Origin of the sequence: Frankia sp. R43 (genome assembly GCF_001306465.1) — a bacterium.
Taxonomy (GTDB): domain Bacteria; phylum Actinomycetota; class Actinomycetes; order Frankiales; family Frankiaceae; genus Parafrankia; species Parafrankia irregularis.
On the sequence record NZ_LFCW01000001.1, the window covers coordinates 1,960,074 to 2,002,804 of the forward strand.

The following is a 42,731-nucleotide window of genomic DNA, read 5'->3' on the forward strand; positions in this document are numbered from 1 at the left end:
CAGGTGACGTGGTGCAGCAATGCCACCCGGACGAGCGAGGCCCAGAAGAAGGCCTGCACGGCCGCCTCGAACGAACCACCCCACAACCCGCCGACAAGCGGGGGCACCGCGAGGCTGACAAAGGCGCAGAGGGCGAAGGAGTGACTGATCCGAACAATCATCGGGTCGTCCAGAAGGTCTGGAGCATAGCGGCGCTGATCGGTCTGCTCAACGTCGAAAAGCCAGCCGATGTGGGAGTGCCAGAGCCCGCGGGCGAGCGCGACCGGCCCGGTGCCGTAGCGCCACGGCGAGTGCGGGTCGCCCTCGGCATCGCTGAAGGCATGATGGCGGCGGTGGTCCGCGACCCAGCGGATCACCGGGCCCTCAATAGCCATGTTGCCGGCGATCGCCAGCGCTGCCCGCACCGGCCGGGAGGTCTTGAATCCGCGGTGGGTGAAATACCGGTGGAATCCAATCGTGACACCGTGGCCGGTGATCGCGTACATCACTGCCGCCAGCACCACGTCACGCCAGGAGATCCAGCGCCCCCACAACAACGGAACGGCCGCGACAAGCGCGGCGAACGGAACCAGGATCGTGGCCAGCAGCACAACCTGTTCACCGCGTGCCCGGGCGGCCGAGCCCGGCATGGCGGTGTGGCGCTCCCCCGGCTGCTCCGGCGCAGGTAGGCCGGCACTCGCGGAGCGCTGGTCACCGTCGGCGACAGACACACCCCGAGGCCTGTTTTCAGTAGTTTTCACCGTGTCGGCAGCGGTCATCGGCTTCATCCCGTCCGTCGCGGTGGGCCGCTCACTGCCGACCCTGTAGTCGCCACGTTAGCCCGCTTGGATGACGGCCGGCCCCATTCACGGCGTCCGCCACGCAAACGGGCCGTGCAACCGGGTACGTGCCGGACCGCGGCGCGGCAGATCGCGTTCTTTACGCGAGCACTGATTCCCCGACCAGTCGGTCCTGACACCCCCCGCAATGTGATCATCACCTTGCGTCCTTAGGATGCCGCCGGGCGAGGTGTAGCCGGCCGGGCACCGGGTGAAGGCGAAGGGCGGCGGGCCACGAGGGCAATAACGGGCCGTGGCCGACCGGAGTGGCCGCGGCGACTCCGGTCGGCCACCGGGAGACACTCGAACCGCGCTGCCGCAGCCGCGGCGGCGCGTGGCCGGCGAGACCACATGCACGCACGCCCAGACCCGCGAATATTTCTTCCCATCGCCGCGGCGATGGTAGACTAGCGCCGGAACTGGCCGGCCTTTTCCCAACGGCCCCTTTCCTCACGGTCCGCCGTAGTGTAATCGGCAGCACAGGAGATTTTGGTTCTCTTAGTCCACGTTCGAGTCGTGGCGGCGGAGCACGAGGGAAGCAGGATGTTTCGGGCCCGTGGGCCACAATATCCCGCCAGGTGTATCCCTGTATTTGAATGCCTGATTTCTATATCGCATTCACACGATCCCGGTTCCGGAGATGGACCCACTCAACCCCGAGCCTTTCCATCTCACGGTCGGCGGTCAGCGGTACCGCGGGTACCAGCCGACGATGGAAAAGGTGCATTGAACCTTTTCCGCCTCACGGTCACGGTCAGCGACGCCGCAGGTCCCCTGCCGACTACGGAAAAGGTTCACTGGGTAGAGTGCTGCCCCGGTAGGCTGCCAGTCGATGCCTCACGTTCCGCGAGTGAGCCGGTGCAGGTCGACCGGTGCGGTTCGGCCGGTGCGCTTCGGCCATCGGCGAGGCAGGCCAGGCGCAGCCCGGTTCCGTCGAGATTGCGGGAGCTTCTGTGACTCAGCCACGTCCGGCCGCTGTCATCGTCCTCGCGGCGGGCGAAGGCCGGCGAATGCGTTCGAAGCTGCCCAAGGTCCTGCACCGGCTCGCCGGGCGCACCCTGCTCGAGCACGTGCTCCACGCGGCCACGCCGGTCCAGGCCGAACGCACCGTGGTCGTCGTCGGCCACGGGCGGGAGCAGGTCACGGCGATGCTCGCCGACCGCGCGCCACACGTGATCACCGCGGTGCAGGAGCACCAGGGCGGCACCGGGCACGCCGTGCGAGCCGCCCTCGGCGCACTCGGCGATCTCCCGCCGGACGCACCGGTGATCGTGCTGCCGGGTGACGTGCCGCTCCTGACCCGCGAGGCGGTCACCGGCCTCGTCGAACACCACCACGAGACGGCCGCCGCGGCGACGGTCCTGACCGCCGCGGTCGCGGACCCCACCGGGTACGGCCGGATCGTGCGCGGCCCCGGCGGCCGGGTGCGGGAGATCGTCGAGCAGCGCGACGCGGATGCGGCCACCGCGGCGATCAACGAGATCAACACCGGCGTGTACGTCTTCGACGTCGAACTGCTGCGCGGCGCGCTCAAGCGGCTCACCACCGACAACGCGCAGGGCGAGGAGTACCTCACCGACGTGGTCGGCCTGCTCGTGGCGGACAGCCAGCCCGTGGCGGCACATGTGCTCGCGGACGCGGCCGAGGCGGCCGGTGTCAACGACCGCCGGCAGCTCGGCGAGGCCGGCCTCGCCCTGCGCGATCGCATCGTCAACGCGGCGATGCTCGCCGGGACCACCGTCGTCGACCCCGCCTCCACCTGGATCGACGCCGACGTCCGGCTGGAGCCCGACACGACGCTCTGGCCGAACACCCGTCTGCGCGGGGCCACCAGGGTCGCCACCGGTGCCGAGATCGGCCCGGACTGCACCCTCATCGACACGGTGGTCGGCGCGGGCGCCCGGGTGACCAGTTCGGTGACGGAACGCGCCGAGGTGGGCCCAGACGCCGTCGTGGGCCCGTTCGCGCACCTGCGCCCCGGCACCCGGCTCGGCCGGAACGGCAAGATCGGCGCCTTCGTCGAGACCAAGGCCGCCGAGATCGGCGCCGACAGCAAGGTTCCGCACCTCGCCTACGTCGGGGACGCGGTGATCGGCGAGCGGAGCAACATCGGCTGCACCACCGTGTTCGTGAACTACGACGGCGTCGCCAAGCATCGGACGGTGATCGGCTCGGACGTCCGCATCGGCAGCGACACGATGCTGGTAGCCCCCGTCACCGTCGGCGACGGCGCCTACACCGGTGCCGGCTCCGTCATCCGGGAGGATGTCCCGCCCGGTGCGCTGGCGGTCCGGGAAGGGCGCCAGCGCACGATCGTCGACTGGGTGCTGCGCCGACGTCCCGACAGCCCCGCGGCACGCGCCGCCGAAGCCGCGAGGAGCGCCGTCCAGCGGCAACCCGGAAACGTGAGTTGAAGCACAGCGCAATCCTCACCCCCTCCATTCACTGGCATTTGCCCCGTTACGGGTCGAACGTGGGAGAGGTTTGGTCAAAGTTGTGCCGGACCAGGGTTTACGGTCGACCTCTGGGGCGCGAAGGGACCGCCTGATCCCGACGCAGCCCCCTCCAGCCCTGCGCGATGCCTGGTCGGAGGGGGTAGATCTGCCCTGACCGTGCGGCGGCGTCGCCCAGGTCCCGGCTCGCGACGAGCGCCACCCGGCCACGGGTGTGTCGCCCAGCGGCCACCGGACGGTCCCCTGAGGGCGGCCCGGCCGACATTGCTTCCCCGTCCGCCAGCGCCCCTGCCAGGCCGCCTGCCAGAGGTACGAGCCACCAGCCATGCGCCTTGAGGAGATACCGGTGGGATACCAGACCGAGAACCGTCGGAACCTGATGCTCTTCGCGGGACGTTCCCACCCCGAGCTCGCGGCGGAGGTCGCCCGAGCTCTCGATGTGGAGCCCGTGCCGACGAACGCCTACGAGTTCGCCAGCGGTGAGATCTTCGTCCGCTTCGAGGAGTCCGTCCGCGGCTGCGACGCCTTCGTGCTCCAGTGTCATGGCGCACCGGTGAACACCTGGCTGATGGAGCAGCTGATCATGGTGGACGCGCTCAAGCGCGCGAGCGCCAAACGCATCACCGTCGTCGCCCCGTTCTACCCGTACGCCCGCCAGGACAAGAAGCACCGCGGGCGCGAGCCGATCTCCGCCCGGCTGGTCGCCGACCTGTTCAAGGCCGCCGGCGCGCACCGGCTGATGTCCGTCGACCTGCACACCGCGCAGATCCAGGGCTTCTTCGACGGGCCGGTGGACCACCTCTTCGCGCTGCCGCTGCTGGCGGACTACATCGAGAACAAGCTGGACACCTCGGAGGTCACGGTCGTGGCTCCGGACTCGGGCCGGGTCCGGGTCGCCGAGCGGTGGACCGACCGGCTCGGCTGCCCGCTGGCGATCATCCACAAGCGCCGCGACCCGGACGTCCCGAACCAGGTCAAGATGTTCGACGTCGTGGGTGAGGTCGACGGGCGCACCTGCGTGATCGTCGACGACATGATCGACACCGCCGGCACGATCACAAAGGCGGCCGAGTCGCTCAAGGAGCACGGCGCGACCAACGTCATCGCGGCGGCGACCCACGGGGTGCTGTCCGGCCCCGCCGCCGACCGGCTGAAGAACTCCGAGATCAGCGAGGTCGTGCTCACCAACACCCTGCCGCTGCCGAGCGAGGCGCGCATCGACAAGATCACCGAGCTGTCGATCGCGCCGCTGATCGCCGCCGCGATCAAGGCCGTGTTCGAGGACGGATCAGTCACCGGCCTGTTCGGCGGAGACGCCTGATCTGGCGGCTTTCCCGTCGTCCCCACCTTCCGCCGCCCCGGTGCCGATCAGATGTCGGCTGCCGGGGCGGTCGGCCGCTGTCCGTAGAATCAGGCAGCATGACGCAGGATCGCCGCCGGGTGTCGCTGACCGGGATCAAACCGACCGGTGAACCCCACCTCGGCAACTACATCGGGGCGATCCGGCCCGCGCTGGAGCTCACGGCGACCTACGAGTCGATCTACTTCATCGCCGACTACCACGCCCTGACCTCGATAAAGGACAGGGCGGAGTTCGCCGCCTACACCCGGTCGGTCGCGGCCACCTGGATCACGCTCGGCCTCGACCCCGAACAGACGATCTTCTACAAGCAGTCCGACGTCCCGGAGATCTTCGAGCTCACCTGGATCCTGTCCTGCGTCACGGGCAAGGGCCTGATGAACCGGGCTCACGCCTACAAGGCCGCACGCGACCGCAACGCCGAGAGCGGCGCCGCCGACCTGGACGCCGGCGTCAACATGGGGCTGTTCAACTACCCCATCCTGATGGCCGTCGACATCCTCATCATGGGCTCCGACGTGGTCCCCGTGGGGCAGGACCAGGTCCAGCACGTCGAGTACGCGGCGGACATCGCCGGCTCGTTCAACCACCTCTTCGGCAGCGAGTACAGCCTGAAGATCCCCACGGCGCTGATCCCGGCCGGCACCGGTGCCCGGACGATGCCCGGCACCGACGGCCGCAAGATGAGCAAGTCGTACGGGAACACGATTCCGCTGTTCGCACCGCCGTCACGGCTGCGCAAGCTGGTCCGCGGGATCGTCAGCGACAGCACCCCCGTCGAGGAGCCGAAGGACCCGGACAGCTCCGCGGCCTTCCAGATCTACGAGAACTTCGCGACGCCGGACGACGTCAAGGACATGCGGGTCCGCCTCGAGCAGGGCGGCACCGGCTGGGGCGAGCTGAAGAACGCCCTGTACGAGACGCTGGAGGCCTGGCTGACCCCGCTGCGGGCCCGGTACGACGAGCTGGTCGCCCCCGGCAGCGAGCTGGACGCGATCCTCGCCGCCGGCGCGGAGAAGGCCCGCGACCGGGCCCGCCCGGTCCTGGCCGGCGCCCGCCGCGCCATCGGCGTCGACAGCTAGCGTTTCTGGTCGTCGTCGCCGCGGGCCTGCTGGGCGAGGCGGGCGAAAGCCTCGACGTCGAGCGTCTCGCCACGGGCCCCCGGGTCGACACCGGCTGCCCGGGCCAGCTGCTCGGCTCGTTGCGCGGAGCCCGCCCACGGCACCAGTGCGGTCCGCAGTGTCTTGCGCCGCTGCGCGAAGGCCGCATCCACCGCGGCGAACACCTCGGCGCGCAGGTCGGCGTCGGCGGGCGGTGCGGATCGGCGGGTGAAGGCCACCAGGCCCGAGTCGACGTTCGGCTGCGGCCAGAAGACCGGCCGGGGCACCGCGCCGGCCGGGCGCGCGTGGGCGTACCAGGCGAGTTTCACGCTCGGCACCCCGTAGATCCGCCCACCCGGTGACGCGGTGAGCCGGTCCGCGACCTCCGCCTGCACCATGACCAGGCCCCGTTGGATCGTCGGGAACCGTTCGAGCAGGCCGAGCAGCAGCGGCACCGCGACGTTGTAGGGCAGGTTCGCCGCCAGCACCGTCGGTGCGGCGAGCTCCGCGGGCAGGTCCGCGGGCCGCACCCGCAGACCGTCGGCCTCGACGACGTGCAGCCGCTGCGCGAGCGCGGCCGGCAGCCGGGCCGCAGCCGTCTCGGGCAGGGCCGCGGCGAGCAGCGGGTCCACCTCGACCGCGACCACCGCGCCGGCCTGCGCGACCAGGCCGAGCGTGAGCGAGCCGAGCCCGGGCCCGACCTCCAGTGCCACGTCATCCGGGCCGATCTCGGCCAGGCGGACAAGCCTGCGGACGGTGTTCGGGTCGACCAGGAAGTTCTGGCCGCGCTTCTTCGTCGGCCGCAGGTCCAGTGACTGCGCGAGCTCCCGGATGTCGGCCGGCGTGAGCAGCGCCTCGATCTCTACCAGGGTCCGAAGGTCCGTTCCGCGTTGGCCGCGATCGCGGCGGCGAACTCGTCCACCGCCGTGCCGCGCGTCTGCGCGAGCAGCCGCAGGGTCAGCGGGACGAGGTACGGCCCGCCCGGCCGGCCCCGCCACGGGACCGGGGTGAGGTAGGGCGCGTCCGTCTCCACCAGCAGCAGATCCTGCGGGGCGACCGTGGCGGCCTCGCGCAGCGCCTCGGCGTTCTTGAACGTGACGTTGCCCGCGAAGGACATCACATAGCCGGCGTCGGCGCAGACCTTGGCCATCTCCGCGTCGCCGGAGAAGGCGTGGAACACGACCCGCTCCGGCGCGCCTTCCTCCGCCAGGATGCGCAGTGTGTCCTCATGCGCCTCGCGATCGTGGATCATCAGTGCCCGGCCGGTGTCCTTGGCGATCGCGATGTGCCGCCGGAAGCTCTCCTGCTGGGCCGCGTGCTGCTCCGGCGGGGTGCGGTAGTAGTCCAGGCCGGTCTCCCCGACCGCGACGACGCCGTCCGCGCGGGCAAGCGCGGTGAGTGCCTCGAACGTGGCCTCGTCGACCCCGGCCGCGGCCTCGTTCGGATGGATCGCGACGGCCGCGCGCACCTCGGGATGAGCGGCCGCGATCTCAGCCTGCCACCGGCTGGTCGGCAGGTCGATGCCGACGGTGACCATCCGGGTGATGCCGACCGCGAGTGCCGCGGCGATGGCCTCGTCGACCGACGCGTCCATCAGATCGAGATGGCAGTGCGCGTCGACCGCGGGCACGGCCAGCGGCTCAGGCGGCGGCGGAGGGTCGCCGACCCGGCCGGAGTTCCTCGCCACCAGGCCGCTCCTCACCGGTCGATTCACCCGTCGAATCAGTCGTCGAATCAGTCGTCGACGCCAGGGCGGACGTCACCACCCCCGGACCAGATCTTAGAGCCTTCTCCACCGTCGACTCGGACTCGCGGCGTCCGGAGACGGTGGCCCGTGAGATGGAGAAGGCTATGCGGGCACCGCCGGCCCGGCGGTGCCCGCGGCCGTGCGATTCTGAAGGAGTGCTTGACCTCACGGGCTTTTTCCAATGACGACAACACTTCCCGTAGCGCTGGTCACGCCGCTGACCGGCCCTGACGCGGCCGGTGGCCTGGCAACGCTGCGGGGAATGACGCTCTGGGCACGTGACGAACGGCTACCACCGCCCTGGGATGAGATCGCCGTCACGGCCTACGACGCCTACCCTGACCCGGTCCGCGCGATGCGCTCGGCGGTAGCCGCCGAGCCGGCGGCGATCTTCGGCCCGGTCGGCTCCCGGGCGGCGGCGCCGGCGTTCGGCGCCACCGGCCGGCTCGTGTTCAACGCCGGCGCCGCGTCCACCCGCTTCGTCCGCCAGTCGTTCCCCCACGTGGTGAACGTCGCGGCACCGGCCTCAACCTGGCCACGCGGAGTGCTGGCGGCGATCCGCTCGGTCGACCGGCAGGCCCGCCGGGTCGCGCTGCTGGCCTCCGGCGAGATGGCCGTCGAGCTGACCTCGGTGTGCAAGGCCGCGGCACGCGCCCAGCGCTTCGAGGTCACCTCCAACGTCTTCCCCGTCGGGCGGGGCGCCACCGCCGCCCGGCCGCTGCCACCGGCGGACGTTCTCATCGTCCACGCGGGCGCCGAGGACGAGCTGGAGATCGCCAACGTCCTGCTGCGTCGCTCGTGGCGAGCCGCGGCGTTCTCCACCGCGGTGAGCGCCGAGGCGACCGCGACGCTGGGCGCGCTGCGGGAGGGCCTGCTGGCCCCGGCGAGCTGGGCCCCGGACGACATCGCCGAGGCCGGAACCGGGCCGACCGCGCGCCAGTTCTCCGCGGACTTCACCGCGCTGCATCACGTGGCTCCGACGGAGACCGCGGCCTGGGCGTACGTCGCCGGGCTCATTCTCGGCCGCTGCATCCGCCGCTGCGGCGGCGTCGGCGACACCGCGCTGCTCGCCGCCGCGCGAGGGCTGGACACGACGACCCTGCTGGGCCGTTTCCGGCTCGACGAGGCGACCGGGCTGCAGGTCGGTCACCAGGTGCCGATCGTCCAGTGGCAGTCCGGTGCGTCCTGGACGGTCTGGCCCCGGGACGCGGCCCGTGCGCCGTTCCATCATCCGCGCTGGAACGCACCACCCCCGGGTGGCCTCCCCGGCGGGCACGACACCCTGGGCGCACGGGGGGCGTCCGGCCCCACGGGCGGCACGGGCGGCACGGGCGGCGCGCCGGGGGCGGATGCGCCGGCCGGCGGGGTTCCTGAGCGGACACTGCCCCTGCCCACGCAGGGCACGCAGACCCGGCCGTTCGGCCTCGGCCGGCCGCGTCCCGGCCTGGGCACCGGTGGCTTCGACACCACGCAGCGGCCGAGCTGAGAGAGGGGCCCGGATGTCGGTACCGCCCTCCCCGTCGGCACCGCCCGGCCCGCAGGTTCCGCCCGGCCCGCAGGTTCCGCCCCAGGGCCAGGCCGCCGAGGGCGCGGTTGCTCCCGGCCGGTCCGCCTCGGACCAGTCCGCCCCGGGCCGCTCCGCTCCGGGCCGGGCTCGCGGGCGGCGTCGCGCCGCCACGATCGTCACGCTCGGGGTCGTCAGTCTGCTGTTCCTCGGCTCGACGGTCCGGCTGTTCGTCCTCCCCCGTCGCGACGATCCAGCCTCGGTCGATGCCATCGTCATGTTCGCCGGCAGCCCTGGCCGGTTCGAGCACGCGGTCAGCCTGGCCCGGGCCGGGTACGCGCCCACCCTCGCCGTCTCGGTGCCCACCGCGGAGGACCCCTGCCCGCCGCCGATCCCGAACGTCGAGGTCATCTGCTTCGCGCCGGATCCGCTCACCACCCAGGGCGAATCCCGCTGGACGGCCGACGCGGCCGCCCGGTACGGCTGGCGGTCGATCATCGTGGTCACCTCGACGACCCAGGTGACCCGGGCACGGCTGCGGCTCGAGCGCTGCTATCCCGGGCAGATCCTCATGAGCCCGGTGCCGCCGCCCCGCCTGATGTGGCCGTACATGATCGCCTACGAGTGGGCCGCGATGGTCAAGGCGCTGGTTCTGCAGCGCGACTGCTGACGCCGGGCGCGCCGGCCCGCCCGCGCTGCCGGATGCCCTCAGCAGTCGCGCTGCCAGACGACGGCCTTGACAGTCGCCGCCACCTGGTAGGCGAACAGGTACGGCCAGTCACGCAGCGGGGTCTCGACGACGTCCACGAGCACCTCGCCGTCGTAGCAGCGGCCGATGCGCAGCCGGGCCCGGCTGTCCTGGGAACGGTCGGTGACGAACAGGATCGAGTTCCAGCCGCGCTCCCGCGCCAGCCGGCCGGCTTCCTGGGCCTCACCCTGGGTCGTCCTGGGGTCGGGCCAGAAGCAGATGATCTCCAGCTCGCGCCCGATCCGAGCCGTGTCCGGGCACCGATTGGTACCCGGCAGGGAGATGACGACAACCGGAGCGATTCCCGAACGCGCGAGTTCGATCGTCTTGTCCAGGCGCTTCCCGGGGCCCCCGAGCATGAAGATCGCGTCCACCGGGCGGGGGTCGTCGATCTTCGGGAACACGATCATCCGCACCGTCGTCAGGACGAACAGGAGCGCGACACCGAGAACCCCGTAGCGAATCGCCAGCCGCCGCCGCGATCTTCGCTGCTGCTGTGCGTCCACGATCACCACCGTGACGTTAGACGCCACCCGGGGCGCCCGAGCCAGGGCGCGGAGTGCTCTCTTTCACGTCCGCCGACTGTTGCCACGCGCCGCTGCCGAACCCCCACGATCCGGGACGACGCCAGCGGCGCCGCTGCCCGCGCCACCGTCGGCCCAAGCCACGCCGCCGCCCGCGCCGTCAGCGCTCGGCCGCGCCGTCAGCCGCGGAAGGCCGGGGACCACGCCTTGGCCACCAGGATGCGGGGCTTGCCGGAGCCGTCGGCCGGCTCGACCCAGGTGTCGGTGATCGCGGCGTCGGCACCGTCCCGCGGAAGGCCATAGGCGATGGTCTCGTTGTCGTACCAGGCGATCTGGTCGTCCACCGACCGGGTGTCGCTCAGGTGCGTCCGGAGCATCGTCCGCAGATCCAGCACGGTCGCGACCCAGCGGACCGGCCCGTCACCGGCGACCCGTTCCTTGAAGGCCACCCGGGTGCCATCGGGCGACAGGGAGGGGCACTCCACGTTGGTGGTCAGGGTGTGCACCTCGCGGGCCCGCAACGACCCCCGCACCAGGTAGGTCGTCCCCTCCGTGGACAGCGTGGCGTAGAACGTGTCGTCGTCCGCGGCGAAGGTCACTCCCCAGAAGTTCTGGTCCACCGGGTTGATGCGCCTGTCATCCCGGTAGATCGCGAACTGCTCGAGGTTGCCCAGTTCCTTGCGGTTCACCACGTCGTACAGCGTTGTGGCGGTGGAGAAGGCGGGGCCCGCGTACGAGTGGCCGGTCTCGAACACGGTGACCGCGGCCAGTCGCGCGTCCGCCGACAGCCGGGCCCGGCTGGGCACGCCGGTCAGCCGGAAGGAGTGGAGCACGTGGAAGTCGGCGTCGAACAGGAACGCCTGGTAGGTCGTGACGAAGCCCCGGTCCGAGCTCAGGCACAGGCCGATCTCATCGCGGACGTCGACGCGGTCGCAGGACAGCCGGGTCACGGCCGGCACCCCGCCGGGATCGTCCAGCGGAACCATCGACACCAGGCCGTAGGTACTGTCGCGCGCGGTGGACCGGAAGATCACGCGGGGATCACCGCGCAGGGTGGACGGATCAAGCTCCGCGGCCGGGTTGCGCACCGCCTCCGCTCGGTCCGCCTTGAGATCGGCGTCCCGGCGCAGCACATGGACGATGTAGCCGGTGCCCACCAGCAGGCAGCCGATCAGGATGATCAGGAACGCCGCGACGGCCCCACGCGACCGCGACGACGGTGCGTCCGGCGCGTCAGACCCGTCGGACGCATCAGACACGTCCGATGCGTCCGGCCGGTCCGACGGGCCCGGTGCGTCCGACGGGTCGGCGCCGACCACCCCTGCGGCCTCCTTCTCACCCACGGCCTTCTCACCCACGGTGACCTCGCTCCTTCACCCGGTTCTTACTCTCGCAGGCCCGGCCGTGCGCCGGCCCCCACCCGCACCACGCAACGCCACGACGGCCAGCACGATCGCGATCAGGCCCGCCAGCACCGCCCAGCGAAAGGCCACGTCCGGCCCACGCCACGTCCACAACGCACCGAAGGCGACGGAGCCCGCGAGCTGGGCGAGCGCGACCCCGGTCTGGACGAGCGCGAGCCCGCCGGTGCGAAGCTCCGCGGGGACCAGTGCACTCGCCGCCGCGGCGAGGACACCGTCGGTCGCCGCGTAGTAGGCGCCCATCATGACCAGCACCGCGATCAGCCCGAGCATCCCCGGCTGGGCGAAACAGAGCACAAGATAGACACCGCTGAGCGCGAGGTAGCCACCGACGAAGACCCTGCCGCGGCCCACGGCGTCGGCCAGCAGTCCCAGGGGAAGCGCCAGGACCAGGTAGACGCAGTAGACCCCGGCGGCCAGCAGCGGGAAGTAGGCCATGGCGAAATCGAGCCGCTGCTCCAGCCGAAGGTAGACGAACCCGTCGCCGATCGTGCACAGCGCCAGCCCGACTCCGACACAGGCCAGCCGCCGGTAGCCCGGGGCCCGCAGCAGCCCGAACGTCGCACCGGCCGACGGCGGCCGGCCGGCACCCGGCCCGGCGCTGCCCGGTCCGGCGCTGCCCGGCCGGGCCGGGTGGGCGGACGGCGGGCGGACGAGCAGCACGATCACGGCGACGCCGACCAGCCCGATGCACGCGCTCAGCACGAACACCAGGTCATAGGAACCCGGAGACACCGCGAGCAACGCGAACGCGACGAACGGCCCGAGCATCGCACCGACGGTGTCCATCGCGCGGTGCAGGCCGAAGGCGAACCCCAGTCTGGAGGCGGGGGCCGACAGCGACAGCATCGCGTCGCGGGGAGCGGTGCGCAGGCCCTTGCCGATCTGGTCCGCGGCCAACGCGCCGGACAGCGTCCCCGGGCTCACCCCGCCCGCCGCCAGGACGACCTTCGCGGCGGCCGACATCGCGTAGCCGGTCGCGGCGACGTCGCGGTGCCGGTGGAACCGGTCGGAGACGAAACCGCTGACCAGCCGGCTGACCGCACTGGCTCCCTGGTAAAGACCGTTGGCGAGGCCGTACTGAAACGGAGTGAAGCCCAGTCGCTCGACAAGGTAGAGCGGAAGAACGGCGGTGACCATCTCCGTGGACAGGTCGGTGAGAAGGCTGGTCAGCCCCAGGAGCACGACCGTCGGGCCGACTCCGCGCAGCCGGCCACGCCGCGCGGCGGGGGGTTCGCCATCCGTAGCCGGGTTGCGGACCGCAGGGGCGCCGCCGGGCTCCTCGTCGGCATCGGCGGCGGCATCGTCGGCGTCCTTGCCTACCGGCGACGGCGAAACCGTGTACACAATGCTGCCCCCCTGCCCGGTACACAGCTCGCTCCGACGAGCGCCCGGGCCACCCATTGCCACGCCGCCGGACACCCGCGCCAAGCCGGGCCGCCGCGCCACCATGGGGAGAAACGGATTGACCGGGTCAGGATTCCGTCCCCATCACGATCTTCGTGGACGAATGCTACAGTACCCCGGGATGGGGGGATGCCACATGGGGGGATGTGCAACGAGGCGCGGTGCCCTTCTGCGCCGCCGGCCGGTCGCGCATGGAAATGATTTTGCGCGGCGCGGCGAGACCTGACGGGAGACCGTGGCCCACAACAGACCATTGGTCACCCTTTTTTAGATAGTTTCCATGCGAAACCGCATGTTTTCCACTCCCGTCCGTGAATGCTGTGGTGCCCACATGAGCGGTGAGCCTTTTTCGCCGTCGGCTTCGGACCTGCGCCGTGGCTGGCGGTGCACCCGTGAGACGGAAAAGGCTCAGTGACACCTGAATCCACGTGAAGGAGATTTTCTGTGCAACCGTTAGGGGTTGCCGTGATCGGCGCCGGCTACTGGGGCCCGAATCTGGTTCGCAACTTCGCGAGCTCGGGATCATGGCGTCTGCGCTGGGTCTGTGACTTCGACACCGATCGGGCCCGGGCGGTGGCCGGGCACCTCGGCGACGTGCGGGTGACCGCGGATCTCGGCGAGGTGCTGTCCGATCCGGAGGTCGCCGCGGTCGCCATCGCGACGCCGGCGGCCAGCCACACGGAGCTGACTCTCGCCGCCATTGACGCCGGGCGCCATGTCCTGGTCGAAAAGCCATTGGCGGCGACCGCCGCGGACGGCGCGAAACTCGTCGCGGCCGCACAGGCCGCCGGGGTCGTGCTGATGTGCGACCACACGTACTGCTACACGCCGTCGGTCATGAGGATTAGAGAGCTCACCCACAGCGGCGAGATCGGCGACATCCAGTACATCGACTCGGTGCGCATCAATCTCGGGCTCATTCAGCCGGACGTCGACGTGTTCTGGGATCTCGCCCCGCACGACCTGTCCATCCTCGACTTCGTACTGCCGGCGGAATTCGCGCCGCTGTCCGTGACGGCCCTCGGCGCGGATCCCGTGAACGCCGGCCGCAGCTGCGTCGGGTATCTCACGATGCCCCTGCGAGGGGGCGGGATCGCGCACATCCACGTCAACTGGCTGAGCCCCACTAAGATCCGGAAAACCGTGGTCGGTGGCTCCCGCAAGATGATCGTGTGGGATGACCTGGAGCCGTCCCAGCGGCTCAGCATCTACGACAAGGGCGTCGAGATCAGCGAACGCCCGCTGGATGACCGGGCCCGCCGGCTCGTCTCCTACCGGGTCGGCGACATGGTGGCCCCCGCCCTCGCCGAGACGGAGGCGCTGCGCGGTGTGGTCACCGAGTTCGCCGACGCGATCCGCGAGGGGCGCCCGGCGCGAACCGACGGCTCCTCGGGGCTCCGGGTCCTGAGAATGCTCGAAGCCGCCGCCGAAAGTGCCGCAAAGGGCGGCCAGACGGTCCCGCTGCCAACCGAAGGGAAAGGTCTCCCCGCATGACCGAGATCGCCGGTCGTCGTGTTCTCATCACCGGCGGCGCCGGTCTCATCGGGTCACACATCACCGACCAGCTGATTCCGCACGAGCCCGCCGAGATTGTCCTCCTCGACAACTTCACCCGCGGCCGGCACGAGAACATCGCCGCCGCGCTGGAATCGGGCCTGGTCACCGTCATCGAAGGTGATGTGCGCGACGCCGACACCGTCGCCAAGGCCATGGCGGGGGTTGACCTCCTCTTTCACCAGGCCGCGATTCGCATCACCCAGTGCGCCCAGGAACCGCGGCTGGCCTACGACGTCCTCGCCACCGGAACCTTCAACGTCCTGGAGGCCGCGGTCGAGGCGGGTGTGAGCCGGGTGGTGGCTGCTTCCTCGGCGTCCATCTACGGGCTGGCCGAGCAGTTCCCCACCGCGGAGAACCACCACCCGTACGACAACCGCACCATCTACGGGGCGGCGAAGCTGTTCAACGAGTCCCTGCTGCGCAGCTTCAACGACATGTTCGGCCTCGACTACGTGGTCCTGCGCTATTTCAACGTCTACGGGCAGCGCATGGACGCCCACGGCGCCTACACCGAGGTCCTGATCCGCTGGATGGAGCGCATCGAGCGCGGTGAACGGCCACTGATCTTCGGTGACGGCAGCCAGACGATGGACTTCGTCCACGCGGTCGACATCGCCCGGGCCAACGTCGCCGCCGCCCGCTCCGACGTGTCGGACCAGGTGTACAACATCGCGAGCGGGCAGGAGACGAGCCTGCTGGAGCTCGCGCGCGCGCTCTGCGAGGCGATGGGCAGGAGCGACCTCGAGCCCGAGTTCGGGCCGGAGCGCAAGACCAACCCGGTGCCCCGTCGCCTCGCCGACATCTCCCGGGCCCGGGACGACCTCGGCTTCGTCGCCTCCATCGGTCTGCAGGACGGCCTGCGTGAGCTGGTGAGCTGGTGGCGCGGGCTCGGCACCACCACCAGCGCCACCGCAGCGTCGGCAGACAGCACCGCCGCCGCGGGCTCCGCCCGATGAGCCCGGATTCGGCGGCAGCGACCGCCGCCGCGCCCGCGGCGCCCGCCATGCTCCCGGTCATGCGGCCGTGGCTGGGTGAGGAGGAGGCCGAGGCCGCCGCGGCCGCGGTCCGGTCGGGCTGGGTGGCCCAGGGCCCGCGCGTCGCGGAGTTCGAGCGGGCGCTGGCGGCGCGTCTCGGCGCCGCCGAGGCCGTCGTCGTCTCCAGCTGCACCACCGCCCTTCACCTGGCGATGGTGCTCACGGGTGTCGGGCCCGGCGACGACGTCGTCGTGCCGTCGCTGTCGTTCATCGCCACGGCCAACGCGGTCCGCTACGTGGGAGCCCGTCCGGTCTTCGCCGACGTGGATCCCGTCACGCAGAACGTCACGGCGGCGACGGTCGAGGCGGCGCTGACCCCCGCGACCCGCGCGGTGATCGCCGTCGACCAGGGCGGCATGCCCCTGGACGTCGAACCGATCCGCGACCTGTGCCTGCGCCGTGGTCTCGAGCTCGTGCAGGACTCGGCGTGTGCGATCGGCTCGACATACCGGGGCCGGCCCGTCGGCGGCGACGCAGCGCTCGCCGCCTACTCCTTCCACCCCCGCAAGCTGCTCACGACCGGGGAGGGCGGCGCGCTGGTCACCGACCGTCCGGAATGGGCGGCACGGGCACGGCGGCTGCGCGAGCACGGCATGACCGTGAGCGCCGCGGACCGGCACAGCAGCAGCCGCATCGTGATCGAGGACTACGCCGAGACCGGCTACAACTACCGGATGACCGACGTCCAGGCCGCGATCGGGCTCGTGCAGCTGCGCCGCCTGGACGAGCTGATCGCACGGCGCCGCGAGCTGGCCGCCGACTACCAGCAGGCCCTCGCCGACGTGCCCGGCCTTCGGGTGTGCGCGGACCCGGCCTACGGGACGGCCAACTACCAGTCCTTCTGGGTCGAGCTGGCCGACGGCTTCCCCGGCACCCGCAACGGGCTGCTCGAGCATCTGCTGCGGGACGGAATCTCGGCCCGGCGGGGCATCATGGCCGCGCACCGGGAGCCGGCCTACGCCCAGCAGGGTGAGGTCGACCTTCCCGTGACGGAGCGGCTCACCGACCGGACGGTCATCCTGCCGCTCTTCCACGAGATGACCCAGGACGACGTGGCGAGGGTGGTGGCGTCCCTGCGCGCGGCGGCACACGGCTCCGCCGCCAGCCCGAGCAACGGCCAGGGCGATGACTGAAGCGACTGCGGCAACCGGCCGGGCGGCCATGACCGCCCGGACGACCCGGACGGTTGGAAGGACGGCAGCCAGATGACCACGGTCGACAGAATTCCCTTCGTGGACCTCGCGGCCGCGCACCACGCGGTCGCGGACGAGGTCGCGGCGGGCTTCGCCCAGGTGCTCGCCACCACCTCCTTCATCGGCGGCGCCCCGGTCACCGAGTTCGAGCGGGAGTTCGCCGCCTTCAGCGGTCGCCAGCACTGTGTAGGGGTCGGCAACGGCACCGACGCGATCGAGCTCGCGCTGCGCGCCCTCGGCGTCGGCACGCGGCCCGACGACGAGGTGATCCTGCCCGCGAACTCCTTCATCGCCACCGCTGAGGCGGTCTCGCGCGCCGGTGCCCGGCCGGTCCTGGTCGACGCCGACGAGACCTACCAGCTGGTGGACCCGGCCCGGGTCGCCGAAGCCATCACCGCCCGTACCCGCGCCGTGATCCCCGTCCACCTGTTCGGGCAGCTGGCCGCGCTGGAGCAGGTCCAGGAGGTCATCGGCGGGCGGGAGATCGCGATCGTCGAGGACGCGGCCCAGGCCCAGGGCGCGACCCGCAACGGCGCCGGCATCGGCTCCGCCGGGCCGGCCGCGACCAGCTTCTACCCGGGCAAGAACCTCGGTGCCTACGGTGACGCCGGCGCGGCTCTCACCGACGACGCCGACCTCGCCACGACCATGCGGGCGATCTCCTGCCACGGCAGCCTGACCAAGTACGAGCACACCCACCTGGGCTTCAACTCGCGCCTGGACACCCTGCAGGCCGTGGTCCTGCGGGCCAAGCTCCGCCGGCTCGCGGCGGCGAACGAGGCACGCCGCACCGCGGCGGCCCGCTACGACCTGCTGCTCTCGGACGCGGAGAAGTCCCTCGGCATCGACCTCGGCCGGCCGCAGGTCGCGCCGGGAAACGTGCACGTCTGGCACCTGTACGTCATCCGGGTGCCGGAACGCGACCGCGTACTGGGCCGGCTGCAGGCCGCCGGGATCGGCGCCGGCGTCCACTACCCGCAGCCGATCCACCGCACCGTGCCCTTCGCCGACCATGCTCCCCGGCCGTGCCCGGTCACGGATCTGCTTGCGGGGCAGATCCTCTCCCTGCCGATCTATCCTGAGATCACTGACGCCCAGCAGCAGCGCGTCGTGGAAACCCTGATGAAGGCGTTGGTCGACAATGACAGCTGACGTGGCGGTTCACGGCGCGGTTGACGGTGTGGTTGACGGCGCGGCAACCACCGCCGGCGGGGTGCGGGCACCGTTCGTCCACCCGGCGGCGCTGTGCGAGAGCGACCAGGTCGGGCCCGGCACCCGGGTGTGGGCGTTCGCGCACGTCCTGCCGGGAGCGGTGATCGGCGCCGACTGCAACATCTGCGACCACGCGTTCGTCGAGTCCGAGGTGCGCCTCGGGGACCGGGTGACGGTCAAGAACAACGTGGCGCTGTTCAACGGCCTGACCGTCGAGAACGACGTCTTCCTCGGCCCGAACGCGGTCTTCACCAACGACTACAACCCGCGTGCCGCCGTCAAGAAGACCAGCGACGACCTGCTCCCCACCGTCATCCGATCCGGGGCCACGATCGGGGCGAACGCCACCATCGTCTGCGGCGTCACCATCGGCGAGAACGCCTTCGTCGGCGCCGGCACCGTGGTGATCCGGGACGTCCCTCCGGGTGCCATGGTCGTCGGCAACCCGGCCCGGCACATCGGCTGGATGTGTGCCTGCGGCGAGCGCCTGGGCGACGACCTGGCCTGCTCCTGCGGCACCCGCCACCGCATGGACTCCGCCAGCGGCGGCGTCGTCACGGATCATGCCTGATCCGTCCGACGAGAACAGCACGTCGGGTCCGCCGTCACCCCGCGGCCGTCGGCCTTCCGCGGAAGATCAGGAAAGAACAGTCACCCTCGCCTGGGATCCGGCCCAGCTCGACACCGCGGCGGGCCGGGATCCGGCGGAGGAGGACATCGAACGCACCGTCCTGGTGACCCGACCGGGACTCCCTCCCAACCGGGAGCCACCGCAGGAGGACATCGAACGCACCGTCCTGGTGACCCGACCGGCGCTGCCTGCCGACCGGGAGCCACCGGAAGAGGACATCGAACGCACCGTCCTGGTGATCCGCCAGCCAGCGACGTCCGGGCCGAGCACCGGCCCGGACGCACTGCTGCCGGTGGGTCCCGGGGAACCCGCGGCGCATGGGCGCGGGAGGGACGCGTTGGTCCGGCAGGACGCCGAACCAACGATGATGATCAATAATTTCGCTTCCCACCAGCGGTCGAGCACGGGCGCACTCGCCCTGCGGCCGGCGGATCTCGGCCCCGTCGTCAACCGGCGCCGGGCCGCCGAGACCCCGGACGACGAGCTGAGCAGCAAGGTCCGCAAGGGCCTGGGCTGGAGCTTCCTCAACAACGTCATCTCCCGGGCCGGCGTGCTGATCATCGGGATCGCGCTGGCCCGGATGCTGGTACCCGAGCAGTTCGGCATCTTCACGATCGCGCTGACCTCGATGCAGCTGCTGATGAGCCTCAACGACGCCGGGATGACCACCGCCCTGATCCGCTGGGAAGGTGACATCCGCGAGGTCGAGCGCACCGGCGTCACCCTGATCATGGCTTTCAGTACCGGCCTCTACACGGTCTTCTTCGTGAGCGCGCCCCTGGTCGCCAAGCTGGCGAACATTCCCGACGCGTCCTGGGTGCTGCGCGCCCTCGCGCTGACGATCCTCATCGACGCCACCGCGGCGGTGCCGACCGCCCTGCTGACCCGCTCGTACTCCCAGGGGCGGCGCACCATCGCCGACACCGCGAACCTGCTCGCCTGGGCCGGGCTGTCCATCGGGCTCGTCGCGAGCGGGATGGGCGTCTGGGCGCTGGTGATCGGGCGGCTGAGCGGCAACCTGCTCGGCGCCGCCATGATCTTCGCGCTCGCGCCACGCCGGCCGCTCCCGGGCTTCCGCCGTGACATGGCCAGGCGGCTGGCGGCCGACGGCGTACCGCTGAGCGGCTCGGCCATCCTGACCGTCTGCATGCTGAACGTCGACTTCACGATCACCGCCCGGATCCTGGGCCCGGTGGCGCTCGGCTTCTACTCGCAGGCCTTCAACCTCTCGAGCTGGCCGGTCAACATGTTCTCGTTCGCCGTCCGGCGGGTCAGCCTGGTCGGGTTCTCCCAGCTCGTCGCCGAGCCCTCGCGGCTGCGGTACGTCTATGCCAGGTCGCTGGCGCTGCTGGTCGCCGCCACCGTTCCGGTGTGCGTCCTCCTCGTCGTGCTGGGAAAGGCGGCCATCGAGGCCGTCTACGGCGAGAAGTGGCTGCCGGCCGCGGAAGCACTGCGCCTGCTGGCACTGCTGTCCATCATCCGGGTCGCCGTCGAGATCACCGACGACCTGCTGGTCGCCGTCGGCAAGGCCCGGACGATGGTGCGGCTCCAGGTGATCTGGCTGGTCGCCCTGGTACCCGCGCTGTCGGTCGGTGCCCATCTGGACGGCGTGCGCGGGGTCGCCATCGGGCACCTCGGGGTCGCCGTGGTGATCGTGGTGCCGGTTTTCGCCCTGGCGCTGCGCGGGCTCGGCTTCCGCCTGTCGAAGGTCGCCGGGCTCCTGGTCAGACCGGTGCTCGGGGGCATCGCCTTCGCGGTCGTCGCCCAGCTCGGCCCGCTGGTGACGACGGTACCGGCGCTGCAGGTCCTGATCGGCGGGACCGCGGGGGCCTTGGCCTACCTGGCCATCGTCGCCCCGATGCGCGGGATGATCCGGCAGGCCTCCGGCGGCTCCGCCGCGGGCGACTCCCACAAGTCCTGGTGAGCCGTCCGCGGACCGGCCGGTGCTCCGCTTAGCGCGGGCCGCCGGCCGAGGCGCCGCCAGCCGGGGTGGAGCCAGCCGGGGTGGAGCGGTCCTGGGTGCCCCGGGCCACCGCCACGTCCGCCCAGTTCGACGGCGCGGGGCCGCCACGGAGCCGGCTGCGTACCGAGGGCGGTATCACCCGGCTGGCGGTGGCCCGCGGCGCGATCGCGGCCAGATCCCGCAGGATGTCCAGCCGGGCCGGGGGCCGGCTCACCGCCTCGCGCAGGAATCCGTCCAGATTGCGCCCGCCGACCTCCAGCGAGTAGCGACGCAGGACGAGATCGCGGGCCCAGCCGCCGAGGCGCGCGCGCAGCTCGGCGTCGACCAGCAGGGTCTCCAGCTGCCCGGCGAGGTCGGACGGGGTGCCGTCGCCGACGCCGTAGTAGCCCCGCCAGAACAGCGGAGTCACGGTGTCCTCGCTGACCACGGTGGAGAATCCGCGCTCCCCCGTGAGCAGGACCGGCTTGCCGAAGGCCAGGCCTCGCAGCGCGGAGCCGCCCATGCCGAGCACGATGTCGGCGGCGGCGTAGGCACCACGCGGATCGAGCATCGGGCCCGGCACGGTGACGACCTCACGGCCCGCCGCCTCGTTCACGACGGCCGCACGGCGCCGCAGGTCATCCTCGGCGGTGCCCGAGCCAACGACGAGGAAGCGCACCGGGTACCGGGCCGCCAGCTCGCCGACGGCCTCGATGCCCCGGATCAGCCCTTCCAGCTTCAGCCAGCCGACCAGCCGGGAAACGGCGACGACGAGCAGTTCGTCGGCTCCGACACCGTGCTCCTTGCGGACGACGGTGCCGTCCACCGCGTCCGGGTCGTCCCGGCCGGTGTCCACCGGTGGCTCCAGCAGCAGCAGCCGGCGGTGCCCCAGGGAGCGGGCCACGTCGACCGTCTCCTCGGTCCCGAACGTCATCGGCACCGACTTCGGCAGGTGCGCGGACACCGAGAGGTTGTTCATGTCGCTGCCGGCGAAGGGCACCCCCAGCGGCCCCAGCGCCCCCATCGAACCCAGCGCCAGCAGCGCGTTGACGCACTGCGGCCAGTCCCACGCGTGGACGACGTCGGGCCGCTGCTCCCGGACCACCCGGGCCAGCGCCGCGATCATCCGGGCCGATGGGGCCCCGAAGGCCGCGGGGGCCGGCAGCAGGCGGATCTTCCGTTCGTGCAGCAGTGCCGCCGCCGGCCCAGGAGTTCCGAAGAAGACCACCTCGTGGCCATGGGCGTCACGCAGCTGGGTGGCCAGGTCGATGGCGTTGGTCTGACTTCCGCCGATCTCCAGGTGGTGAGGGTAGACCAGGATCTTCACAGTGCTCTCCGCTCGGGTCAGGTCAGGAGCGGCACTAGGACAGGCTGGTGGTGAACACGACGTCAACCCAGTAGTTGCTCTTGCCCCCGTTACCGGTCGGGAAGCTCGAAGCGCCGTACTTGTACACGCCGTTGGGTCCGTCGACGCCGTTACCGAGCGCGCGTACGGGCGCCCTGGTCGTCGTCGAGTCGAGGTAGTTCGACGTGTAGGAGTACCGGCCCGCCGAGGAGTTGTACGACGCGACGTAGGTGGTGCCCGCCGTCACCTGTATCGGGGTGCTGAGCGATACCTGCTGCCAGCCCGAGGCCGACTCGTTCGAGAAGGTCGCGGTCGCAAGAAGGTTACCGCTTGCATCCCACAGGTGACCGATGTGGGTACCTGTGTTGGCCGCGCCCTTGTAGAAGCGCAAACCAGTGATGTAGCCGTTCTGGTCCGCGCGGAACTTGACACCCACCTCGACGGCGGCGGTGTCAGAGGCGGCCGCGACCGCCGGGGTTGCCGTCGCGGGGAAGATCGAGCAGGGGCAGGTCACAACCGGGGTGAACTGCCACGAGTTCGCCGCCATCGTGTTGCCGGCCAGGTCCTTGGCCGAGACCGTCACCGTGTGCAGTTGCCCCGAGTACACCGCCCCGCTGGGCACCAGCGTCGCGGTCGAGGTCTCCCAGTTGTAGCTGACGTTCCCGGCCACCGTGTTGTTCGCCGCGTCCTTCAACGTCAGGCCGATCGTCGACGGGTTGACGGGCTCGTTGAAGGTGACGGTGATCGGAGCCGACGCGTCGCTCGTCGCGCCGGGCGCCGGGTTGCGGTTCGTGATCTGCGGCGCGGTGGTGTCCGGTGACCCGCTCAGGACGAAGACCGCGTCCACCCAGTAGTTGGCGCTCAGGTAGGTGTTGGTCGGGAACGCCGTGCCGCCGTAGGCGTAGACACCGTTGGGGCCGTCGGCCCCGTTGGCCATCACCACCATCGGCGAGGCGCTCACCGGCGGGTTGGTGAAGTAGTTGGCCGTGGCCGCGTAGTAGCCGGTGTTGGAGTGGTACGAGACGACGTACGTCGTGCCCGGCGTGACCGCCACCGGGGAGGCGAAGGTGACGGTCTGCCAGCCGGACGCGGTCTCGCCCGTGAAGACCGCGGTAGCCAGCCGGGTGCCCGTCGCCGACCAGAGGCTGCCCAGGTGGGTGCCGGTGTTGCCGGTGGACTTGTAGAACCGGACGCCGCTGATGTAGCCGGGCTGGTCGACCCGGAACTTCATGCCGACCTCGATGGCCTGCGAGTCACCCGCGATCTGGGCCGGAGTGGTGGAACCGAACATGGTGCAGGGGCAGGACGGCGGAGCCATCGTGAAGCTCCACGTCTGCGGCCCGTCCAGCGGGTTGTCGAACAGGTCCTTCGCGCCCGAGACCGTCGCCGTGTAGCTGGCACTGGTGACGAGCGACGCGGTCGGGGTGAACTTCGCGGTCTGGGTCGGCGCGTCGTAGCTGACGGTGCCCGCGACGGTGTTGTTGGCGGCATCCTTCACCACCATCGAGATGGTGCTCGGCTGCACGGCCTCGCTGAACGTCGCGGTGATCGGCGTGCCCGCTGCGACGTTCGTCGCACCGGGCGCCGGGGTCACACCGGCCACCACGGGCGGCACCGAGTCGCTCGGGGCGGTGGTGTCGAAGACGACGTCCACCCAGTAGTTCGCCGCCTGGGCGGTGTTCGTGGGCAGGCCGCTCGCACCGTACTTGTAGACACCGTTACCGCCGGCGTCGGTGTTCGACAGCGCCCGGATCGGGGCGGTGCCGGCACCGGCCGTCGCGAAGGCGCCGGTGGTGTACGCGTAGTGCCCGACCGGTGCGTAGTAGGAGGCCGTGTAGGTCGTTCCGCTCGTCACGGCGATCGGCGGCCAGATCGAGGCCTGCTGCCAGCCGGTCGCCGACTCGCCGGTGAAGGTCACCGAGGCCAGCTTGTTGCCGGCCGCGTCCCACAGCGACCCGACGTGGGTGCCCGTGTTGCCGGCTCCCTTGAAGAAGCGCAGCCCGTAGATCCAGCCGTCGCTCGTCGCCTGGAACTTCACCCCGAGCTCGATCGCGGACTGCTCAGGGCTCGCCTGCACCGCCGGTGTGGCGGAGGCGTCCCAGATGGTGCAGGGGCAGGTGCGTGGGCCGGCCGTGGTGAACGACCACGACACCGGGTTCATGACGTTGCCCGCGGCATCGGCGGCACCGGACAGCACCGCGGTATAGGTGCTGCCGCTGGCCAGGGTCGCGTTCGGGGTGAGGGTGAGCTTGCGCTCCTGCGCGTTGAAGGCGACCGTCGACGGGACCACGACGTTGGCCGCGTCCCGGAGCACGAACGAGGCGCTCCCGCTGGTGATGTCCTCCGAGATCGTGGCGGTCACGGTGGTGGCCGGGTCCACGTTCGTGGCGGCGGACGCCGGAGTGCGCGCCGTCACCGACGGTGGCGTGACATCCGCCGCCGAGGCGTCGGAGAAGATCGCGTCGACCCAGTAGTTCCAGGCGGAGTTGATCTGGCCGGACACCGCGGCGACCGACTGGTTCGGGAACTGCCCCGCCGCTCCGTAGCGGTACACCCCGTTCGACGCGGTGGGACCGCCGGGCAGGGCCTTCAGCGGAACGCCCGTGGTGCCCGCGTTCGTGAAGACACCGGCATCGGCCGCGTAGTGGCCGGACGGAGCGTGATACGCGATCACATAGGTGAGGTCCTTCGACACGCCCACGGCCTGCGGGAAGAGGACCGTCTGCCAGCCGCTCGCGGTCTCGTCGGCGAAGGTGCCGCTCGCCAGCAGGGTGCCGTCGGCCGTCCACAGGGTCGCCGTGTGGGTGCCGGTGTTGCCGGCGCCCTTGTAGAAACGGGCACCGGTGATCGAGCCGTCCATGGTCGACGTGAACTTCACGCCCAGGGTGATGGCCGAGCCGTCGCTCGTCGCCGGGTTCACCGGGACGGCGTCGGTCGGGAAGATCGTGCAGGGGCAGGACACCGTGGTCGCGACCTGGGCGACCGCGCCGATGTTGCCACTGTCGTCCGAGGCGCGGACCTGGATGGCCACCGCCCCGACGCCGACGACCGTGCCGGTGTACGACCAGGACTCACGCCCCTTGGCGGGGTGCCACGTGGCACCGCCGTCCATGGACACCTCGACACCGCCGACGACACCGCCACCGGAGTCGGCCGCCGTCCCGGAGACGGTCACCGTGGCTCCGTTCGCGTGCGCGACACCGCTGGTGGGTGAGGTGATGGTGACGGTCGGCCCGGTGTGGTCCGTCGACTTGGTCGCCGCCGTCAGCCCGCTGATCAGCGTGTCGGGCTGGGCGTCCATGTCGGCGAGCACATTGACCGTGGCCTGCTGCATCCGCTGGTCGGGCGCGGTGTTGTTCGGGTTGGCCTGGTCCAGGCCCCAGGACCACTGGATGGTGCCGGCGCCGAAGACCAGCGCGCCGCTCGCGGCGCGGTACATCGTCATCGCGTGCGACGCCGACCCCGGCGAGACGACGTTGCCGTAGGCGTCCTTCACCACCGACGTCGCGTTCGCCACGTCCGAGTGGGCGACCTGGAACAGGCCGGCGGGCCGGAACCCGTTGTCGATGTCGGTGTCCCACTCGTAGGCGAGGGTGCTCGGCGCGAGAGTGGCCACCTGGCCGTCGCCGAGCTCGTCGACACCGGTGTTGCGCCAGAACCGCATCTTGCCGTCGTCCGCCGGCACCTGGATGTCGTGGTAGTCGCTCTGGACGACCCAGTACGTGCCGGTCAGCGCGTTCTCGGGCTTCCCGCCGTCCGACGTCGCGGAGAAGCGGGTGTCACGCCAGGTGCCGGTCCACTCGCTGGACGGGTCGATCTTCGCGTTGTCCCGGGATTCCTTGTAGCAGACCATCGTCCGGTACGCCTGGCCCGAACCGTCGATGCTCTGTTCCCAGCGGACCTTCCAGTAGACCTCGTTACCGGAGAAGAAGGCGAGGTTCACTCCCGCGTCGCGAGCCGCCTCGACGTTGTCCCGCTGTGCGCCCGACCAGTACTCGTCGTGCCCGGAGGAGATGAACGTCCTGTGGTTCTGCAGCAGCGCACCGGACTTGTCGGCGTCGATGCCACTCGTGTAGCTCAGGTCGTACCCGTTCGCCTCCAGGAACCGGATCATCGGGTATTCCGCGCTGAGCACCCAGTCCTGGAACTTGTTCTGCGGCGTGGCGAACGGCCGGTTGTAGCTGACCTTCTTCGCCTGGTGGCAGTCGTCGCCGAGCTCGTAGAGGCTGTACCCGCCGTAGCAGTTGTACGCCTGCCAGGTCGTGTCCGAGGCCTGCACCAGGACGTCGCTGTGGCTGGAGTCGTCCCGGACGACCCAGGTGATCTGGCCCTCGCCGCCGGTGTCCTCCCGGTGGAGGATCGCGAAGTAGATGCCGGAGACAGCGGTGGAGGGCACCGCCCAGGACGCCGACTCGGCCCAGTTGCCGCAGTCCACCAGATGGGTGGTGTTGTCGGTGTAGCAGGCCGGTTGAGCCTGCGGCAGGGCGGCGCTCGGCGTGATCGTGTCGAGCTTGCGCGCACCGTTGCCCTGGTAATAACCCATCCGGTAGATGTCGATGCGGTACGCGGAGGCGTCGGTCTTCACCTTGAAGTGAATCGTCTCGCCCTTGTTGACGCTGATCTGCGTCCCGAAGCCCTGAATTGTCGGGTCACCGGCCCCGGAAAGCTTCCACTCGGACGGCGCCGTGCCGGGCAGGCTGTTCTCACAGACAATCGGGTTCACGGGGGCGTCGCAGGGACCCGTGGTGGTGGCCTCGGCAGCCGGGAGCGTCTGGGTGCCCGGCATCACGGTGAAGCCGACCAGCGAGGCCGCCACCAGCAGGGCGAGAACCGCCACCCGACGCGGCGCCAGCCGCACCGCCGCCGCCAGGGCCATCACACCCGGCCGACGGCGCGGCGACGGACCGGTCGATCCACGGCGCCACGAACTGGCAACGCGCCGACGAGACTGCATGACGATCTCCCACTTTTCCGGGACGGGTACCGCGCCCTTGCCCCGGCCGCCGGGTCAGGTCCGGCCTAGGCGACAGATTCGGGTTGGAGCCTTGTCGGATGCGGGTGGGAGGGGTCGTCGAAGCCGTCATCCCCCGGCACGCGCACGTCGATCTCAGATCGTGGACGGTTCAGGGGAAGTCATGTAGGTGCGACACGGCGGCGGAACGCGCACAGCCGACCACCACGCGCGGACATCTGCCGCGACAGCTGGCTGACACTCATTCGGACCCCCCCGAGGCCACGCGACACACCCCCCCTTTTGGGTGCCGCTGCGGCGATCCGACACGGTAGCGCACCAACCGTCGGCGAGCAAACCGCCACATACCATCGCTCGAACGCAGTTCATCTGTTGTCGATTGTTGCCGATATTGGCCGGAAACGCAGCGAGGTGGGTGGCTCGAGCGCCACCCACCTCGCGATACCAGCCAGCCCGCCGCCACCGCATCAGTCGGTGACGGCGCAGTACTCAGGGAGTGACCGTCGCTCCCGTGTCAACCCAGACGTTGCCCGAGGCCTGGTTCCCGTTGACGGACTCGAAGCCCGCGATCGTTCCGTAGGTTCCACAGGTCGGGTGGTACCGCCGACCGAACGTGTTGTCGAGGATGCGGACGTTGCTGGCGAGCGGGAACGCCTTCTGCGCCCCGGAGCCCCCGTACACGCAGTAGGCCCCCTGGGTGTTGAAGAGGTTGTACCGGATCAGCACGTTCTGAATGGGCGCGAAGTCTCCGAACAGGCCGACCGAACCCGAGCACATGTCATTGCCGTCCGGAACCGCGCACTCGATGTTGTTGCCGACGAGCGTGAGGTTCGAACCGCCGTTCGAGAGGAACCCGTCCATGTGGGACGAGTGGTTGGAGTACAGGTCGTGCACCCAGCTGTTCTCGACGACCGTGTTTCCGTCCGAATAGATACCCGCCCGGAAACCGTGGATGTCCGCGCGCCGGATGGTCATGTTCGAGTTGCCGACGCCGGTCCGGTCACAGGCCAGCCCGTCGCCGCTGACCTCGACGTCCTCGACCAGGGTCGGGCCGACCCTGTCCTCCACGTAGCCGGCGTCGATCGCGCCGCGGTCACCACAGCCGTGCACCCGGACATTCCGAATGGTCACGTTCTTGGCCCGCACGGTGATGGTGCCGGTGATGTCCAGCCCACTGATCACGGTGTTGTCCTTGGTGACCGTGATGGATCCGGACGGGGTCAGCGCCACCCCCGGCTTGACCCCGGTGCTGTCCGGGCCAGGCCAGGCGCTGGGCGGCGCGGAGACACCGGAGGTCTGCGGCGTGGCCTGCGGGACCGTCGCACCACCGCCCGCCGGCGCGGGCGCCTGACCGGTGGGTGTCGCCGACGCGGTGGTGGTCGCCCCCGGCGTGGCGCTGGCGGACGGGCCGGCGGACCCGGCCGGTGACGCGGGCGCGGTCGCGTTCGGGCCCGGCGAGGGCGGCACGGTGACCGGGGCTCCCGCCCCCGAGGTAACCGGCTGGAACTCGACGTCCACGTAGTAGTTGCTGTCGCGCCAGGTCTCGTCGGGGAAGGCCGCGGCGCGGTAGGTGTACACCCCGGCGAGCGCGATGAGCGGCCCGACCTTGCGGACCTTTCCGGCGCCGAAGTAGTCGACCTGATCGACATAGCCGCCGGAGTCGACCTGGTAGGCGGCGACGTAGGTCTGCCCGGCCTGAACGGCGACCGGACGCTCGAACGCCCCGCGGCGCCAGCCGGCCTGGTCGCTGTTGGGAATCGTCAGCGTGCTGAGCTGCCGCCCGTCACCGGACCAGAGCGCACCCGTGTTCGGGCCGCCGCCCGCGGTCGGGCGGTAGACCCGCAGCGCGGAGATCCGCCCGGACACCTCTGGGCGGAACCGCAGCCCGAGCACCACCTGGCGGGTGTCGGGGCTGGTCTCGACCGTCAGCGCCCCACGCCCGTTCCACAGGCTGACCGGCCCGGACGACCCCCTGCCCGACCGGCCGGCCTCCGCCACGGTCAGGTTGTCCGACGCCGTCCGCAGCCCTACCACCAGGCCGACGAGACCGCCCGCCAGGGCCACGACCAGCATGATCGACAGGCGGCGGCTCGGCCTGCGGGCCGGGCGCGGCGCAGCGGCACCCCGCTGCCTTCGTCGGCGCCCGCCTCTGCCTGGTGGCCGCGCGCCGCCCTGCCGGCCGGAGGCGGTCGATGCGAGGGCTGCGACTTCAAGGTCGGCAGGATCGAAGTCGGCAGGATCGGGACCAGCCAGGTCAGCGCCCGCGAGGTCATGCTCCGCCAGGTCATGGTCCGCCAGGTCATGGTCCGCCAGGTCATAGCCATCCGGATCGAAACCGGCCGCCGCATAGTCGGCCAGCTCATAGCCACCCGGATCGAAACCGACCACGCCAGCGCCCGCCAGATCATGATCCGCAAGCTCGTGACCGGCCGTACCGAAAGCGGCCATCTCAGCGCCCGCCAGATCGGCGCCTGCCAGGTCATGACCAGCCGTACCGAAACCCGCCACACCGGCGCCCGTCAGATCATGACCAGCCGTACCGAAACCCGCCACACCGGCGCCCGTCAGATCATGACCAGCCGGATTGAATCCGGCCAGGTCAGCGCCGGTCGCGGTGCCGTCCGGCACCGGTGTGCCGGTGACCGGACCGGCCTCCGCCCGGTCGGCCATCTCTGCTGAAACGTGAAATTCGCTCCACGTATTACTCGCGGTCATTGCGTGCCTCCCGGTCGGTCCCCCCCGGAGATGGACACGGAACCGTCAGGTCGTGTGACCCGGATCGCTGCGGCGAAATCAGCGGCCCGACGAGCCCAACTGTGGCTTTCCGCGAACGCGCGACGAGCGGCGGCCGCCTGGCCGGACCGCTCGCGTTGCAGCTCGGCGGCTACAGCTGCCTCGAACTCTGGCGGAGTGGTAGCAGTGACTATCAACGATGAATCCAACCAACGGGTAGCCGGCAGATCCGTCGACACAGCCGCCCGCCCCGCTGCGAGGTACTCGAGGGTCTTCAGTGGAAAACTACCACGGTTGAAGGCGGTGTCGGCATAGGGCACGAGGCCGACGTCGATGGCCTTCAGATAGCTCGGGAGCGACTCGGCGGGCTTCCGCCCCACCGATACGACGTTCTTGCGGCCGAGCAGCGCCCGCATCCGATCCGGCTCGAACGTTGGATCGATCGGGCCGACCAGAAGCAGCGAATGACCGGCCTCGGCAACCGCTTCCAGCAGACCGAGATCTATTCGCGCATTGATATGCCCGACCAGACCGGCAACCGGGCCGGGAAGGTCCACGTCTTCCGGATCCGCCGCGGTCTCCACGCCGGCGAACGCCTCGGGATCACAACCATACGGAATGAGGATCGGGCTCGCACCCAATGCGGTCAGTTTGTCATGAACGACGGGACTCGCGGTAATAACCACATCCGCCTTCGCCGCCACCCGCACCTCGGCGACCTGCACCCGCACCGGGTCGAGCCCGAGCAGCGCCGCACCGCCGGCGTAGTCGTCCTGTGCCCAGTAGACGCGCAGCCGTTCCCGGGCTGCCCCGAAGGCCGGGAACAGCACGTCCGCCTCCACCAGCGCCGCGACGGGTACACCGAGGTCACGAACGGCGCGTCTGATCTGGCGGCGGACGATCTCCGAGTTCGCCGTGGCGACGCCGCGCCGGCGCAGCCCGGGCAGCACCACCGGCGCCAGCTGTGCCAGGTTGTCCGCCACCATGCGTACCCTGGGCGCGGCAGGCGCGGCGATGTCCGCCCGGCGCCTCGGCGTCGCCGGTGAGATCGGCGGGTCCACATACAGAACAGGTACGTGGCGGGCCAACTGCTCCGCGAGTGAGCGGTCGTGTAGTTTGACGCCATCCCAGCGGTTGGTCGCACACACGGTGACGCATTGACGCCACTGAGCAGCCCCTGCCAGGTCGGGCGCACGCACAGCGCGGCTCATCGGTCCCCCCTCCGATTGCGCATCCACGCCAATGAATGCGTGGCCGATGGTAACCGACCGGTATCCCGTCAGGGAGCACCGGCTGTGCGCCCTCCCGAGTACCTGCCCTATGGTGGTAGCCGAACAGATGACGCCGGCCCGTCACCTTCACGGACTGGATCTCCGCAGCAGGGGGCGAGATCCACTCTGCCATGCGAAGCTCACGGGAACGGATACTTCCGCCTGACGCCGCCGGACCGGCGAGGGCGCCTTGGGGGGACGGAATGGGGCGGGCCCGGGTTGCGCTGGCCGCCGTGCTGGCGGTGGGGGCGGTGCTGGGTGCCGTCACGTTATTCATGCGTCCGGCACCCCAGTCGGCGAGCGTGGCCGTCGTGCTCCGTGTGGACAAGGGCCGCGACGACGCGCTGAACGCCCAGTTCGCGGGCGAGCTGCTGATCTATTACGCCCGTTCGGAGCTCTCCCGGCCCGGGGCGCTCGGCCCCGAGCAGGTCACCGACTTTCAGCTTGCCTTCTCCCGCAACAGCACCGAGCCGTTCGCGGACATCGTCGGCCGCAGCACGATCATCAACATTGTCTCCGCGGACAGCGACGGCGCGGTGGCCCGTGACACGGTCAACGCGGTCGTCAGCCAGCTGTCGAAGCGGCTCGAGATCTGGCAGGACGGAATTCCCGACGCCAAGCGCATCGTCCTGGTGCCGCTGCCGCGAGCCGGCAAGGATTCCAGTGGCCCGGCAGGCCCGGCGTCCTATGCCGGCGGCAGTCGCCCGCGGGCAGCCCTGGGAGTTCTCCTCGTCGCCGTTCTCGTCACCGCGGCCGTGGGCACCAGCCTCCGGCGAGCGCGGCCGCGATGAGCGCTCCCCCGCGGCAAGCCCCAGCTCAAACCACATCTTTGCCGTTGCTGCGACCATGGGAACGGCAAAGGTTGCACTCGAGGCCGTCGGTGACGGCGCCTACCCGTCCACAGCTTCCGCCGCGTTCAGGAAGTCAGGTCTTCCGGATCGGCACCGGGGGGAACACGTAATGCAACTGAACGGACCGCTCACGATTCTGCTCCGGCGGTGGCGACTCACCGCCGCTGGAGTTGCTCTGACCGTGGTCGCCGCGATCGGCGCCTTCGTGATGACCCCCGTCAGCTATCAGGGATCGTCCCAGGTCTTCCTTCTGCCGTCGGCCGTCTCCGCGGAGACCGGCAAGGTTGACAATCCGTATCTGGGATTCGGGCAGTCGTTGCGCATTACGGCGGAGGTGATCAGCCGCCTGACCAGCACGGCCGAAGCCGTTGACGAAGCCGTGAAGCACGGGGCCACAGCGGGGTACATGATCGGTATTCCCACCGACGCCGCCGGCCCGGTACTCAACGTGCAGGCCGAGGGACCCGACCGGGCCGCGGTCGTGACCACCGTCAACTATGTCGTCACCAAGCTCGGCGAGGTGCTGGACCAGGAGCAGGAGAAGGGCGGCGCGCCCCGGTCGTCGTGGTTCGTCCTGAACAAGATCACCGAGGAGCCGGTGGTCACGGTCACCAAGAAGGCCCGCTACACGCAGGCGGCGATGGCTTTCGCGGTCTGCTGCCTGCTCACCTTCCTGGGCGTTCTGCTGTTCGACCGGTTCCGCTCGCCGCGGCCTGCCGGTGACGCCGATGCCCCGATGTCACCCACCGGGCCGTCCGCGCCGACCGACAGTGACGGCTACGGGGAGATCGGGCGCCCCCGGCGCCCGGCCGCGGGGCCGCAGGAGCACCGCGAGCGCCAGCGATACGACGAGCCGAGCACCTTCGACGGGGCACCGCAGGGTCGCTCGGACCACGACACCGAACGCACCTACCGCATTCCGCTGCGGCGTCCCATGTCACTGGACGACGACCCGCAGTCGGGCTACGACCGCCGACCGCTTGGCAGCGACCGAAAGTCATGATCAGCGGAACGTCGCGGTCCGCTACCAGCCCCCCGGCCACCACATCTCGCGCCAGCGGCCCCGGCGCGGCCCTGGCTCCGGCCCCGTCCACCCCTTTGGCCGCGCCCCCGACGTCGGCGTCGGCAGCGGCGTCGGCCCCGGCCTGGCTCCGGTCGACCTCGCACCTGGACACGGTCAGCCTGCTCACGCTCTTCCTGTTCCTGCTGCTGGGCCTGTCCGCGCAGCTGGTGATCGGTTCGCTCGGTTCGGCCGCGACACCGGCCAACCTGATCGGTCTCGCCGGCCTGCTGTGCTGGCTCGGCGGGCGGCTGCATCCGGCTCTGGGCCTGGACCAGGCGGCGAACCCGGTGCGCGTCGCCGCGTTGATGTTCATGGTCGTGGTCCTGCTCAGTTACACCGCGTCCAATGGCCGGGTCACGTCCGCGGTCGAGATCCGCGCGGCCGACCGGGGCCTCATCGCGACCCTGTGCTGGCTGGGGATCATGCTGATCGCCTGCGACGGGGTGAGCAGCCTCGATCGGATGGAGACCCTGCTGCGGCGCCTGGCCATCGGCGGCGGGCTGCTCGGCCTGCTGGGGCTGGTGCAGTTCTACACCGGGTTCAATCCGCTCGCCGCGGTCAAGCCGCCCGGCCTGCAGCCGATCGCGGCGTTCGACGAGCTGAGCACCCGGTCGGACTTCGTCCGGATCAAGGCGACCGCGAGCCATCCGATCGAGGCCGGCGTCGTGTTCGCCGCGATCCTGCCGTTCGCCCTCCACTTCGCCCTGCAGCCCGCTGCCACCCGCCTGCGTGGTCGGCTCCGCTGGGTGGGCGTGGTCATGCTCCTGGTCGCGCTGCCGATGACCCTGTCCCGCGGCGGCCTGCTCGCCGCCACGGTCACCTTCATCGTCCTGTTCACCGGCTGGTCGTCCCGGATCCGCGTGCGGGCGCTGATCATCACGCCGGTCTTCCTGGTGATCATGCGACTGGCCGTGCCCGGCCTGCTCGGCACCGTGCGAAGCATGTTCGCCGGCATCTCCGAGGATCCGAGCACCTCGGGCCGGACCAGTGACTACGCGACGGTCGGCCACTACTTCGACCAGTCCCCGCTGTTCGGCCGAGGATTCCGCACGTTCCTGCCGAACATCTACCGCACCCTGGACAACCAGTACCTGGGCAGCCTGGTGGAGATCGGCGCGGTCGGCATGGTCGTACTCATACTGCTGTTCGCAATCCCGCTGACCTGCGCGGTGATCGCCCTGCGACGCGCCCCCGACCAGCGGACGAAGGACCTCATCCGGGCGCTGGCCGCCAGCGTGTTCGCGGTGATGCTCAGCTACGCCACCTTCGACGCACTGAGCTTCTCACTGATCGCCAGCCTGACCTTTCTTCTGCTCGGTTGCTGCGGCGCCGCCTGGCGCCTTACCCGGCAGCCGGCCCACCGCGAGAGGAACAACGCCCGATGACCGCACCGGGACCGGCCGCCCGAGCCCGCCAGGTGGCCAGGGACATGGTCCGCGACGTCGTCCTGAACGGCGCGCTCGCCGCCCCGGTGACCCCGCGCCCGCTGCGCGCGCAGCTGCTGCACCGCACCGGCATGCGGGTGACCGGAGCCGCGATCTCCCCCGGCTGCTGGTTCGGCGGCCGGAACGTCTCGATCGGGCCCCGGACGTACGTCAACCGCGGCTGTTTCTTCGACTCGTTCGCGGACATCACGGTCGGTGCCGACTGCCATCTCGGCATGCAGGTGCTCCTGTGCACCAGCACCCACGAACCCGGTACCGGACGGTCACGCGCGGGGGCGCTGGCCGGGCGCCCGATCGTGATCGGCGACGGCTGCTGGCTCGGCGCCCGTGTGACGATCATGCCAGGCGTCACGGTGGGAGACGGGTGCGTCATCGCCGCGGGCGCCGTCGTGACCGCGGACTGCGAGGCTGACGGGCTCTACGCCGGCATTCCGGCCCGCCGGGTCCGTGATCTGCCGCCGCGCGCCACGAGCTGACCTGACAGGCCACAAGCTGACCTGGCTGGACGAACGACGAGCTGACCGGACGAACGACGGCCCCCAGCCGGCAGACAGTACGCCCCCCGGCCGGCAGACAGTTCAGGCGACCCGGGGCGGAACGGGCTGCCCGCCGCCGGCCCGGCCGCGCAGCGCACGAACATCAGCCCAGGAGCGGGCGCGCAGGAACGGCGCCTCGAACAGCTTGAAGAACCCATAGGACACGACCAGGACCGTCGGAATCGTCAGGGCCATGATGATGGCCAGCGCCGCCATTCCTGAGGCCAGGTCCTGCACCAGGTGGAACCAGAGGGTTTCCAGGATCAGCACGTGGATCAGGTAGATGGAGAAGGCGAACATGCCGAGGGTGGTGAGCAGGCGGGCCGCCAGCACCCCACGCAGCCGGGATGTCGGCGCGGCGGCAAGGCCACGGAAAGCCACAGCCGTGACGACGCCCACGAGGACGTCGACCCAGAAGTAGTTGTTCACGATGTCCTCGGAGCCGATGACCGCGAAGCCCGCCACGCAGGCGGCGATCAGCAGGCCGGCGAGCCCGAGCAGAGGAACCCGGCGTCCCGCGATCCGCGGTGCCCGCGAGGAGTCGGCCGCGAGCACGCCGAGCGCGAAGCAGGCCAGCATCTGCGGGCTGAGCTGCCCGTACTTCGTGGCGAGCATCGGGGTGTGCGAAAGGGCGACCTTCAGGCCACACACGACGAGGACGGTGACGACCGCCATGGCCACCGGGCCCAGCCGCCGGCGGAGCAGCAACAGCAGCGGAAACAGGAAATAGATCCAGACCTCGACCGCGATCGACCAGAACGTGCCGTTCGGCCGCTCGGTGTCCACCACGATCTGCAGCATCGAGAAGTGCACGAAGAACGCGCGGATTCCGGCGCCGGTGCCGCTGACGCTGTGGGTGACCCAGATCGCGACCGGCACGGAGATCGCCAGCGCGGTCCAGTAGGGCGGCAGGATCCGCCAGGCCCGGCGCCGGGCGAAGGTGCGCCAGCCACCCTTGAGCCGGTGGCCGTTCGCCGCTGGCGCGAGGGCGAGCGAGTAGCCCGAAAGCACGATGAAGACCACCACTGCCAGGTGGCCGTAGAGCAGCCATCCGACATACCACGGGCCGTTGTTTCGCGGGAATCCCGGAAAGACAATCAGCCAGCAGTGATGGAGAACCACGAACATCGCCGCCAGTCCGCGCACTCCGTCCAGCCACGCGGTGGCTCCATGTACCTTCTCGGGTGCCTTTCCAGCGGCCGGACGGGCCTGATCCGCATCCGCACCCGCGCCGGTGGCGCGGGCGAACCTCGGAATCGTCATCGTCCGTTCGGCGGCCTCCGAGCCCGGGAGGGCTCGTCTGGGCACCCACACCGTGGCCTGATCGACGGAAGCGGGGCCGGCCCCGGGATCGGGCACTGCGGCGGGTGACTCGAAGCCTTCCCGATGGGTCGTCATCGCGCCACTACCGTCCCCCCGCTGCCATCACCTGTGATCATGCCCGGCTGCTGTTGTCCCGCAGCCAGACAGGGGTGCCGCCGCGGCGGGCCCGCGCCTGGCCCCACAGACGCCCGCCCAGCGTGATGGCGACGAAGGCGGCGACCGCCGGTGCCTGGGCCGGCTCCCGCCGGAGGATCCCGGCGACCGCCCGGGCGCTGGCGGTGCTCTCCTCCCGAGCCCGCGAACCGGACTGCTCCGCGTTGCCCATGGAAGCCCGGGCACGGCGGCGTAGCAGGTCGGCGACCTTACGCGGAGGATGGACCATCGACCGTGCCGAGCGCACGACCGTGCGTTCGGACGGCCCGAAAGCACGGTGCAGGTAGAGATCGTCGTTGACGACGTCGGGCAGCGCGGCGATGCGCTGGTGGCCTCGTTCGCTCACCGCGACCACCCCGCGGCCGATCAGCCCGTTCGACACCACCGGCAGCTGCGACCACACCGAGTAGTAGGCACGCACCAGCCAGGGCGAGCCAGCGAGGTCCAGAACCCGTTCCGGCCCCGCCGCGAGGTAGCCACCGCCGTCGACGGCCTCGGCCAGCGCCAGCAGCCCGGCCCGGTCGATCTCCACATCCGCGTCCACGTAGATCCGCGGGAAGACGTCCGTGGCGGCGTTCCCCATCCGCAGGGCATTGATCTTCGACGGAACGTCGGTGGACAGCACACGTACGCCCGGCCCGAACGAGGAGGCGACCTCGGCGGTGCGGTCCCTGCACCCGTTGCAGACCACCACCACGTCGAAAACCGCGCCCGTGTCGTCCGGGCCGGCGCTGACGATCCTCGACAGGAGCCGGCCGATCACCCGCTCCTCGTTGTGGGCTGGTACCACCACACTCGCCGACACCCGTCCGGTGCCCGTCTGTGGCTCACTCATGCCCCGCCCCCCGGCGCTGCCGATCCAGTCCGATCCGATCCGATCCGATCCGGTCGGCGGAAGAAGACCTCATGCCAGACCTCGAGACACAGCAAGGTCCAGATCCTGATCTCTTCGTTGCGCCGACCCTGTTGATGCGTGGCGAGCAACTGCCGCACGGGTGCCGTGCCGAGAAGGCCGCCGACGAAGGACCCGTTGCTGGTCAGCATGTCCGCGGCGAGGTCGGAGAGATCGCCGCGGAACCAGTCGGCCAACGGCACCCGGAAGCCGACCTTGGGCCGGTCCACGATCAGCGTCGGCAGGTAGCGGCGCGCCACCTCCTTGAGCACCCACTTGCCGCGGCCGTCCCGCACCTTCACCGACGAGGGGAGCCGGAACGCGAGCTCCACGAGTTCGTGGTCCAACAGCGGTGGCCGCATCTCGACCGAGGCGGCCATCGTCATCCGGTCACCGCGCTCGAGCAGGTTGTCGGGCAGCCAGCCGAGCAGGTCCGCCTCGAGCATGCCCCGCAGCGGATCGTTGCGGGTCGCCGGTAACAGCCGGCCCGGCTCCCCACGGGCGATGCCGAGCAGCCGGTTGCGCTCCCGTTCGGTGAACGGCGCGAACCAGCCGTCGCGACGGGCCCGCTCGTCCCTCTCCCCCAACGCCCGCAGCGCGATGCGCAGCCGGTTGGCGCCCGCCGGAAGGGATCGCTGGACCCCGTCGAACAGCGGCCCGCGCAGGCCGGCGGGAACGATCCCGATCCGGGAGGTCAGCGTGGCCAGCCGGTACTTCGGATAGCCGCCGAACAGCTCGTCCGCGCCCTCGCCGGACAGCACCACCCGCACGTGCTCCCTGGCGAGCTGGGCGAGCCGGTGGACGGCGATGTCCGCCGGCTCCGACACCGGGGCGTCCCGGTGCCAGGTCAGGGTCGACCACAGGTCGGCGAAGTCACTCGGCTTCACCACGATCTCGTGATGGCGGGTGGCGAACTGGTCGCTGACCAGGCGGGCCATCGGCCGCTCGTCGTGCTGGCCGGGCCCGAAGCCCACGGAGAAGGTGTGGACCGGCTCGTCGGTCCGCTGGCTCATCAGCGCCGTCACCAGGCTGGAGTCGACACCGCCGGACAGGTAGGCACCCACCGGGGTGTCCGCGACAGTCGCCCGTTCCACGGCCCGCCGCAGGGCGGCGTCGACCAGGTCGACCGCCTGCCGGGGGTCCACGGGCAGTTCCTCCGTGGCCAGCGGCGGCGACCAGTAACGCCTGATCGTGGAACGGCCATCCCGGGCCACGCTGAGCGCGTGGCCGGGCAGCAGCTTGCGGACCCCCTCGAACAGGGTCGCCGGCGCCGGGACGGACCGGCCCGCCAGGTAGTCGGCGACCGAGGCGTGGTCCACGGCTGGCGGCTTCGGCAGCGCAGGCAGGATCGCCTTGATCTCCGAGGCGAACACCAGCTGCGAGCCGTCCAGGTAGTAGTAGAGCGGCAGCACGCCCACCCGGTCCCGGACGAGGGTCAGGCCACCGCTGTCCGCGTCATGGACGGCGAACGCGAACTGGCCGACGAGGCGGCTCAGCCCGTCGATGCCCTTCTCCGCGAACACGGCGAGCGCGACCTCGGTGTCGCCACCGGTCTGGAACGGATAGGACATCTGCTCGCGCAGCTGCCGGTAGTTGAAGATCTCGCCGTTGAAGCAGATGTGGTGCCGGCCGCCGGCCGAGGCCATCGGCTGCGCGCTGCCGCCGAGATCGATGATCGACAGGCGGCGGTGCCCGAATCCCACCGGCCCCTGCGCCCAGAAGCCCTCGGCGTCGGGTCCACGATGGGCCAGTAACCCGGTCATCGTCGACAACATCGCCGGATCAACCGGCTGGCCGTCGAAACGGGCGATACCCGCGATGCCGCACATCAGCCGGCCCGGTGCGGGTTACCGCCGGCGATCGCCCGCCGGCCCGGCCGGCCGGCCGGGCCGGGCGCCGAGGTCTCGCTGGCAATCCTGTCGATGAGCTCGAGCAGTTCCTCGGCGCGGGCGTCCCAGGAGTCGCGCTCGACATGGCGGCGCCGGCCGGCCGGGTCGCCGGGCCCGCCGTCGGCGATGGAGTCCCGGATGAGCTGGACGAATTCCTCCGGACTCCCCGCCACCCGCACCACATCGCGGTCACTGGCGATCTGCGGGTAGTCCGTGGTCACGACGGGCAGCCCCAGAGCCAGATATTCCTTCAGCTTGATGGGGTTGCAGAACCGGATCCACTCGTTGCGCAGCCACGGCATGATCGCCACGTCGAACGCGGCACCGTAGGCCGGGATCTGCTCGTAGGGGCGGAATCCGAGCCAGTGCACGTTCGAGTAGGCCTCGAACCGGCGCATCGAACAGGTCGCGTCACCGATGAGGACCAGGCTCGCGGTCGGGATCTGGGCCGCGACCTGTTCGAGCAGGTCGAAATCGACCGTGTAGTCGTCGAGCCCACCGAAGAAACCGATCCGCGGCCCCGGGATGCGGGCGATGTCGGCCGGGGCTGGACCGGCCGTTGCCGCGTTGAAGTGGGCCAGGTCGACGCCGTGCCCGAGAAAGTGCGCCCGGTCCGCCACCGCCGCGCCGTCCCGGCTCATGAGCTCGTGACTGACGTAGAGAACCCGATCGCTGTGCCGCAGCAGCTCGTCCTCCAGCGCGGCCACCACCGCACCGTTGCTCTCGGTGAATTCGGAGTGCTTGTCGGACCGGTTGTAAAGGAGGCCCGACCGCGCGAGCGGGCGAACAGTGTCCCACGCCGTGGGCATCGTCACGAAATAGGCGGGCGCACGCAGCCCCAGGCGCTTCGCCACCCGGGCCACCTGAAAACGCACCAGCCAGGCGTTCACCACCCGCCCCGCGCGGCTGCCGTACAGGGGCAGGAGAACCGGCGAGAGGACATGGAGGTCCGGAAGGTCCGCACGCGGTGTTCTGACCCCGCGCGAAATGCTCTTCGCCTTCCGCGCTATCCGCCGCAGCGGCTGGGTGCTACGACCCGGCAACGGCATGCGCACAGCCAGGCTGTTGACGAAGAGCACCGGCCGCTGTGCGGCTATCCGGGTCATGAGCTGGAAATCCGAGTGGGCCCGGTTGTGATACCACCAGTCCTGGCCGGAGAAGCACACGATCGGCGGAGCGCCGGCGACGTCAGCGGGCAGCGCGTGCCCCGCCGGCACGGCCCGGGTCCGCGTGCCGGCGCCCCCGGGAGAGCCGGCGGAACGGACCGGGAGCGGAATCACGGCCGGGATCCGGTTCGCGAGCCGCGGCCCTCGGGCACCAGCTCGCCCGCCGCCATCACCGCCACTGCCACCACGACCACCACGACCGCCGCGGCTGCCGGTGGCCACCGCCCCCGGCTGCCTGCCGCCCGCGCGTTCCACCAGCCGCGGCTGGCTCGCCGTCAGCAGCCCTTTCACCGCCGCCTTGCTGATGGCCCGGCCGGACGCGGCCCGAAGAAGCTCGCCCGTGAGAACCCCCGCGGTGAACGCGGCACTCGCCGCGAGGCCGTGCCGGGACCTGAACAGCCGCAGCCGGTTGGCTGTGAGCAATGTCCACAGCGCGGGCGAGGTGCCCGACTCCCCGCCGAGATGCACGCCCACCGCGGCCGGCGCGAGACGCAGCCGGAAACCGGCCTCCCGGACCCGCAGCAGGAAATCGGTCTCCTCGGAGTAAAGGAAGTACGCCTCGTCCCAGTCCCCTACGGCTTCCAGGCATTGCCGCGAGACCAGCAGCGCGGCACCGGTGGCCCAGTCCGCCTCGCTCGGCGCCTCATAGGCACCCGGCGCGACAACCACCTCACCCAGCGCCGGCCACCGGCCGGCCCGGCCACCGAACAACGCCTCGCCCCAGGCCCGGCCGACGGAGGGCTCCCTGCGCAAGGAGAACGCGAGCGTGCCGTCGGCCCCGAGCAGCCTGGGCGCGACGACGCCCGTACCGGGTCGCTCCAGCAGCTCCAGCATCGCGGGAACGGCCCCTGGACGGAGCCTGATGTCGGGATTCAGGACGAGCACCGCGGAGGCCGGCGAGGAGGCCGCCCGGATCCCCCGGTTGATCGCCGCCGCATAGCCGACGTTCCCCCCGGTGGAGACGATCCTGATGCCATCGCCGGCGGCCCGGGCAACCTCAAGCGTCGCGTCGCTGGATGCGTTGTCGACGACGAGGGTCTCGACCGGGACCCGACCGCACGCCGCCGGCAGGGCCGCCAGGCATTCAGCCAGGACCGGCGCGCTGTTGAAGGTAACGATGACCACCGAGACGAGCGGCAGGTCGGACGCGGCCGCTCCACCCTCGGCGGACGGACTTACCTCGCAAACATCCATGGCCATCCCCCCATAGCCGAACGCTGCCAGTCGCGAGCAGCGAGCAGCGCCCGGGTCATAGTACGGGTATGGCCGCCCTTGCCCCCAAGGGGGCCGTCCGCTATCGTCATCCGCCGGATGCCCTGAAGTGGGTGATCCGGCAGGCTGGCCAGATCACGTACCAGCCCAGATCACGTACCAGCTAGGCTCACGTACGGCTCGGCATCATGTACCGACTAGACCAGGTAGGTCAGTAGACCAGGTAGCTGCTGGACCATACTAGCTACCAGACAACTACTACTGCCTGCGATAACCGGTGACTTGTCGCAGTCGGTCAGTTCATGTAGAGGCATCTACACGGTTGCAGTTCAACACACCACCCGAACCTTAGACACACGAATGTTCAGCAGCCGAGTTCCACGGTGCCGCCGCGTTGGGGGGAGCAGTGGCTTTGGGAACGTTAGCACGTAAACATGTCCTGATAATCGTCCAGAATCTTCCGGTTCCGCTGGACCGCAGGGTCTGGCTGGAATGCCAGGCGCTGGTGAGGTCCGGGTACCAGGTTTCCGTCATCTGCCCCAAGGGCCCCGGGGATCCGTCCCGCGAACTCCTCGACGGTGTGTGGCTCTACAAGTACCGCCCGCCGGCGCAGGCGAACGGCTTCGCCAGCTACATCAACGAGTTCGTCTACTGCTGGCTGCGGACGGCGCTGCTGTTCACGCGGATCTTCCTCACCCGCCCGTTCTCCGTGGTGCAGGCCTGCAACCCGCCGGACACCTATGCCCCGCTGGGGCTGATCGCCAGGCTTTTCGGGGTCCGGTTCGTCTACGACCAGCACGACCTCTGCCCGGAGATCTACCTGGCCCGCTTCGAGAAGCCGTCCAAGAAAATCTTCAAGGCGCTGCTCGGCCTGGAGCGCGCGACCTACCGGGTCGCGGACCATGTGATCTCCACAAACGAGTCCTATCGCGCGATCGCGATGCGGCGCGGCCACCGCACCCTCGAGAACACCACCGTGGTGCGCAGTGGTCCCGACACGACCAGGATGAAGCCCGGGCCGGCGCAGCCCGAGCTCCGCCTCGGTCGGGAGCACCTCGTCTGTTATCTGGGCATCATGGGCCCCCAGGACGGCGTGGACATCGAGCCTTTTCAAAGTCGATTTTCCTAAAGGCCCTCACTGGAGAGGACGAGGACGGCCTGGGCGAAGATGCCGACGCGGCGTGGGCAGCCGCGGAAACGGTCGAATATGTGCCAGTTCTTGAGGACCG

The 42,731-nt window shown here is 70.6% G+C and carries 30 protein-coding genes and 1 tRNA gene (1 of these 31 only partly in view); 17 read left to right on the forward strand and 14 right to left on the reverse strand.

Annotated features, from left to right (window positions below; translation table 11 throughout):
* Positions 1–758, reverse strand: the 5' portion of a protein-coding gene (locus ACG83_RS07515; RefSeq protein WP_054565507.1) for a fatty acid desaturase. 265 nt of this gene lie to the left of the window's left edge; the window shows 758 of its 1,023 coding nt (coding positions 1–758); its start codon is at positions 756–758; the stop codon falls past the left edge of the window.
* A 516-nt stretch (positions 759–1,274) separates the two neighbouring features.
* Between ACG83_RS07515 and ACG83_RS07520 the strand changes: the two genes are divergently transcribed.
* The 4 genes from ACG83_RS07520 (at position 1,275) to ACG83_RS07535 (ending at position 5,713) form a co-directional block, all read left to right on the forward strand.
* Positions 1,275–1,346 (forward strand) — tRNA-Gln (locus ACG83_RS07520).
* Between the two features lie 425 nt (positions 1,347–1,771).
* Entirely contained in the window at positions 1,772–3,232 is a 1,461-nt protein-coding gene (gene glmU, locus ACG83_RS07525) for a bifunctional UDP-N-acetylglucosamine diphosphorylase/glucosamine-1-phosphate N-acetyltransferase GlmU (RefSeq protein ID WP_083473082.1), read from the forward strand.
* 385 nt (positions 3,233–3,617) lie between these two features.
* Positions 3,618–4,592: a ribose-phosphate diphosphokinase gene (locus ACG83_RS07530; RefSeq protein ID WP_006543152.1), complete on the forward strand. Its 975-nt coding sequence runs from the start codon at positions 3,618–3,620 to the stop codon at positions 4,590–4,592.
* A gap of 98 nt (positions 4,593–4,690) precedes the next feature.
* Positions 4,691–5,713 carry a tryptophan--tRNA ligase gene (locus ACG83_RS07535; protein WP_054565276.1) on the forward strand — a complete coding sequence of 341 codons (1,023 nt, stop codon included), beginning with the start codon at positions 4,691–4,693 and terminating at the stop codon, positions 5,711–5,713.
* Here ACG83_RS07535 and rsmA read toward each other — a convergent pair.
* Complete coding sequence (gene rsmA, locus ACG83_RS07540; RefSeq protein ID WP_304438426.1) at positions 5,710–6,537, reverse strand: 16S rRNA (adenine(1518)-N(6)/adenine(1519)-N(6))-dimethyltransferase RsmA; 828 nt, start codon at positions 6,535–6,537, stop codon at positions 5,710–5,712. The two genes, ACG83_RS07535 and rsmA, sit on opposite strands and share 4 nt — an antisense overlap.
* 56 nt (positions 6,538–6,593) lie before the next feature.
* The gene (locus tag ACG83_RS07545) at positions 6,594–7,418 is read right to left on the reverse strand and encodes a TatD family hydrolase (RefSeq protein ID WP_054565277.1); all 825 of its coding nucleotides are present in this window, start codon (positions 7,416–7,418) and stop codon (positions 6,594–6,596) included.
* Positions 7,419–7,659: 241 nt separating this feature from the next.
* Between ACG83_RS07545 and ACG83_RS07550 the strand changes: the two genes are divergently transcribed.
* Both ACG83_RS07550 and ACG83_RS07555 read left to right on the forward strand, forming a co-directional pair.
* Positions 7,660–8,964, forward strand: coding sequence for an ABC transporter substrate-binding protein (locus ACG83_RS07550; protein WP_054565278.1), 1,305 nt, complete (start codon positions 7,660–7,662; stop codon positions 8,962–8,964).
* Positions 8,965–8,977: 13 nt separating this feature from the next.
* Complete coding sequence (locus ACG83_RS07555; protein WP_083473046.1) at positions 8,978–9,652, forward strand: YdcF family protein; 675 nt, start codon at positions 8,978–8,980, stop codon at positions 9,650–9,652.
* 38 nt (positions 9,653–9,690) lie between these two features.
* Here ACG83_RS07555 and ACG83_RS07560 read toward each other — a convergent pair whose 3' ends face one another.
* The 3 genes from ACG83_RS07560 to ACG83_RS07570 all read right to left on the reverse strand — a co-directional run bounded on the left by ACG83_RS07560 (position 9,691) and on the right by ACG83_RS07570 (position 13,022).
* Complete coding sequence (locus tag ACG83_RS07560) at positions 9,691–10,236, reverse strand: YdcF family protein (protein ID WP_235497721.1); 546 nt, start codon at positions 10,234–10,236, stop codon at positions 9,691–9,693.
* Positions 10,237–10,433: 197 nt separating this feature from the next.
* Complete coding sequence (locus ACG83_RS07565; protein WP_054565280.1) at positions 10,434–11,612, reverse strand: hypothetical protein; 1,179 nt, start codon at positions 11,610–11,612, stop codon at positions 10,434–10,436.
* 15 nt (positions 11,613–11,627) lie between these two features.
* The gene (locus tag ACG83_RS07570) at positions 11,628–13,022 is read right to left on the reverse strand and encodes an MFS transporter (RefSeq protein WP_200931276.1); all 1,395 of its coding nucleotides are present in this window, start codon (positions 13,020–13,022) and stop codon (positions 11,628–11,630) included.
* A gap of 504 nt (positions 13,023–13,526) precedes the next feature.
* On the opposite strand from ACG83_RS07570, the gene ACG83_RS07575 reads away from it, so the two are divergent.
* The 6 genes from ACG83_RS07575 (at position 13,527) to ACG83_RS07600 (ending at position 20,633) form a co-directional block, all read left to right on the forward strand.
* Positions 13,527–14,576: a Gfo/Idh/MocA family protein gene (locus ACG83_RS07575; RefSeq protein WP_054565281.1), complete on the forward strand. Its 1,050-nt coding sequence runs from the start codon at positions 13,527–13,529 to the stop codon at positions 14,574–14,576.
* Positions 14,573–15,595: an NAD-dependent epimerase/dehydratase family protein gene (locus ACG83_RS07580; protein ID WP_054565282.1), complete on the forward strand. Its 1,023-nt coding sequence runs from the start codon at positions 14,573–14,575 to the stop codon at positions 15,593–15,595. The genes ACG83_RS07575 and ACG83_RS07580 overlap by 4 nt, the downstream gene beginning before the upstream one ends.
* Positions 15,592–16,806: a DegT/DnrJ/EryC1/StrS aminotransferase family protein gene (locus ACG83_RS07585; protein WP_054565512.1), complete on the forward strand. Its 1,215-nt coding sequence runs from the start codon at positions 15,592–15,594 to the stop codon at positions 16,804–16,806. Before ACG83_RS07580 ends, ACG83_RS07585 begins: the two co-directional genes overlap by 4 nt.
* A gap of 72 nt (positions 16,807–16,878) precedes the next feature.
* The gene (locus ACG83_RS07590) at positions 16,879–18,018 is read left to right on the forward strand and encodes a DegT/DnrJ/EryC1/StrS aminotransferase family protein (RefSeq protein ID WP_054565283.1); all 1,140 of its coding nucleotides are present in this window, start codon (positions 16,879–16,881) and stop codon (positions 18,016–18,018) included.
* A complete protein-coding gene (locus ACG83_RS47565; RefSeq protein WP_054565284.1) occupies positions 18,008–18,649 on the forward strand; it encodes an acyltransferase in 642 nt (213 codons plus the stop codon). Before ACG83_RS07590 ends, ACG83_RS47565 begins: the two co-directional genes overlap by 11 nt.
* Positions 18,642–20,633 carry a lipopolysaccharide biosynthesis protein gene (locus tag ACG83_RS07600; RefSeq protein ID WP_054565285.1) on the forward strand — a complete coding sequence of 664 codons (1,992 nt, stop codon included), beginning with the start codon at positions 18,642–18,644 and terminating at the stop codon, positions 20,631–20,633. The genes ACG83_RS47565 and ACG83_RS07600 overlap by 8 nt, the downstream gene beginning before the upstream one ends.
* Positions 20,634–20,661: 28 nt before the next feature.
* Here the strand turns inward: ACG83_RS07600 and ACG83_RS07605 are convergent, their stop codons facing one another.
* The 4 genes from ACG83_RS07605 to ACG83_RS07620 form a co-directional block, all read right to left on the reverse strand.
* Positions 20,662–21,978, reverse strand: a complete 1,317-nt coding sequence (locus tag ACG83_RS07605) for a glycosyltransferase family 4 protein (RefSeq protein ID WP_054565286.1) — start codon at positions 21,976–21,978, stop codon at positions 20,662–20,664.
* A 34-nt stretch (positions 21,979–22,012) separates the two neighbouring features.
* On the reverse strand, positions 22,013–26,872 hold the full coding sequence (locus ACG83_RS07610; protein ID WP_063793024.1) for a DUF4082 domain-containing protein: 4,860 nt from the start codon (positions 26,870–26,872) through the stop codon (positions 22,013–22,015).
* Between the two features lie 585 nt (positions 26,873–27,457).
* Positions 27,458–29,638: a DUF4082 domain-containing protein gene (locus tag ACG83_RS07615; RefSeq protein ID WP_054565288.1), complete on the reverse strand. Its 2,181-nt coding sequence runs from the start codon at positions 29,636–29,638 to the stop codon at positions 27,458–27,460.
* Positions 29,639–29,679: 41 nt separating this feature from the next.
* Positions 29,680–30,912: a glycosyltransferase gene (locus ACG83_RS07620; protein ID WP_152991266.1), complete on the reverse strand. Its 1,233-nt coding sequence runs from the start codon at positions 30,910–30,912 to the stop codon at positions 29,680–29,682.
* 263 nt (positions 30,913–31,175) lie between these two features.
* On the opposite strand from ACG83_RS07620, the gene ACG83_RS07625 reads away from it, so the two are divergent.
* The 4 genes from ACG83_RS07625 to ACG83_RS07640 all read left to right on the forward strand — a co-directional run bounded on the left by ACG83_RS07625 (position 31,176) and on the right by ACG83_RS07640 (position 34,807).
* Complete coding sequence (locus tag ACG83_RS07625) at positions 31,176–31,763, forward strand: hypothetical protein (protein WP_006544151.1); 588 nt, start codon at positions 31,176–31,178, stop codon at positions 31,761–31,763.
* A 169-nt stretch (positions 31,764–31,932) separates the two neighbouring features.
* Positions 31,933–32,826, forward strand: coding sequence for a hypothetical protein (locus ACG83_RS07630; protein ID WP_054565290.1), 894 nt, complete (start codon positions 31,933–31,935; stop codon positions 32,824–32,826).
* Positions 32,823–34,271 (forward strand): O-antigen ligase, encoded by a 1,449-nt coding sequence (locus tag ACG83_RS07635; protein WP_083473049.1) that lies wholly within the window; start codon positions 32,823–32,825, stop codon positions 34,269–34,271. Before ACG83_RS07630 ends, ACG83_RS07635 begins: the two co-directional genes overlap by 4 nt.
* Complete coding sequence (locus ACG83_RS07640; protein WP_091281767.1) at positions 34,268–34,807, forward strand: DapH/DapD/GlmU-related protein; 540 nt, start codon at positions 34,268–34,270, stop codon at positions 34,805–34,807. The genes ACG83_RS07635 and ACG83_RS07640 overlap by 4 nt, the downstream gene beginning before the upstream one ends.
* Positions 34,808–34,909: 102 nt before the next feature.
* Here ACG83_RS07640 and ACG83_RS07645 read toward each other — a convergent pair whose 3' ends face one another.
* From ACG83_RS07645 to ACG83_RS07660, 4 genes are read right to left on the reverse strand one after another with little or no spacing between them, the layout of a single operon-like run.
* The gene (locus ACG83_RS07645; protein WP_054565292.1) at positions 34,910–36,265 is read right to left on the reverse strand and encodes an acyltransferase; all 1,356 of its coding nucleotides are present in this window, start codon (positions 36,263–36,265) and stop codon (positions 34,910–34,912) included.
* A gap of 37 nt (positions 36,266–36,302) precedes the next feature.
* Positions 36,303–37,178 carry a glycosyltransferase gene (locus ACG83_RS07650; RefSeq protein ID WP_054565293.1) on the reverse strand — a complete coding sequence of 292 codons (876 nt, stop codon included), beginning with the start codon at positions 37,176–37,178 and terminating at the stop codon, positions 36,303–36,305.
* On the reverse strand, positions 37,175–39,064 hold the full coding sequence (asnB, locus tag ACG83_RS07655) for an asparagine synthase (glutamine-hydrolyzing) (RefSeq protein ID WP_054565294.1): 1,890 nt from the start codon (positions 39,062–39,064) through the stop codon (positions 37,175–37,177). The genes ACG83_RS07650 and asnB overlap by 4 nt, the downstream gene beginning before the upstream one ends.
* Positions 39,064–41,484 carry a glycosyltransferase gene (locus ACG83_RS07660; RefSeq protein WP_054565295.1) on the reverse strand — a complete coding sequence of 807 codons (2,421 nt, stop codon included), beginning with the start codon at positions 41,482–41,484 and terminating at the stop codon, positions 39,064–39,066. Before ACG83_RS07660 ends, asnB begins: the two co-directional genes overlap by 1 nt.
* 424 nt (positions 41,485–41,908) lie before the next feature.
* On the opposite strand from ACG83_RS07660, the gene ACG83_RS07665 reads away from it, so the two are divergent.
* Positions 41,909–42,631 (forward strand): glycosyltransferase, encoded by a 723-nt coding sequence (locus ACG83_RS07665; protein WP_235497761.1) that lies wholly within the window; start codon positions 41,909–41,911, stop codon positions 42,629–42,631.
* The last annotated feature ends 100 nt before the right edge of the window (positions 42,632–42,731 follow it).

What these genes read in the sequence shown, in the direction of transcription:
- ACG83_RS07645 (WP_054565292.1), bottom strand. Translation starts at nt 36,265, where the DNA reads ATGACGACCCATCGGGAAGGCTTCGAGTCACCCGCCGCAGTGCCCGAT.
- ACG83_RS07630 (WP_054565290.1), top strand. Translation starts at nt 31,933, where the DNA reads ATGCAACTGAACGGACCGCTCACGATTCTGCTCCGGCGGTGGCGACTC.
- ACG83_RS07640 (WP_091281767.1), top strand. Translation starts at nt 34,268, where the DNA reads ATGACCGCACCGGGACCGGCCGCCCGAGCCCGCCAGGTGGCCAGGGAC.
- ACG83_RS07600 (WP_054565285.1), top strand. Translation starts at nt 18,642, where the DNA reads ATGCCTGATCCGTCCGACGAGAACAGCACGTCGGGTCCGCCGTCACCC.
- asnB (WP_054565294.1), bottom strand. Translation starts at nt 39,064, where the DNA reads ATGTGCGGCATCGCGGGTATCGCCCGTTTCGACGGCCAGCCGGTTGAT.
- ACG83_RS07620 (WP_152991266.1), bottom strand. Translation starts at nt 30,912, where the DNA reads ATGAGCCGCGCTGTGCGTGCGCCCGACCTGGCAGGGGCTGCTCAGTGG.
- ACG83_RS07635 (WP_083473049.1), top strand. Translation starts at nt 32,823, where the DNA reads ATGATCAGCGGAACGTCGCGGTCCGCTACCAGCCCCCCGGCCACCACA.
- ACG83_RS07590 (WP_054565283.1), top strand. Translation starts at nt 16,879, where the DNA reads ATGACCACGGTCGACAGAATTCCCTTCGTGGACCTCGCGGCCGCGCAC.
- ACG83_RS07580 (WP_054565282.1), top strand. Translation starts at nt 14,573, where the DNA reads ATGACCGAGATCGCCGGTCGTCGTGTTCTCATCACCGGCGGCGCCGGT.
- ACG83_RS07610 (WP_063793024.1), bottom strand. Translation starts at nt 26,872, where the DNA reads ATGGCCCTGGCGGCGGCGGTGCGGCTGGCGCCGCGTCGGGTGGCGGTT.
- ACG83_RS07555 (WP_083473046.1), top strand. Translation starts at nt 8,978, where the DNA reads ATGTCGGTACCGCCCTCCCCGTCGGCACCGCCCGGCCCGCAGGTTCCG.
- ACG83_RS47565 (WP_054565284.1), top strand. Translation starts at nt 18,008, where the DNA reads ATGACAGCTGACGTGGCGGTTCACGGCGCGGTTGACGGTGTGGTTGAC.
- ACG83_RS07550 (WP_054565278.1), top strand. Translation starts at nt 7,660, where the DNA reads ATGACGACAACACTTCCCGTAGCGCTGGTCACGCCGCTGACCGGCCCT.
- ACG83_RS07625 (WP_006544151.1), top strand. Translation starts at nt 31,176, where the DNA reads ATGGGGCGGGCCCGGGTTGCGCTGGCCGCCGTGCTGGCGGTGGGGGCG.
- ACG83_RS07660 (WP_054565295.1), bottom strand. Translation starts at nt 41,484, where the DNA reads ATGGATGTTTGCGAGGTAAGTCCGTCCGCCGAGGGTGGAGCGGCCGCG.
- ACG83_RS07650 (WP_054565293.1), bottom strand. Translation starts at nt 37,178, where the DNA reads ATGAGTGAGCCACAGACGGGCACCGGACGGGTGTCGGCGAGTGTGGTG.
- ACG83_RS07585 (WP_054565512.1), top strand. Translation starts at nt 15,592, where the DNA reads ATGAGCCCGGATTCGGCGGCAGCGACCGCCGCCGCGCCCGCGGCGCCC.
- ACG83_RS07615 (WP_054565288.1), bottom strand. Translation starts at nt 29,638, where the DNA reads ATGGCCGACCGGGCGGAGGCCGGTCCGGTCACCGGCACACCGGTGCCG.
- ACG83_RS07535 (WP_054565276.1), top strand. Translation starts at nt 4,691, where the DNA reads ATGACGCAGGATCGCCGCCGGGTGTCGCTGACCGGGATCAAACCGACC.